The sequence below is a fragment of the Bifidobacterium sp. UTCIF-39 genome (genome assembly GCF_006408715.1).
In the GTDB taxonomy this organism is placed as follows: Bacteria; Actinomycetota; Actinomycetes; order Actinomycetales; family Bifidobacteriaceae; genus Galliscardovia; species Galliscardovia tissieri.
In genome coordinates this window covers 1-57671 of record NZ_JEOG01000014.1, presented here as the reverse complement: position 1 = coordinate 57671, position 57671 = coordinate 1, and the positions used below count along the sequence as shown (strand labels likewise).

Sequence of the window (57671 nt, the reverse complement as noted above, 5' to 3'; positions counted from 1 at the left end):
GTCGATCCACGCGGTCATCAGCGGATAGGTGCGGCGCAACGCGTCCGTGTCGCCGCCGTCCATGTAGAGCGCCCACGGAACGGTGGCCGCGGCGTCGCCCCAGATGGCGATGGCCGCGCTTTGCGCCCATACGCCGAGCGGTACAAACGGCACGTAGAACGGTATGGTGCCATATCGCAACTGTTCGCCGCGCACGTCTTCGAGCCAGTTGGCGAGGAAGCTTTGCGTGTCGTACAGGTAGGTTGCGGTGGGAGCAAACAGGGAGATGTCACCGGTCCAGCCCATGCGTTCGTCGCGCTGCGGGCAGTCCATGGGAATGGAGACGAAGTTGGATCGCATGGACCATACGGCGTTTTCGTGCAGTCGGTTGATCATCGGGTCGGAGCATTCGAACCATCCGGCGCGTTCCATGTCCGTGTGGTAGACGCGGCAGTCGATGTCGTCGACGGTGAGTTCGCCTTTGTATCCTTCGATGCTGGCGTAGCGGAATCCGTGCATGGCGAAGCGCGGCTCCCACCAGGCGTCGGTGCCGTTGGATGTGTAGACATCACACTGCTGTCCGCGACGCAGGGTGCGGGTGGCGAGCGATCCGTCGGGGTTGAGAACCTCCACGTGGCGCATGGTGACGACGTCGCCGGAGTCGAGTCCACGCATGTGAACGCGCATGCGCTGCGAGCAGTTCTGTCCGAAGTCGATCAGCCAGCTGCCGTCGTCCCGTTTGGTGATCGATACGGGTTCGTCGCGTTCGATGGGCGACACAGGCGGCAGTTCGGCGTTGACGAGTTTGGCGGTGTCGTAGTGGACTTCGGCGACGTGCTTCCATGAGGAATCGTCGAAGCCGGGCATGGACCAGCCGGGTTGTTCGAGTCGGGCGTCGTACCGTTCGCCTTCGTAGAGGTCTGAGCAGACGATCGGGCCGGGCGTGACCTTCCATGTACGGTCCCACGAGTTGGAGAGGATTCGTTCGGTGCCGCCGTCGGGGTAGACGAGGTCGATCTGCGCGGCCACGCCGATCTTGTCGCCGTAGAAGTTGACCCATCCGCCGTCGAATCCGAGACGGCCACGCCACCAGCCGTCGCCCAGCCAGAAGCCGAGCGCGTTCGCTCCGGCGATAAGTCGGTCGGTGATGTCGAAGGTCCAGCAGTCCAGACGATCGGAGTAGACGGTCCAGCCTGGCAGCAGCGCATCGTCGGCGATGCGGACGCCGTTGATTTCCGCTTCGACCATGCCGAGTGCGGTGAGTGTGAGTCGGGCGGCGGCGGGCTTGTCACGCAGACTGATTTCTGCGCGGACAAGCGGCAGATGACGGTGATCGGTTTCCGGCTCCGCCCAGGACGGCCCCACGAAGTCGGCGAAATGATCGAAGTTCTCCAGTAGTGCGGTTTCGAATCGCAACGGCTCGGATACGGGAGAGAGTGGTTCACCGGATCGGCTCACGAGTCGCACGGTGGCGATTGCGGATTCGAAGGATGCGAGCGCCGGAAACGGCCATGTGCACAGGATGTTGTCACCAGCGGGAACGCGCGTCTCCTGTACGACAGGGTCGGTCGCACCCAACGTACGGCGTTCCACGTGAAACACGATTTCCGAGTCGGCCGGCGGCACGGTCTCGTAGTCCCATGACAGACGTGGAGTACCGGTCGGCAGACCGATCGTATCGCCATGGAAATGTTCGACGCGCAGTCGAGAAATCGTCTGTCCAGCCGGGGATATCAAGGATTCGGATTCGTTTGTCATGTCTCATCACTCCTTTGTGCACTACGACGGAATCGTCGTGGCCCGTGCATGATCGGGTCGTCCGACTCGCAATCACACACGTCGGTATTGCGTATACGTCTATCCGCCTATCCGCACGATCACAGTCAGCAGAACATGACGATGACGACAACCAGCGTCGACATGACGATATCCCGGCATGACCGGTCGTGAATCAGCGGATTATGGGGAGCAATGAAGTTGAGACCCACTATAACCGTCGCCGAATCGACGACACGCCGGACCATCAACGGATCAGCGGTAGCCGTCCCAGACGGGGGAGGGGAATAGGTAGTCGGCGTAGCGCTGCCATTCTGCGGGATAGTCAATCTCCGGATTGGCGAGCCAGCGGCCCTCCAGGCCATACATGGCCGCGTATGCCAGCATGTAGACCAGATGGCCGTCCACGCCGTCGGGCACCAGCCAGTCAGTGCTGTAGTAGCCGTCGGAGATGTCTTGCGTGCGGTGGACAAAGTAGTCATGTGCGGGATGACCGGGATACATTGATTCCGTGTTAAGCATTTCGAATAGCCGCACCAGTTCCGGCTGTTTCGAGTTCTGCTCGACCGTGACCCGCATTATCTCGGGAATGCGCGGACGATCGCCTTCACGAGGCCCGCCGGGTTTGAACTGCGCCAGATACTGGTTCGCCGCTCCGGTGTGGTCGTAGTAGCGTTGCAGCACCAGCATGAGCAGGTTCTGCTTGTTGAGGATTCGATGGATCACCGCGGTTTGCGAGACGCCTATTTCGCTGGCCACATCCTGCAGCGAGAAGCCGTTGTAGCCCTTTTCCCCGATGAGACGCACAGCCACGTCAAGGATCTGCTCGAGCCTGTCCTCGGCGCTCATGCGCGGGGTTCCCTTTGCTCCTGCCATCTGCCCCACCTTCCTCTGCCGTTCCGAACCGCACGTCCGCAACCGAGCATTCATGGTACCCGAGACCCACCATGCGCATCGCACGCAACCGAACGCAACCGCACATTTTCACAATTACCCTCAACCACCATTCCGCTAGTGTGATCACACTAAGGAAAGCCCATGAGCCCAAAACCGCCAAATCAAGCCATTCCTTTCATACCAACCCACGTTAGTGTGATCACACTAAGGAATTGCCTTCGCATGGCGCCCGCCGTCATGTCAACGCTCACAATTTTTTCAACACGCCTCATTTTTCAACGAAATTGACACATAAGTTACTTCACACTAACTTATAAGTTATCTGGTGATAACCACCAAATACCCACCGGAACAATGAAGTTGATATCGGAATAAACCAGTCAATAGGCCATAGGGAACCATCTCTATATCCGCACCGGCGTACCAGACGCCGATATACGCCAAGGAAGGTGTTGTCATGGAAGAGAAGACCGTCGCCATCGCCGACGACATCGCGCCCGACACCGGCAAACCGATGCCGAAATCCCAGATGATCCGCTTCGCCGCGGGCTTCATCATCTTCAACATCATGTGGATGATGGCCGGTTCGGCAGGTTCGTCGGTGCTGCTGCCGAACCGTTTCAACGATCTCAACATCGGCATGACCCCCGAGGCCATCCTCGCCTCGATGAACTCCATCGGCATCATCTTCGCACTGATCTCCAACGTGGTCTTCGGCGCGCTGTCCGACGCCACCCACGGCAAACTCGGCAAGCGCACCCCGTGGATCATCCCCGGCGGCATCATCGCCGGCATCGCCTACTACATGACGTCCACCGCCGTCACGCTCACCGGCATCGTCACATGGTGGTCCGTGCTGCAGGTCGGCCTGAACATGATGATCGCCCCGTGCGTCGCCATCCTCTCCGACCGCATTCCGCAGAAAATCCGCGGTACGCTTTCCGCCTTCTACGGCGTGGGCCAGATCGTCGGCCAGTCTCTCGGCGCGATCATCGGCGCCGCATTCGTGACCAACCCGCGCCCCGGATTCCTCATCGGCGTGGTGATCTGGGTGCTGACCGGCGTGGTCACCATCATCATTCTGCCGAAGGAACAGCCCGCCGTCGCCAAGGAAGGCGAATCGTTCAGCGTCAAGCAGATCGTCATGCAGTTCCGTCCGCCGATCGAAGGTGCCCGCGACTTCTACCTTGCTCTCGTCGGCCGTCTGCTCATGATCTTCGGATACAACATGATCATGGGGTATCAGCTCTACGTCTGCCAGAAGTACATCGGCCTGAGCACTACGGATGCGGCGGCCACCGTGTCCACCATGGCATCCATCGTCATGGTCGTATCCCTGATCTTCGCCCTGGCCGGCGGCCCGATCTCCGACAAGCTCGGCAAGCGCAAGCTGCCCGTGTTCGTCGCCTCCGCGATCATGGCCATCGGTCTGGTCGTGCCATGGCTCGCCCCGACGCGTACCAGCATGCTGATCTTCGCCGCCATCATGGCCGTCGGCTACGGCATCTACATGGCCGTCGATCAGGCGCTGAACGTGGACGTGCTGCCGAACCCGGACGATGCCGGCAAGGATCTGGGCATCCTCAACCTGGCCAACACCATCGGCCAGGTGATCGCCCCGATCGCCACTTCGTCCATCGTGATCGCCACCGGCTCCTACGCCCTCGCCTTCCCGGGTGCCATCGCGGCCGTCATGGCCGGCGCCGTGATCATCCTCTTCATCAAGAAGGCCAAGTAGGCCACCCGCGGTCGCCGAACCGGGCACCACAAGATACACGTCCCGCAACGCCCGGCACGGCGACCGCTCCAGACTTTCCTTGTTTCTCCCTTTCCCAAGGCCCGACTGCCACAAGCGGTCGGGCCTTTTCACGCAACAATGGTTACCACTAGTGTGATCACACTAAGGTAGAGCGGCCATAGGTCACAGGCCACAGCGGTCACAGCACGCCGGCGGCGGATAGTACCTCGTGCTCAAAGCGGTACGCATCCGCATCATACGAAGCACCGCCGCCCTGAAAGCGCAGCGCACCGTATGCATCGTTATCATCCGCGCTCGGCGAGGTCAATGAACCGTCGGTGATGAAACGAACCCAGGTGTCATGCATGGCATCGGCCAACGGCTGCGAGGCGCCCGCGCCCAGTACGTTGGTCACGTTCTCCGCATCGAGCAGATTGAACGCATACGGAATCTCCTCGCAATGCGCGCTGACGTTCGAGATCGACGACATCTGCGCGAAGTCGTATGCCCACGTGCGCGAACCTGCGCCCGACCGCGCACGCAGAGCGGCCAGATACGCCAATCCCACGCGGAACGTCCACGCGGTGACGAACTGTCCGGCGACGCGATCCTCGCCGATGCGCAGCACACCATTGGCGAACCGTCGGATCGGCTTCTCGGAAATCCCGGCCTTGGCCAGTGCCGCGCAGACGTCGTCCAGTGACGGCCCGCCCGGCATGGGGAAGGAGAATTCGTTGCGGTTGGACCCCATGAACAGCGCCACGTCCGAGCCCATGCCGTTGCGGAACGCATCCCACTGCGTTTCCGGCAGCACGTCGCCGTCCGCCACCGGCACGAAGATCATGCCGTTGTCACAGATCGATCCGCCGCGCAGGGCGTCGATCAGTGAATCAGCATCGACGACATTCCCGGGAACACCTTCGGCGTGGTTCACTTCGCGCTCGTTGTCGAGAATCGTCTCGGCCCCGACCGTGAGCCACGCCTCGCGCGTAGGTTCCACGCCGATCCGCTCGGCGAGCGCACGCCCGCCAGCCACCGCCTGCTCGGCGGTGGGCGTGCCGAACGCACCGGATTCACTGATCGCACCGCGGAACAGTCCATGCGCGCGCGGCGAGGCGAGCAGGGCGAGCACGCTGCCGCCGCCGGCTGACTGACCGCCGATCGTCACGCGGTCGGGGTCGCCGCCAAACGCGACGATGTTGTCCTGCACCCATTCAAGTGCGGCGATCTGGTCGAGTAGACCACGGTTGAGCGGCGCCCCGTCCATCCAGCCGAAGCCGTCGAATCCGAGTCGGTACGAGATGGTCACGGTCACCACACCGCTGGCGTTGAACGCGCGGCCGTTATACCACGGGGATGCGGGGGATCCGGCGAAGTAGCCGCCACCGTGGATCCACACATAGACGGGCAGGTGGGCGTCGCGGTCGTTCGGCGCGGGTGTGAACACGTTGACGTTGAGCGTGGATTCGCCGGGAATCGATGGTTCGGGAATCGTGACGATGGGACTGCCGAACGGTCGTCGCTGCGGAGTGGGACCGTACGCCATGGCCGGGCGGACGCCATCCCACGGTTCAGGCGCTGTCGGTGCCGCGAATCGTCGGGGTCCGACGGGTGCCGCCGCGAATGGAATGCCGAGGTAGGCCGCGGACGAACCGGTCTGCCAATAGCCCTGCACCTTGCCGCCCGTAGTGGCTATCACGGGCGCCATGTGATAGGGGAGCGCGGTGGTGGCTGTCAAAGTGGCCGACGCAATCATCGACGCTGATGTCATAGTCATGATTCCTTTCTTGTGTGGAGCCGGTATCCACCATCTACGATCACCGTGCCGACGCGATCAACGGCGGCACGACTGACGACAGCGCTGCCGTCATACGTCATATAGAGGAACACGTGATAATCGTAGACGAACTCAACCAGACACGACTATGTGAAACACGACTGTGATTCTCGGTCGATATCGGATCAACAACGATTTTGTCAAAGAACTTGTTTCATGTTTCACGTGAAACAATGCGTTCTCACACCGATCCGAGAGAACGGCACAAGAACGCATTGATGCTGCCATCGCTATCTCGCCGTGAAACGCCGAATGCCGACCGTCAGCGGCAGCCAGCGTCAGCGGACTTCGAAGGTGGCGCTGTTGAGGTCGTCACGACGACTGGAGTGGCCGATCAGCAGTTCGAATTCGCCGGGTTCGACGAAGCGTCGGGCGTCGGAGCCAACGATCGAGCAGTCGGCGACGGGGATCTCGAATTCCACGGTCTTGGTTTCGCCCGGCTCGAGTTCCACGCGGCGGAACGCCTTGAGTTCGCGATCGGTCCAGCTGACGGATGTGACCACGTCACTCACGTAGGCCTGCACGACCTCCACGCCGGCATGGTCGCCGGTATTCGTCACGTCGACATGGGCGTGAATCATATCGTCCGCACCGAACGGGGTATCACCGTTCTCGATCACGACGTCGCCGTAGTCAAACGTGGTGTAGCTCAGGCCCTCGCCGAACGCGAACGCCGGGTCCTGCGTCAGATCGGCGTAGCGATCGCCGTGCTGGCCGCGGATCTGGTTGTAGTACACGGGCAGCTGTCCGGCGTGACGCGGGAATGTGATCGGCAGACGGCCGCTCGGATCGGTGATGCCGAGGATGATCTCGGCAATCGCCTGGCCACCCTTCATGCCCGGGCTCGGCGCCCACAGGATCGAGCCGGCACCGGCCTCCGGATCGTTCACGCGCTTGGCGAAGACGCCGTTCTCACCCACGATGCTGGCCGGCAGAATCTGCGGCTTGGAACTCATGAGCACCACGACCAGCGGCTTGCCTGTTTCACGTGAAACATCGGCGAGCGCATCGAGCAGCGCGTTCTGTCCGCCGAGCAGATCAAGCGTGGCGGTGGAGCAGGTCTCACCGATCAGCTGTACCACGTCGCCGACTACTGCCACGATCAGATCGGCCTTGCGCGCGTTGGCCACGGCTTCGTCGAGCAGCTGCTGATCAACGGCTGCGGAAACGCCGATCTTCGGACGGGGCTGTCCGTCGGGGTAGAGTTCACCGGCAGGATCGGTGACAAGGTCGACCACATTCGCGCCGCGGGAATACGTGACCGTCCAATCATCCGGCACCAGCGATTCGAAGGCATCCTTGACGGTGGTGATGGTCTCGCGCGGATGTCCGTCGGGCATCCAGGTCACCTGACCGGAGCTGCCGGCCCAGTCGCCGAGCTGATTCTGCGCGTCGTCGGCGAGCGGGCCGACCACCGCGATGGTCTTTCCGGTTCCGTCGGCGGTCACGTCGAACGGCAGTGCGCCATCGTTGCGCAGCAGCGCGACCGACTGACGGGCCAGTTCCAGATTGGCTTCGCCGTGCGCCTCCGAACCGATGACGGCCTTGATACGCTCGGCGTCCGGCAGACGCGGGTCCTCGAACAGCCCCAGATGGAACTTGAGCGCCAGAATGCGTGCCACGGCGGAATCGAGTTCCTCCTCGGTGAGCATGCCGTTCTGGATTGCCTCATAGGCGCCCTCGTAGAACTGCGGCGTGGTCATGACCAGATCGTTGCCGGCCTTCACGGCGGCCGCGGCGGCGTGCGCGAAGTCGGGCTGTACCTTCTGCTCCCACACGGAGCGACCCACGTTGTCCCAGTCGGTGATCAGCGTGCCCTTGTAGCCCCATTCGCCGCGCAGCACGTCGGACAGCAGCCACTTGTTGAACGTGACGGGCGTGCCCTCGATCGACTCGTAACCGAGCATGAACGTGCCGCAGCCCTCCTTCGCCACACGCTCGAACGGCGGCAGGAACCAGGATGCCAGCTTGCGGTGCGAAAGATCCGCCTCGGATGCGTCACGACCACCCTGCGTTTCGGAATAGCCGGCGAAATGCTTGGCGGTGGCCAGGATGGCGTCCTTATCGAGGCTGCCGGACGTGGCCGGACCCTTCTGATAGCCGCGGACCATGGCCGAGGCCATTTCGCCGATCAGATGCGGGTCCTCACCGAACGTCTCGCCCACACGTCCCCAGCGGGTGTCGCGCGCGATGCACAGCACGGGTGAGAAGGTCCAGTGCACGCCGGTAGACGCACCTTCCTCCGCGGTCACACGCGCGGCCTTCTCCACGAGTTCCGGATTCCACGAGACGGCCATGCCGAGCTGTTCGGGAAAGATGGTGGCTCCGGGATAGAACGAGTAGCCGTGAATCAGATCCTCGCCGATGATCAGCGGGATCTGCAGTCGCGTCTGCTTGACGAGATCGGCCGCACGATACAGGTTCTCAGGGCTGGTGTGCAGGATAGAGCCGACGTTCACGCGCAGGATCTCATCGTCAAGATCGCCACGGGCGTCGAGCTGCATCATCTGGCCGATCTTTTCCTTAAGCGTCATGCGGCCCAGCAGGTCGGCGATGCGTTCGTCCACGCTCAACGACGGATCGCGGAACGGCATGGCGGAGGTGTCTTCCGGTACGATGTTCGGCGTATCGGTGTGAGTGGTTTCGTTGGCGGTCATGCGTGTCCTTCCTCGTCGAAGTGTGAAATTCTTCCGAACGATCGACTGTGTTGGGTACGACTGTGTTGTGTACGGCAGGCATTCAGTTTATCTAACAACCATTCGGTAAGTAAAAGTATATATCAGCGCCACGCATGACACACCATAATCACGCCATAATCAGCCAAAAAGAAGCGGCGCTTCTCCGGGAAGAAGAAGCGCCGCGGAACATAACCGATAGGCCAATCAAGAATCAGATGTCGACGTTGACGACCGTCGGCACTCGGACGCCAACGACTCAACGCCGACGATCAGCCAGGAATCAGACGCCGACCGATCAGGCGGTCGCCTTGGCGTACTCGTCCAGTAGGAACGCCGTGGACTTCTTGCCGGTCTCACCGAGCAGCGTGGTCAGGCTGTTGATCGGCATGGAGTTGAGGAACATGTCCATCATGTCGTTCTTCGGCAGCGCGGGCAGCTCGCCGGACTCACCCTTGACGTACATTTCGGCCACGATCGGCCCACCGATCGGATCGGCCTTCCACTCACCGAAGGTGGACCACTCGTCAAGCGGCAGCGACTTGCCATCGCCGTCGAGGTCGACCACGCCGGTGGCCACGATGTCGCGGGAGCTCACGCCCACCTCGACCATGTACTCGCCGGACTCCACATGCCAGTCGTTGAACTTCTCGGACCAGTAGGCGAATGCACGATCGTCGAGATCAACGGTCACGGTCTTCGACTCGCCGGCCTTGAGGAACACCTTGACGAAACCCTTGAGCTCGTGCTTCGGACGGGCGACATCGGCTTTGCCCGGAGCCACGTACACCTGCACGACTTCAGCGCCGTCCACATCGGACGTATTGGTCACAGTGGCGGTGACGGACGCGGTGTTCGCGCCGGTCTTGGCCACGGTCACATCGGCGATCTCGAAGCTCGCGTAGCTCAGGCCATAGCCGAACGGGTAGGCCACTTCCTTGCCGTAGGTGTCGTAGTAGCGGTAACCGACGAACACGCCCTCACCATAGTCGACATGACCTTCCTCACCCGGCCAGTTGAGCATGGACGGATCGTCGAGAATGTCCATCGGAATGGTCTGGGACAGCTTACCGGACGGGCTCTGCACGCCGAAGATCACATCGGCCATGGCCGGGCCGCCGCATTGGCCGAGCAGCCAGGTCTCGAGGATGCCCTTGGCGTGATCGCGCCACGGCGCCACGGAGACGACGGAACCGTTGGACAGCACCACCACGACGTTCGCGTTGGCGGCGGCGACCTCCTTGAGCAGATCGATCTGCTTGGCGGGGATGTCGAGCGACTCACGGTCGAAGCCCTCGGACTCGGCGGCCTCGGGCAGACCGAGGAACAGCAGCACCACGTCGGCACCCTTGGCGGCGTCCACGGCCTCGGCGGTCAACGCCGGATCCTGCGGCTCGTCGGCGAAGGTGAAGCCCGGCGCAAAGGCGGCGTCAATGCCGCGCTCCTCGAGGGTGTCGAGGAAGCCGGTCATCTTGGTGGGCATGATGTGCGAGGAGCCGCCGCCCTGGTAGCGCGGGGAGCGCGCGAACTCGCCGATCACGGCGACCTTGGCGTCCGCGGCCACAGGCAGCACGGCGTCATCGTTCTTCAGCATCACGATGGATTCCACGGCGGCCTGACGCGCGATGTCATCATGGGCGTCCACGTCGAAGCGGTAGCCCTCGATACTCATGGCGGCACGGGACTTGTTCACCAGATCGATCATGCCCTGGGCCATACGGTCGAGCTGTTCGGGCTGGATACGGCCGTCGCGTGCGGCGTACACGATCTGATCGTCGGTGTAGCTCGGCGGCATCTCCAGATTCAGACCGGCGTTCAGGGAGGCCACGCGATCATGCGCGGCACCCCAGTCGGACATCACAATGCCCTTGAATCCCCATTCGTCGCGCAGCACGTCAGTGAGCAGCCAGCGGTTCTGGGAGGAGTGCACGCCGTTGATCTTGTTGTAGGAGCACATGATGGTCCACGGCTGAGCGTCCTTGACGATGTGCTCGAAGGCCGGGAAGTAGATCTCACGCAGCGCGCGCTGGGAGACACGGGCATCCACACGCAGACGATCGGTCTCCTGATTGTTCACGGCGAAATGCTTGAGCGAGGTGCCCACGCCCTTGGACTGCACACCCTTGACCAGGCCTGCGGCTTCATGGCCGGCCAGGAACGGATCCTCGGACCAGTACTCGAAGCAGCGGCCGCCCAGCGGGTTGCGCTTGATGTTCACGCCGGGGCCGAGGATGACGGCCACCTTCTCCTGAATGCATTCCTCGCCCATGGCCTCGCCCACTTGGAACGCCAGATCCGGATTCCATGCGCTCGACAGGCCGGCCGCCGGCGGGAAGCAGGTGGCGGGCACGGAGTCGTTGAGATCGGTCTCACCGGTGCTGACGGCGTTGGCCTTGCGCAGTCCGTGGGGACCGTCGGTGATCATGTATCCCGGGATGCCCTTGTGCTCCACACCCTGCAGATGCCATGCGTCGCCGCCCGAAGTCAGGCTCGCCTTCTCCTCGAGGGTCAGATCGTTGACGTTGGGGTAGGTGTTTTCGCTCATCGTGCCTCGTTTCCTGATACGACGTCGGCCTCAATGCCGCCGTCGGCGTTGGGTTTGGTTGCGGTTGCCGTAAACGTGGACCCTGTTGATTCCGATCTCGACAACGAAATCACAAACCAACCGGTTGGTAAAATCAATATATCACGTCATAAGTTACGACACGCTAACTGACACGCCAGCCGTCGATGCGCAGATCCCGTCAGCGCGAATACCATCCGCATATTTCATTCCACCGGCCTACCAACCGAACGGTACGGATTATGATGGATAGGCAGTGACGCAAAGAGCCGGTCCCGTCAAGACACCGCAACGGTCAGACGAATGCCAAACGATCATGAGAGAGGATCGAGAGGAACGGGGACGCGGCCAAGGAAAGGACAAACACCCATGACTGCAGCGACCGCGATGGAGACCACCGGCAGCACGCGCACCCGTACCACCAACCGAGAACCGGACCGCCGGGAGAAGATCCTCGCCGCAACCATCGAATACTTCGGCACACTCGGCTACTACGGCACCTCCATCCAGAAGATCGCCACCGAAGTCGGACTCACCAAGGCCGGCGTACTGCACTATGTGGGCAGCAAGGAAGGTCTGCTCGAACTCGTGCTCACCGAGATGTACGACAAGGAGACCAACGAACTGCTCGCCTCGCTCGAGCACGCCGAAAAGCCGTCGATCGCCGCCATGTTCCGCGAGAACGTTGCCATCAACATCAAGCGCCCGAAGCTGGTACATATGTTCTCCACGCTGAGCGCCGAGGCACTTGACCCGAATCATCCAGCCCATGACTACTTCGCCGCCCGCGAGCGCAACGGTGTGGAACAGGCGATGAGGATCGACTGGGCCGTGCCGGATGGCGTGGATGCGGCCGATGTGCTGCTCGCCGGGTTCAGCATGATGGATGGCGTGCAGTTGCGCTGGCTGCGCACTCCCGGTCAGGATTTCGCCGCCATGTGGTCGCATTGCGAAGACGTCCTGTTCCCGCTGCCGCTGTGGGAAGGGTATCGCTGATTCCGCTGATTTTTGCCGCCTGACGTCCGTTCATCATAACCGGCAATCTCCGTTGCACGACCGTTCACTTTCTCCCTGCATAGCGTTTCACGGCAATCGTCGCCGCATACAGACTCATACAATGGGCAGGGAGAGGAATCAATCGCACTGAGGCATGACAACCGAGACATGACAACCGAGACATGCAATCAGGCAACGCAAAGGAGCACAGCATGAGCACGATTTCCACCGAGGATCTGATCATCAAGGCCATCGAGGCCCGCGAACTGTCATATTCCCCGTACTCGCACTTCCAGGTCGGCGCGGCGCTCGAGGCCGCCGACGGCACGGTGTACACGGGCTGCAACATCGAGAACATGGGCTTCGCGCCCACCATCTGCGCGGAACGTACGGCATGCGCCAAGGCCGTGTCGGAGGGACATCACGAGTTCACGCGCATCGTGGTCGTCGGCAGCGCCAAGGGTCCGATCACCGCGTTCTGTTCGCCGTGCGGCATGTGCCGCGAGTTCCTGTGCGAGTTCTGCGAGCGCGATTTCCAGATCATTCTGGCCATCAGCCCCACCGAATACAAGACGTACACGCTTGACGAGCTGTACCCGCTGACCGAGAAGCCAGTGTTCGACACCGACGATCCGTTCAAGGGCGCGTTCGGCGGCAAGTGAGTCGTCCGAAGCCGGCTGATAGCCGCTGATCTCCCGGACTACAGCCGGCTTTTCACCACATCGGCGATCGTCACGCCGCCGAGTATGGCCATGATCGCGCCGGACACCAGTCCGAGTATGCGCTGCGAACGCTCATTGCGCAGTCGGCTGGCGAAGAACGATGCCGCATACGCCACGGTGGTGAGCACGATCACGCTTTCCACGAAATGCACCATGCCGAGTGAGATGCCCATCTCAAGATTGCCCACGCCGGGCACCAAGAACTGCGGAATGATGGCGATGTAGAACACACCGATCTTGGGGTTGAAGAAGTCGGTGAGGAAACCACGCCAGAATGACTGCGCGCATTCCCGAAAATTCGAGGTACGCATGGCCGCTGACACCCCGGCGACACCGGCGTCAGCGCCGGCAGATTCACCTGTCGCCGATTGAACGGCACCGTTCTTCTCCCCAGTATCGGTCTTCTTCCGGGCCATGCTGAACGCCAGATAGAACAGGTACAGGCCGCCGAGTACACGGATCGCGTCATAAGCCATGGGGAACGCGTTGATGAGCGCGGCCAGACCGACCGCAGCGGCGACGGCCCATACCAGCACACCGCAGGAGATGCCCCACACCGCGGCGATGCCACGGGCGCGCGTGGTGTTGATCGTCTCATGTAGCACCATCATCATGTCAAGTCCCGGCACCAAGGCCATGGATCCCGCCACCAGAGCGAACCCGATCAGCGCCTGCATGTAGGTCATTGTCGTCTCCGAATCCCTTATGATCGCGCACTCTTGGAATATCGATTCATAGAGTGCGCGACGAAGTCTGTCGCCATCGATGCGCGATCACGCGCGCATACCCTTGGCATCATACCGTTTCGGGAAATCTCACAGCAGAACGGCGTTCCGCGCACTCTTCGGTCTTCCAAGCGTTGAGTGCGCGGTCGACCTATCGCACACTCACGCCACGGGCAGGCTTTCGTCCGCCTGATAGTCGAAGAAGTCGAAGTCGGCGGTGCGCTCGTGCAGCGCGGCGTCGGTGCAGGCGATGCCGACCATGGTTCCCGTGAATTCGCCGTACTTGCAGTATTCGTCGGAGAACGTGGTGGTGTCGAAGTCCGGTCCGATGCGCTGCCAGTCGTCACCGTCGTAACTCCACGCGAACCACGTCCGTCGCCCGTCCACGGTCACCCGCAGGTAAAGCGGACGATCGTCCACGGCGGTTCGGGTATCCACCATTTCGGTCTTCTCACCGTTTTCGAGCCGGGTCAGGGAGATCGCGGGACCACCGAGCGTTTCGGACCAGTACTTGCTCAAGAAGATGTTGTTCATGTTGTCGTAGTAGAGCACGAGTCCGGCGTGATGCTGATACACCTCCGGCGCGAAGTCCATCTTCGTGGTGACGGCGGCGTGCACGCTGGTGAGCTTGCGTGCGAGCAGGCTCACCCGATTGAGCGAGGCGAGTGACTCCTGACCGCGCAGTCGCACCCATCCGGGGCGTTCGCCCACGGTAGCGAACGATCCGGGCATGATGCGTGGCGCGTAGTACCAATTGCCAAGTTCCGCATCATCAAAATCATCAAACGATGGGGTTTCACGCACCGGCACGTCGGGCAGATTCGGCTCTTCCACGTCGAGTTTGGCCAGATTCGAGCCGTCGGCCATGCGCAGCCATCCGTCGTCGGTCCACGTCATCTTCTGGATGGCGGTTTCACGGCCGAGCGTGCACCGCAGCTCCGGCACGAACGGACGACTCGTCAGGTGAACCAGATACGTTTCGCCGTTCGGCAGATCCACGTAGGAACCGTGACCGGACTTCTGCAGCACCGAATCAGGGTTGAAATAGCGGGGCTTGAGATGATCGTCGTCGGCGCGTTCGTTGGATTCGACCGGCTGTGAGGTGACGAGCGGACCGTTGGGATCCGGCTCGTACGGCCCCCACACGTTGCGGGAGCGCCCCATGGTCACCGCGTGATTGTATCCGGTACCGCCTTCCGCGCACATGAGGTAGTACCATCCGTTGCGCTTGGTCAGATGCGGCGCTTCGATGCATCCACGGTCGGTGGCTCCACGCCAGATACGTTTCGGATAGCCGATCACATGCTTGGCTTCGGGATCGTATTCGACCAGACAGATCACGCCCGGCTTTTCGTAGCCTTCGCGGGTCTCCCATTCCAGCGAGACGATGTATTTGCGCCCGTCGTCATCGTGCAGGATGGACGCGTCGAAGCCGGACGACGTGAGGTACACCGGTTCGCTCCACGGCCCTTCGATCGAGGGCGCGGTGATGAGGTAGTTCTCCACGTCGAAGTAGCGCGCGTTCATCGAGTTCATCACACCGTAGACCACGGTGAACAGACCGGCCTGCTCGTCGTAGGTGAGGCAGGGGGCCCAGATGCCCTTGGCGCTGGGCAGTTTAGTGAGGTTCGGGTTGGTGTCGTCGGTGAGCACGTGGGTGAGCAGCTCCCAGTGCTTCATGTCGCGCGAATGGTAGATGGGGATGCCTGGCATCCATTCGAAGGTGGATACGGCGATGTAGTAGTCATCGCCCTTGCGGCAGATGGCGGGGTCCGGATTGAATCCGGGGAGGATGGGATTGTGCAGCATCGTTGCCTAGCGCTCCTTAGATTGGATGATATTCGACAGTGCGGTGGTTGATCGTCTGTTCGATGGTTCAATGGTTTCGACAGTGCGGCGCGACGTTCAGCGATGGTCGACGGGGAACCAGTCCTGCGCCACGCATCGGCCCAGGTCCCATGCGTCCCAGCCGATCCATCCGGGGGTGTTCACGGTGTCGGTGAACAGTTTGTAGTTCCAGTAGTAGTAGCCGGAGCCCTTGCTCCACGCCTCCAGCTGGGATGCGGCTACGCCCTGATACAGGTCGCGCTTCTCCTGCGGGGTGAGGCTTTCCACGGCCGCGCCTTCCTCGCCGTTGAGTACCGACTGTCCGCCGTGCGTGTCCACGCCGCAGCCGACCGAATTGAACAGGCACCATTCGCCGACGATCACGGGGAAGTATGCGCTCATTTCCTCGATCATCGGCGCGTAGGTGTTGCGTACAAAGTTGTCGTAGCCTTCCGCGGTTTGCGGGCATCCCATCATTTCGGCGGTCATCAGGTACTGATGGGTGTCGAGGATCACGTTCTTGAATTCGTTGCCGTCACGCATGAAGTCCTTCCACTGCCAGATGTCGAATCCGTCGTGGAAGACCACGGCCTTGTCTTCGGGAAGGTGGGCGCGCAGACGATGGTAGGCGGTCACGTAGAAGTCCTTGAGCCAATCGAAAGCGATGGGACCGGTGCCGGTGGCCAGTTCGGCGTCCACGGCGGGATATCGTTCGGTCACATCCATCATCGACCATGAGGTGGTGGTGTTCGGCTCGTTGATGATCTCGATGCCCATCAACGATTCGCGCGTACCGTAGCGCTGGGCGAGTCGTTCGAGCACGGTGAGTACGAATTCCACTTCGTCGGGCAGCTGCGCCCACTTGCACACGCCGCTGATGCCGCCGTTGTCGAATCCGTTCTGACTCATCGGCGCGGTGTGCAGGTCGATGAGGATAGTCAGTCCGTATTTGTCGGCCCAGTTGAACGCCTTGTCGAGTTCGTCGATGCAGCCGATGAACGGCGGCCGATCACCGAAGATGAAGTACGGCACGGGAATGCGCACGGAGTTGAGGCCCCACGACCGGATGGTGGCGAAATCGCGTTCGGTGATGTATTCGGCGCGATGCGTGCGGATGCGCGCCTCGTATACGTCGGAAGAGAGCTGGGTGGGCAGATAGTACTCGTCGTCGGCTGTGGTGCCGTCGAACAGGGCGGGGTTCATCCACTTTTCCAGCACCAGCCAGTTGCCGAGGTTGACGCCCTTGATGTAGGGAAGGGCGGAGGCGGGGGATTGTGTGGAATCGGTTGCGGTCAGGGTCATCATTGCTCCATTCGTGTGAGTCTTGCGAGGTTCAGACTGCGTAGACGGGGTGTCATCATCGACGGGGACGGCCGCGGTGATGTCATCGTTTCAGCCGCCATCAACGTTATCTACTTGTTGTTAGATAACAATAGTATGTGCCATTCGTTTTTATTTGTCAAATCAAAAAATTAATTACTTTCACCTCAACGACGACTGCGATCACCTATCGCGATACCACCGAAAACCAACGGGGCATCATCCTCGCAACAGACTCCGGCAACATCACCGTCTCACGACTCGTCACAGACAAGAACGGCCCCGCCATTACGGCGGGGCCATAAGCTACGGCAGCCGACACCACCTATGGGCAATCATCGAATCGATCACTTGACGCCCTTGATGATCTGGATGAAGAAGCAGCCGATGATGGCCAGCGCGATCGACACGGGGAACGCGAACGTGTAGCCGAGGTTGACCACGATGGCGCTCATGATGATCGGGCCGCACATCTGGCCGAGCGTGGTGGCCAGATTGAGGATGCCGAGATCCTTGCCGGCCTCCTCCTTGTTCGGCAGCACGTCGACGAGCAGCGCCTGGTCGACCGCGGAGTAGACGGCGTAGCCAAGACCAGCGATGCCGGCGAACAGGTACATGCCCATCGAGGAGGGGAAGATCCACGGCATGGCGATGCCGATGGCGAACAGCACGGATGCGACGATGACGGGCACCTTACGACGGCCGATGAGATCGGACACCGGGCCGGAGATGAACGAACCGACGAGCGAGACGACCATGATGATCGAGGAGACGACGGAGATGGTGACGGCGGACTGCTGCACGCTCTGACCGATGTAGTTCTGGATGATGTACAGCTGGTACACGCTGATCATCTGGTAGCTGACGAGCATGCAGAAACGGCCGGCGAACGCCTTGTAGAAGTCATGAGCGGTGGAGAACTTCGGCGGGCGGAAGCTCATGAGCACGTCCTTGACGGAGCCCTCCTCCTTGGGCAGGTAGTCGGCGGACTGTTCGCGCGGCATGATGATCACAGCGACCACACCGCCGAGGAACATGAGCACGCCGGCGACAGCGAAGCCGGGGATCAGGTTGGTGATGAACAGAGCGCCGATCATGGTGCCGATGGGTGCACCGATGGTGGAACCGGCACCGTAGAACGCGCTCATGGTGCCACGCACGCCGGAGGGCACGCGATCGGAGAGGATGGCGACCAGCGGGGCGATCATGCAGTTGAGGCCGAACATGCAGGCGCAGTAGAAGATGGTGAGCAACACGGCGTTATGCGTGGTGCCGGTGAGGAACAGCGTCACGCCGCCGAGCAGGGCGCCGAACACGATCCACGGGGTACGGCGACCGAAGCGGGAACGGGAGCGGTCGGAGAAGTTGCCGAACATCAGGTTGGAGACCAGCGATGCGACGGCAGTGAACGAGTTGACGATGCCGACGAGCGCCTCGGGGTTGGCGCCTTCGATGGCCTTGTAATGCTCGGGCAGCAGCACGGCGGAAACAATGCCGAGACCGCTCATCCACAGGATGCCGAAGATCAGGAAGCCCGCACCAAAGCGGAACAGCGTGGATTTGGCGACCGGTTTGCCGGTTTCGGGGGAGAGCGAGGGATCCTTGCCAGCGGCGGCGATCGCGGCGTTATGCGCGGCGAGCCGTTCCTCTTTGGACAGTGTTGCAGTAGCGGCCATTGTCATGAACCTTCCTTGACTACCTTTGCTTCAGTCTTCTTCGACATGCTCAGCGCGTAGATGACGCGCATATGGCGGAGCGATTCGTTCCGAACTTCACCGTCCGTCCGGCTGTTCGCCCGAGTGATGGTCGATGCACATCATTCGTTATCGACCACCTGTTAGATAACCATACAGTACGACACGCCGACAACGTTCGTCAATCCAGAAAACAAATTAAAGATGATATGTACAAACGTACATAAATCGTTGCATTATGAGCGTTTTTGATCACCGCACTCAAACAACCAACATCGCCATATTAATATCTATTAGATATTCAATAAAAACTCACCAGATGGAATCGTATGGCACACAATACGACGATGGCCCGGATCATCAACGATCCGGGCCATCGTCACTTCAGCGTTCGTCAAGAAACGTTCGTCAAGTCGCCGCCAGTCGGAATATCACCGATACGCATCCCACACCGGGGACGGGAACAGTATGCGCTCGAACGCAAGCCACTCGTCGTAATAGTCGATCGGCGGCTCACGCAACCAGCGCAACTGGACGCCATCCATCGCCTCCAGCACCATGCGTACGGTCTGCCGCATGTTCTCCCATCCGCCCACCTCCGGCGGGAGCTTCCACGGATACGCGGAATACGTCCCCCATACGTTGGATTCATGGTTCATGTAGTAGTCATGCAATGGATGCTGCTCATTGAGCGCCTCGGACCCCAGTACCATGAACAGCTGTGCCATGGTCCGTCGCGCCGCGTTGTGACGCACCAGATACCGCAGATAGGCAGGGAAATGCGGAGCCTCGGGGTCACTGCCCGGCAAACCGGATTTCAGAAACTCATCCGGAGTGCCAGACGTGTCGTACACGTCGGTGATCAACAGGGACAGCAGCCCCTCCTTATTGCCGATGTAATGCAGCAGCCCCGGCTGGCTGATCCCCACTTCGTCAGCGACGTCCTTCAGCGAAATGCCGTTATATCCCCGTTCGCTGATGAGCTTGAGCGCCGCCTGTTCGATCTCCGCCTTGCGCTCCTCGGAAGCCTTGCGGATCTTCTTTTTCCTCGCCTCAACCATGCGCACCAGATTACCGCACGCGCCTTTACCTCCGTTGACGTTCCACACCACCACAGACCGAACATGCCGGCCGAAGGGACTGGCCGCGAAAACGGACCACGCACCCTACGCTCGGAAAAAGCCCTCCCGCGCGCGAGAGATGCGCAGATATCCTTCGCGCGTATTGTTCAGATGATCCCGAATCGCCGCAGCCGCGGCCTCCTCGTCGCCGCCGAGCACGGCGTCGATGATCGCCACATGTTCTCGATATGAGGCGATGATACGTTCGGGCTCCACAACCGAGAAGAATCGGATGCGCTGACTCTGCGTCATGAGCGTGCCCATTAGCGAGATCAGGTACCGGCTGCCGGCCTTATGCGCGAAGTACATGTGAAACGTGTAGTCGAAATCATGCCCGAATGAGTCGGTCTCCGCATTCGGATCACCGATGCGGGCCATCATCGCCGCACGGAATTCCTCAAGATCGACACGATCCACGCGAGGCATCGCCAGATGCAACAGATATGGTTCGATGAGCAGACGAATGTCGAGCATGTCTTGGAAGTCAGCGAGTGATATCTGGTTGACGATCACGCCGCGCGAGGGGAAGATGCTCACCAGATGTTCCTCGGCGAGCTTGTTGACCGCGTCGCGCACCGGCATGCGACTGAAGCCGAGCTCGGCTGCGACGCGTTTCTCATCCAACGCCTCACCGGGTTTGATATGGCAGAGCACGATCTGTTCACGCAGATAGTTGTATGCCCGGTCGCGCTTGCTTTCCGCCATGGTTTCTGTCCCGCCTGTCCGCCGTGATTTCCAGCCTCTCAGTGTATACGAGGCATACGAGTCCGTCCCCGCTATGTTCGCCGTTCCGCCCAGACCATGCCGCATACATCCTTAGTGTGATCACACTAACCAAACCGGCCCCACACCTAACATCCTTAGTGTGATCACACTAGCGAATACGGATCTCAGCAACTCCGTCAGCGATCCAGCACGCCGGCGTACGAGATGCCCAGCCGGTCGCAGATGCCGCGCAGTTCCATCACGGTCTTGCGGTACAGCGGCACACCATGCGCCATGCGATCCGCATACGCCTCGGCCTCCTTGTCGCCGTGCACATAGATGCGCTTGCCCGGCACCGCGTGCAGATGCCGAATCTCGTCCAGATATTCGGCGAAGTTGCGCAGAATCGTATCGACGTCGCCGAAGATGTGCGGGTCGATCGCCATGAATCCATGACTGATGCCTTCCACGGGGGTGCCAATCGCCGTACGATCGGTGGTTGCCCCCTGCGAGACAATGCCGGAGAAGAATTCGACGAGCACGGAGAACCCGTAGCCTTTGTGCCCACCCGTGTATTCGCTGTTACCGCCGGTGGCAAGCAGTCCGGCCTCGTTGTTGTATCGCATAAGCCGACCGAGCGCATCGGTGGAATCGTAGATCGGCTGATTGTCCGGGTCGACGACCCATGCGGCCGGAGTGTCCTTGCGCTGCTTGGAGTAGAGCTCCACCTTGCCGTAGGCCACCACGGACGTACTGGCGTCGAAGAAGAACGGGTGCGGCTCGGAGGGGATCGCGCATGCGATGGGGTTTGTGCCCAGCCATACGTCGTTGGAGTACAGCGGGTAGACGGCGGGTTCAGTGTTGGTCACCGAAAAGCCGATCAACCCTTGTTCAGCGGCCAGATTGGCATAGTATCCGGCCGCGCCATAATGACAGGAGTGCCGTACTGCGGCGATGGCCATGCCCGTTTTCCTTGCCTTGGCGATGGTCATATCCATGGCTTGACGGCCGTTGAGCTGTCCCATGCGTCGATGGCCGTCGATGATCGTGCTCACCGGGGTGTCCACCACGACTTCGGAGTGCGCGTCCGGGTCGATTTTGTCGCCCATCTGGGCATCGTAAAGCTGGAACCGCTGCAGGCCATGTGAGTCGATGCCGTGAGTGTCAGCGAAGGACAGCACGTCAGCAACGACGTCACCGTCATGAGCGTCCAGACCGTAGCCTTGCACGATTCTACTGGTCAGTTCGCGCAGTGCGGCCGCGTCGTATCGATGCCGATCGCCGGCGGCTTCGGCCGGCCCGTCGTTGATGTTCGACTGCACTGTCACGTTCATCGCGCACGTGGGTGGCACCGTCGGCGGATCCGTCGCAACGGCCGGTTGTGGATCGGTGTTCGTGATGCTTTCGGCACTCATGATCGTTCTCCTTCGACAACGCTGATCATCATGACCGATATTGGGTAGAAAAGGACAGCGGTTCACGACCGACGGCGTCGTCGTATCGTCACCATTTCCATATCCAACCGATATATCGGTTGGATAACACATTACGCGCACAGCACCTGTCACCGATATTCCGTTTCCATCAGTTGCATGCCCTTCGCCGACCCATCCGCCCACTCACACACCAGTCGACTACACAACAATCCATGCCACACGCAACACCACACGCAATGGTCCGTAGCACCATATCGCCCATGGCGATACTGGGCTACGGACCGTGGACGTTTTCCCCCTCGCCGATTACATTCGTAGTATCTTTATGCAATTAGGGATGCCGAATCATCGGCGCATCGGGGGAATGCTGCAAGGCACAGGTACAGCCATGCACCACCGTTATGCATGCGATGATTCGCCCGCCCGCATTCCATGAGCATGTGCGCCAGCACAACCGAACACGCACAAACAACTGAACACCGAAACAACCGGCCAGCGAACACGCCGTCCAGCACGGTCCTGCCCAATACCAAACTCGGGCAACGGACTGTGCACTCAGATGGGATTCTGGTAGACAGAAACCACGTCAATGTCGGAATAACGCCGCGCACGCGTGAGCAACCGTCACGACAGATGACGACCGTTCGCTTTCAAGGAGGAGAGTCATGCCAGACTTCACCAACCCATTGCGCAACCCGCATGACCTGCGACTGCCACGCATCGCAGGCCCGTGCTCGTTGGTCATCTTCGGCGTGACCGGCGATCTCGCCAAGAAGAAGCTGCTGCCCGCGGTCTATGATCTGACCAACCGCGGTCTGCTGCCCGCAGGATTCGCACTGATCGGCTTCGGTCGCCGCGACTGGACCGACGAGCATTTCGCCAAGTATGTGGAGGAGTGCGTACGCGCCCGTTGCCGTACGCCGTTCAACGAGGCCACCTTCGCGCAGCTGGCGTCCGGTCTGCGCTTCGTCTCCGGCGCGTTCGACGATTCCGATGCGTTCACCCGCCTGTCCAACACCGTGTCCGACCTCGACCGCGACCGTGGCACCCGCGGCAATCACGCCTTCTACATGTCCGTGCCGCCGAGCGCGTTCCCGGTGGTCTCCCGTCAGCTCGCCGCATCCGGTCTGGCCAAGTCGCCCGAGGGTGCGTGGCGTCGTGTGGTCATCGAGAAGCCGTTCGGCCATGATCTGGCCAGTGCCCAGGAGCTCGACCGCGTGGTGTCCGAAGTGTTCGATCCGAATTCCGTGTTCCGCATCGATCACTACCTCGGCAAGGAGACCGTGCAGAACCTGCTCGCCCTGCGTTTCGCGAACATGATGTTCGAGCCGGTGTGGAACGCGAACTACGTCGACCACGTGCAGATCACCATGGCCGAGGACTTCGGCATCGGTTCGCGTGCCGGCTACTTCGACGGCATCGGCATTGCGCGTGACGTGATCCAGAACCATCTGCTGCAGCTGTTCGCACTCACCGCCATGGAAGAGCCGGTCTCGTTCTCCGCCGCCGATCTGGCCGCCGAGAAGACCAAGGTGCTTTCCGCCGTGCGCCTGCCAAAGGACCTGAGCCATCACACCGCGCGAGGCCAGTACTCGGGCGGCTGGCAGGGCTCCGAAAAGGTCGTCGGCTATCTCGAAGAGCGTGGCGTGGACCCAAAGTCCACCACCGAAACGTATGCGGCCGTTCGTCTGGACGTCGACACCCGCCGTTGGGCCGGTGTGCCGTTCTATCTGCGTACCGGCAAGCGTCTGGGCAAGCGCGTGTCCGAGATCGCCGTGATGTTCAAGCGCGCGCCGCACCTGCCGTTCGAAACCACCGCCACGCGTGAGCTCGGCTCGAACGCCGTGGTGATTCGCGTGCAACCCGACGAGGGCGTGACGCTGCGCTTCGGCGCCAAGGTGCCGGGCACCGCCATGGAGGTGCGCGACGTGAACATGGACTTCAGCTACGGCAGCTCCTTCACCGAGTCGTCGCCGGAGGCCTACGAACGTCTGATCCTGGACGTGCTGCTTGGTGATCCGCCGCTGTTCCCGACCACCAAGGAAGTGGATCTCAGCTGGCAGATCCTCGACCCGATCGAAGAGTACTGGGCCACGCTCGGTCAGCCGCAGCAGTACCGTGCCGGCACGTGGGGTCCTGCGGAAGCCGACGAGATGCTCGCCGCCGACGGTCGCGCCTGGCGACTGCCGTGATCAGCGGAACCGCGAAACCGACCAAACAGGCGCATGAGAACGAAACGATGAGCGAACAATGATCGTTGAACTGCCGAACAGCACCACGGCCGAGATCTCGCGTCGTATCGATCAGCTGCACAAGGAACGCGGCGAGTCCGCGCAGAGCCGTGTGCTCACCCTGCTGATCTCCACCGACGAGGAGCATCTGGAAGAGGTCGTAGAGACCGCCAACACCGCCAGCCGTGAGCATCCGTGCCGCGTGATCGCACTGGTCGCGCATCCGGAGATCACCGAGTCCCGTCTTGACGCGCAGGTGCGATTCGGTGCCGACGCCGGTGCGGGCGAGGTGATCGTACTGCGTCCGACGAACGGCCTGACCCGTCATCTTGACACTTTGGTGATTCCGCTGCTGGTCCCCGATTCGCCGATCGTGGCATGGTGGCCGTCCAAGGCACCGGAGAATCTGGCCGAGGACCCGATCGGCCGCATGGCCACGAGCCGTGTCACCGACGCGATGGAGTCGCCGAATCCGGAGGCGCTGTTTACCGCGCTGCGTGCCAACTGGTCGCCGCGCGATACCGATATGTCGTGGACCAGCCTGACCGTGTGGCGCGGCGTGCTGGCCTCCATGCTCGATCAGCCGCCGTATCTGCCCGTCGAGTCGGTGGTGGTCCGCGGCGGTAATCGCCTGTGTGTGGACCTTCTGGCGTCCTGGCTGGCTGTGGCGTTGCAGGCGCCGACCCGCATCGAGCGCACGGAGGAGGACACGCTGATGGGTGTGTACTTCCATCGTGAGGATGGCATCACCAGCCTTGAGCGCGGTGAGAAGACCACGGCGATCATCAGCCAGCCGGGACAGGCCGAACAGCGCATCTCCCTGCCGCGTCGTTCGATGGTCGAATGCCTGAGTGAGGAATTGCGTCGACTTGATCCCGACGAGGAGTACGCCGAGGTCATCACCAAGGGCTGGCGCATGGTCGATCACTACTGATCTACTGATCTACTGATCTATCACGTGTGATCTCTCGCGTTAGTGTGATCACACTAACGCGAGAGATTTTGTGTGATCACACTAATGACGTACGTACAAACCACTCGCGAATGATATGGATCTACGGATACGAAGAAGGGCTCTTCCTATTGGAAGAGCCCTTCTTGTCGTTGTCGTCAGTCGTGACGTACCGTCGTCGATCAGTCGTCACCAAGCGTGAGATGCACGCCGCCGACGAGCGAACTCACCACGTTGTACAGGAACGCGCCGATGGTGGCGAGTACGGTGACCAATACGATTTCGAAGATCGAGAAGATCGTCACAGCGCTCAGCACCTTGCCGATGCCGAAAAAGCTGGCGATGTCGAGACCACCGCTGTCAAGACCGGTGGTGGAAACGATCTGCGTGATGTTGTCGAACAGACCGATGGAGTTGAGCAGCAGCCAGATCAGCGCGACGGCGATCACCTGGATCAGGGCGCCGGCGATGGACAGCAGGAACGACACCTTGGTGACCGACCACGGATCGACCTTGGTGAGGGACAGCTTCATGCGACGGGCGCGGGGAACGCTGGACTTGCGCTCGGACTTGGCCGGACGGCTCGCAGGCTTGAATGCCGCGGGAGCGGGTTCGACGACGCCCTCATGCTCGACTGCCTGCTCCTCGCTGATCAGCGGCTTGGGGGAGGATGCCGCGGAACGGGACGTACGATGCCCCGGCTGCACCGGCTGAGCCTCGGCCGCGTTCTCCTGCGGCACTGACTGTTCGTCGCTCATTGAATCTCCTTCAACAATTCAGGAATCGCACCGTCACAACGCTTGATCGATGCTGTATCGATGCTGTCTGCTGCCCCGAGGTTACCAGCCTTTTGGGACGTGGAATCCGGGACGCTCATGTTTTATTGCGGTTTTATCACGGTGATGGTTGTCGCAACGAAATCGTGGGCTTTCTCCGGCAGATGACCATCATGCGGAGGAAGCCCACGGAATTCGTCGATCAGCCCTCGGGCTGAGACTGCTCAGGCTGAGACTCGGGCTGAGACTGCGGCACCGCAGTCTCAGCACCCTCCGTCTCGTCCTCGTCCTTCTCCTCGTTGCGCGCGATGGAGATGATCTCGTCGCCCTTGTCGGGCTTGGCGAGGGTCACGCCCTGCGTATTGCGTCCGGTGCGCTTCACCTCGGCCACATCGGAACGGATCACCTTGCCGGACTTCATGATGGCCATGATCTGATCGTCCTCGGCGACCACAACCGCGCCCACGAGCGAACCGCGGCCCTCGGCCAGCTGCATGGCCTTCACGCCGAAGCCATTACGACCCTGCAGACGGTATTCACTGATCGCGGTGCGCTTGGCGAAGCCCTCGTCGGTCACCACGAGCAGGTCCTTGTCGGTGTCGCCGGACACCACGTCCATGGCGAGCAGACTGTCGCCGTCACGGAATTTCATGCCCTGCACGCCGGCGGTCTGGCGACCCATGGGTCGCAGCTGCTCGTCGTCGGCCTTGAACTTGAGGCTCATGCCCTTGCGGGAGACGAGGATGATGTCGTCGGTCGCATTGCACAGGTTGGCGCCCACGAGTTCGTCGGTTTCGGTCGTGCCGTCCTCGTTCTCGCTTTCCATCAGACGGATGGCGATCAGACCGCCCTGACGTGGCGAATCGTAGTCCGCCAGACGGGTCTTCTTCACCTTGCCGCTGCGCGTGGCAAGCACCAGGTAGTCGGCCACCTCGTAGTTCGGGATGGACAGTACCTGCTGGATCTTCTCGTCGGGTGCAAGCTGCAGCAGGTTGGCCACGTGCGATCCCTTGGAGTCGCGCGAGCCCTCCGGCACCTCATAGCCCTTGATACGGTACACGCGGCCGGCGTTCGTGAAGAACAGCAGCCAGTTGTGCGTGCTGGTGAGGAAGAAGTGGTCCACCACGTCGTTCTCGCGCAGCTTGGCACCCTTGATGCCCTTGCCGCCGCGATGCTGGGCGCGGTATTCGTCGGCCTTGGTGCGCTTGATGTAGCCGGAGTGCGTGACCGTGACGACCACGTTCTCCTCGGCGATCAGGTCTTCCATGTTCACCTCGCCGCTGAACGGGAGGATCTTGGTACGACGTTCGTCACCGTACTTGTCGACGATCTCGTCGAGCTCGTCGCCCACGATCTGACGCTGACGTTCCGGCTTGGCGAGAATGTCGTTGTAATCGGCGATCTTGCGCATGAGTTCCTCATGCTCGTCGATGATCTTCTGCGCCTCCATGTTGGCCAGTCGGATCAGCTGCATGGACAGGATCGCGTCGGCCTGCACCTGATCGATGTCGAGGAACTCCATCAACTTCGGACGGGCATCCTCACGTCCCTGGCTGGAACGGATGAGTCGGATGACCTCCTCGATCGCGTCGAGCGCCTTGAGCAGACCCTGCAGGATGTGATCGCGCTCCTCGGCCTCACGCTTGAGATAGCGGGTACGGCGTTCGATCACTTCGAGCTGGTGGCTCACCCAGTGGCGGATGAACGCGTCGAGCGAGAGCGTACGCGGCACGCCGTCGACCAGCGCGAGCATGTTCGCACCGAACGTCTGCTGCAGCTGCGAGTGCTTGTACAGGTTGTTGAGCACGACCTTCGGCACGGCGTCGCGCTTGAGCACGAGCACGAGTCGCTGACCGGTACGGCCGGACGTCTCGTCGCGCATGTCGGCGATGCCCTGGATCTTGCCATCGCGCACACCTTCGCGGATGGACGCGGCCAGACGATCCGGGTTCACCTGATACGGCAGCTCGGTGACCACCAGGCACATGCGGCCCTTGATCTCCTCGGTGTTCACCACGGCACGCATGGTGATCAGACCACGGCCGGTGCGGTACGCCTGCTCGATGCCCTTATGGCCGAGGATCGTGGCGCCGGTGGGGAAGTCCGGTCCCTTGATGATGCCGATGAGCGCGTTGAGCAGCTCCTCGCGGGTGGCTTCGGGATGATCGAGCGTCCAGTGCACGGCCTCGCCCAGCTCGCGCATGTTGTGCGGCGGGATGTTGGTGGCCATACCGACGGCGATGCCGGACGATCCGTTGGCGAGCAGGTTCGGGAATCGTGCGGGCAGCACGGTCGGCTCCTGCGTACGACCGTCGTAGTTGGGGACGAAGTCCACGGTGTCCTTGTCGATGTCGCGCACCATCTCCATGGCGAGCGGCATCATGCGGCACTCCGTATAACGCATTGCAGCGGGCGGATCGTCACCGGCCGAACCGAAGTTTCCCTGTCCGTCGACGAGGGTGTATCGCATGGACCACGGCTGTGCCATGCGCACGAGTGAATCGTAGATAGCGGCGTCGCCGTGCGGGTGGTAGTTACCCATGACGTCGGCGACGGGTCGCGCGCACTTGGAGTAGCCACGATCGGGACGGTAACCGCCGTCATACATCGCGTACACGATACGACGATGCACGGGCTTCATGCCGTCGCGCACGTCCGGCAGTGCACGTTCTACGATCACGGAGATGGCGTAGTCGAGGTACGACTGACGCATCTCCTGCTGGATGTCGGTGTGCTGGATGCGGTTTTCGTCGAGCTCCAGCTTCTCGCCGGCCTGCGGGCTGGTGGGTTCGAGCGAGTGCTCCGCGCGCTCGTCGTTCTGCTCAGGCTCGTTGCCGTTGCTATTGGTTTCGTCTGCCAATGATGGTTCCTTTTGTTATTGGCTCCCTGTGATGGGGGATGTGGTGACTGTGGAGTAGAGGGCGTGACTCATGCCCGGAATCCCGCAGTCGTTCAGGAGCTTGGTCTTGCTGAGCGCTTCGTGGGAAGTGCTCGGGACGCCAGGCTGAATGTCCACTGGACATTCAGCTTCTTCCGGCGTCTACGTTCGTTTTATCGACGCCCGTCACGCGTCGATGCAGCGCTGTCTGTTCATCTCCGCTCACGCGTCGATGCAGCGCTGTCTATTCATCTCCGCTCACGCGTCGATGAAACGAACGTCCTTTGCATTGCGCTGGATGAACAGGCGGCGCGGTTCCACGTCGTCGCCCATGAGCATGGAGAATGTCTCGTCGGCGGCGGCCGCGTCTTCGATGTGGATCTGCTTGAGGATGCGGTGCTCGGGGTCCATGGTCGTCTCCCACAGCTCCTGATACGTCATCTCGCCCAGACCCTTGTAGCGCTGGATGCCTTCGCCCTTGGGCAGCTGGCGTCCCGCGGCCTTGCCTGCGGCGAGCTTGGCGTCACGCTCGGCGTCGGTGTACACGTAGTCGTGATCGCCGCGCGTCCACTTGAGTCGGTAGAGCGGCGGCATGGCCACGTACACGTATCCAGCGGTGATCATCGGGCGCATGTAGCGGAAGAACAGCGTCAGGTTCAGCGTGGCGATGTGCGCGCCGTCGACATCGGCATCGGCCATGATGATGACCTTGTGGTAGCGCACCTTGCTCAGGTCGAAGTCCTCGCCGTAGCCGCCACCCACCGCGGTGATCAGCGATTCGATGGTGTCGGACTTCATGATGCGGTCGATCGACGCACGCTCGGTGTTGAGGATCTTGCCTCGCAGCGGCAGGATGGCCTGCGTCTCCGGGTTGCGCCCCTGAATGGCGGAACCGCCTGCGGAATCACCCTCGACGATGAACAGCTCGCATTCCTCCGGGTTGTTCGACTGGCAGTCCTTGAGCTTGTCCGGCATACCGGCGGTTTCGAAGATGGACTTGCGTCGCGTGGATTCGCGGGCCTTCTTGGCGGCGATTCGGGCGCGGGACGCCTCGATGCCCTTCTGGATGATCATCTTGGCGCCGGCGGGATTGGCATCGAACCAGTCGCCGAGCTTGTCGGTCATCACACGCTGCACGAACGCCTTGGCCTCGGAGTTGCCGAGCTTGGTCTTGGTCTGGCCTTCGAACTGCGGGGTGGTGAGCTTCACGGACACCACGGCGGTCAGTCCTTCACGCACGTCGTCGCCGGACAGGTTCTCGTCCTTGTCCTTGAGGATGTTCTTCTCGCGGGCGTAGCGATTCACCAGCGTGGTGAGCGCGGCGCGGAAGCCTTCCTCGTGGGTGCCGCCTTCGGTGGTGGAGATGGTGTTCGCGAAGGTGTGCACGGATTCGGAGTAGGCGCTCGTCCACTGCATGGCGATTTCGGCGGAGATGCCGAGTTTCAGGTCCTCCGCGGCGAAGTCGATCACGTCGTCGACCACGGGCGTGGCCTTCTTCGACTTGACCATGTACTCCACGTAGTCCTTGATGCCGTTGACATACTGGTAGGTCACGCTCTGGTGACGTTCCTCGGCCGGGGTGTCGGAGTCCTCGCCGGTCACTTCGTCGCCGGCCTGGTCCACGGTGCGCAGATCGGTGAGTGAGATCTTCAGACCCTTGTTGAGGAAGGCCATCTGCTGGAAGCGGGAACGCAGCGTCTCGAAGTCGTATTCGGTCGTTTCGAAGATCGCCGGATCCGCCCAGAACGTCACGGACGTGCCGGTGTGCTCGTCGGGGCCCATGGGAGCGCCCTGCTTGAGTCGTCCCTGCGGCTTCTGGTCGATGTACGTCTGAGCCCAGTGGAAGCCCTGTCGGCGCACTTCCACGTCCACGCGGGTGGACAGTGCGTTGACGACGGAGATGCCCACGCCGTGCAGACCGCCGGAGACCGCGTATCCGCCACCGCCGAACTTGCCGCCGGCGTGCAGCTTGGTCATCACCGTTTCGACGCCGGAGATGCCTTCGCCGGGAACGATGTCGACCGGGATACCTCGGCCGTCGTCGACCACGCGGATGCCGTTGTCCGGCAGAATGCTCACTTCGATATGCGTGGCGTAGCCGGCGAGCGCCTCGTCGACGGAGTTGTCGACGATCTCGTACACAAGATGATGCAGTCCTCGCGGTCCGGTGGAGCCGATGTACATACCGGGACGGATGCGTACTGCTTCAAGGCCTTCGAGCACCTTGAGGTCGCTGGCGTCGTAGTGCTGGGGCGCAAGCGAATCGTCGAGCTGTCCGTTCTTGATATCGGCTTCGCTGATCTCGTCCGCAGCATCGCCGGCGGGATTGTCAATGTTCTGCGCAGCGTCCGACTGGACGCCGTCGTTGGTTTCTTCGGGCGAATCCTGGGTCTGGTCTGCCACCAACTGTCCTTTCCAACTAGCCCTGACGCACAAGGGCCCATTCTCACGTTTTCCACAGGTTTTGAGGCTTCCCCTAAGGGCACCATGCCCAAAATCTCGAAATATGGGGCCATACGCGCGTTTTACATACTGAGATTAGGGTACTACCATCTCCGGACCCTCGCCCGTATATACCCCAATATCCGCCCACCCTTCACTTCCCGCCTCAGCATCCGGACTCACGGGGGAACGCGCCACCCGGCTAAGCGCGGTCACATCGCATCTTCGACTTCGAAGGGCAAACGCCCTATCTCACCGACTTCGACTTTCGCACATAGCGTTCTGCAGCAATGCAGATACAACCAATGATGGCAACACAGCAGCCGACGGCAACAGCTACAGCAGCAGCTCTGCCTTGCGTCCTCACTGAACCGTTCTCCGACTGCGGAGACGCTGAAATCCGGGGACTCTTCGCCGATTCCAAAAACATGCTCGAATGCACCTTCAACAGGATTCCAGATTTCATCGGATCGGTATAGTCATTGGGTTGAGTGCCATCGCCTCCGGCTCCGGTGAACAGTAGATACAGACTTCCATCCGAGGAAAACATCGCTTGGAATTCTTTCTGCGGTGAGTTGTCATCGGGAAAACTGAAGACTTCGACGGATGATGATTTCTGCTGGTCTGCTGTTGCATCGATACTGACCGATTGAACAAGTAGCTTTACTGCATGTGTCTTCTGGTCCAAGAAGGTGTCGGTGACATAGATCGTGGCTCCATCGGGAGATATAAAATCTCCATGCTGATAACGCGTAGAGTAGGTCGCATCGTCGGTTTTGGTGTCGAGCACTCGAGAGATGCTGTTGTTCTCGGTGAACATCAATGCATTATCCTGACCAGATAGTTCCAGTCCATCGATTTTTTCACCATTTGGTGCTGTATAAATCTGAGATGCCGTGTTCTCTATCGTATTGACCGCAATGATGGATTTTTTATCTCTGGACAACACATATATTGTTTTGCGATCCTCTGTAATCTCAGGTCTTGATGAGGCTACGTCAAATGACAGATCGCTAATTGAGCCATCTGCAGTGTTTATTGATATCAGTTTGCCCTGGTTGATCTCTCCGGGATCAGTATCCAATGAGGCAAAGTAGTGACTGGAATCAGGGGATACTGCGTATCCTTTCACGCCGCCTATGCTGTGAGGATATTCAAGACGATGTTTGGCAATGACGGTTCTCTTCGCTATGTCATATTCCTGCATTTGCCATTGACCTGCACCGTCCGTACCGATAGTAAACAGCCGTGAGCCATCCGAAGACAAGTCGAACATCCCTGTGTCTCTTCCCAAAACGGAGGACAGGTCTTGCACTTCAAATGTCCGGGTGTCGATCGCGACAATACGGAGCGCTGCATCATCCGAGCATAAAGTGAACATGGTGTTCCCGTCCGAGGTGAAAACGGGTGATTGAATTCGTATATAGGAATTATTATCTGCAGGTGTGTGAATAATATGACGAATGGACATGTCCTCGGTATTAATCGCGCAAATGGTACTTCCTCGCGTGAACACATATGCGGTTTTCCCATCTGGGCTGAGCGTGAGATTGATGGAATCCGAGCTCAGGCAGGATGGATCATGAATGGATAGCGTTTTCTGAGTTGCGACTTGAGTCTGGGGGGGGGTTGAAGCGTTCACCGGAAGGGCGGGCGCGATGCCGAGAATGACTGCCATAAGCATCATCACATATATAAGGATGCGAATCCCGCGTTTATCATTGATCATCGCGTCCACCTTTCGTGAACCGGCATGCCATCACTATCGAATACTATCAACGTCGATAGTTACTACAATGCCCCCACATCAGAGGCATTTCGTAATATAAAAAAGATGTACATAAGCATTACCGTCTGATATTGGCTCTACGTAAATGACGGTACACAGTTATGCTCGCACAGCCGAAGATGACGATCGCGATAGTCGTCACAATGGCAAAGACGGCCGCTCGTCGATCTTCGGAATGGTCGGCAACGACAACTTCAGGCGGTGTCGTTGCCGACGCCGGCATGCGAACGGCCATCAGATATCCTGGCTCATTCGCATCTGCATAACCGGCATGGGTTACTGCATGATCGCTGACGAATACCTGATAAATAGTTTTTCCGTCAGAGGAAATCTCATATGATCCTAATTGATATTGCTGTGAATACTGAGGATGATGAGGAACAGTCACCGACTGTACTGTCGGCTGTGAATTCGTGGATAAAATCATGGTTTTTATTGTGTAAGCTTGCTCATCATCCGGTAGGGAAACCCCATATGCAAAATCTCCTTTCTTGCTTAACGCAGTTAGGTACTCATCTGTATTGGCTAATGTTGCTTCAGTGACGGTATTGATGATTCTTGTATTTGACTTGATGACGTTTCCACTACCGTCACGAATCGATTCATTGATGAGGAGGTGATTGCCGTCTTTCGAAGCCGACAGATGCGTTACGGAATGTTGTTCCTGTATCAGCGGAGTCACTTTTTTGCTGTCGGTATGTATTGCAACAATATTATCCTTTCCTGAAACAAAGAGGGTGCTATGATCGGCGGTTTCAGCGGAAATCAAATAGCTTCGATCATGTAATTCAGCAACGTCATTGAATGCTCCGGTAGAGGTATCTATGGATTTCAACCATGCAGTTCCCTGTTTTTCGGTTTCTTGAATATATAAATTCCTTCCGCTGGGTGAGAGTGATTGTATGACCGGGTTGTGGCCCCGCAAGAGTATGGGTTGAGTACTTGTGCCATCATCTGTTGCTATAGTACGTAGCTCTGGAATAGTGAAGTCCTCCGGCCATCCCTCGAGCACGACGAGAGTTTTGCCGTCTTGTGAAAGTTTAAAGTGCCCACCCCCAGATAGCGGATATGTGCGAGAAATGGTGAGCGTTGTCGTGTTGATTGCCGCTATGGCCTCATTCCGATCATCGGCCTTATAGAGGCTATATAGGGTTGTCCCGTCAGGGGAAAAGACAGGATGACTCCAATAATCTCCTGCATTAGGGCCGGGGAGGGTTACAATATCTCGGATCTGCATGGACTGCGTGTCAATAACACATATGGTATTACCTGCCCCGCCAATACCGGTGAACACGTAGATAGTTTTCTCATCCGGAGATAATTCCAATTGGTCCGGATAAGAAATAATGCAATTCGGATTATCCAATACCTGAGCATTCGCGGGGATGGGTGATTTGCTGGACGTTTCCGCAAATGCCAGGGAGGATGAGGAGAAGAATACGAGAATGCTGAGAAGAATGGCAATATATGATTTGCACTTTCTCGCACAGCGGTTTGCGACCATATTCTTCTCCATATAATGCATCCGACCGGAGACACTAGTATTCTACCTCTATCTAAATCAGGTGAAAGAATTTGAGCTCCGGATTCGACTTGTCTTCGATGCAATGTCAACACATTCTTCGGGATCGTCCGCGGGGAGGCCATTGGCCGGTGAGACGGTCGTTGGAGCCGTGACGGACGATGTCGGCGCGAGGACCGGTGACGACGATGCGATCTTCTCCCTGAGCTGCGGAATCATGAGATGTGGACGACAATGGTCACGCACGGCGATGCCTGCGGCACACCGCGTATAGCATTGAAAACTTCCGTGATCGGCACGGCGCCCGGAAGAGCTCACCGTCCAGCGTCCTTGTCCGTCATGAACTGGCTGACATCAGGCATGACGAACATGGCCTCCATACGGTCGACCACCTCGCCCACGTCGATTATGGCCAACTCCAGCGCCATCACACACTTCCCGTAACCGACATCGCAAACCTGACCACCTGGATGAGTCTGTTGGTCAACTCTTACGACTATTACGAACTATTGTCAGTTTTGTCAGGAATTGATAGGATAGTGTCAACGTAAGGAGAAACCATGACTGCCGTACTTGAGATGCCCCAGTCTAAGGGAACGACGATTCCGCGTGGAGACAGAGCTCTTGTCAACGCCGATGGTGACGTTGTGGAGCTGAACGCCGAAGCATACGAGGCCGCGCTGAACGCTGCTCTTGGCGTCATGGGTCAGCGTCGTATGATCACGACTGGCGAGGCTGCGAAACTGCTGAATTGCTCGGCCCGTACAGTGGCACGCATCCTCGATTCCGGCCGACTCCCGTTCACCCGCAACGGTGCCACCGGTCGTCGCATGGTGGATGTGACCGACGTGATGGACTATCAGCGGCGTGAGCGCGAGCGTATGGAGCAGTCCTTGTCATCGATGCGCCGCGCGGCTATGGAGATGGGTCTGTATGACGAAGATGATGCGGCCTACGTTGCCAATTTCGACTGACGCATCGGAGATCGTATCGTGACGAAACTCGTCGTATTGCTTGATGCCAACATCTTCCCGGCGGTCTGGCTGCTGGACATCATGCTCACGCTGGATGAGCGGCAGGTAATCGATGCCGTATGGTCCGAGCGCATACTGGAGGAGGCACGCCGTGCGCTGATCGAACGCCGCGGACGCACGCCGGAACAGGTGGATCGTCTGCTGTCGTTCATTACGCCAATGAATCCCACCCATTGCGTCTATGGCTGGAGCCGCCTTGAATCAGCAATTGAACTGCCGGATCCGGATGACCGGCATGTGCTCGCCGCCGCTCTGGTGGCCGACGCCGATTACATTGTCACCTATAATCTCAAGGACTTCCCGGACGCAGACCTTGCACGATACGCGGTGAAGGCCGTTCATCCCGATGAGTTCCTAAGCGCGATGCTGGAACGTGACCAGGAGAGCATCATGAACGCGATGCATGCTGTCGTTGCCAGCAAAGACAATCCGCCGCGGACTATGAGTGAGGAACTGGAACATCTACGCAGGTGCGTCTCAATGGGTTCGCCGACGGTATGGAGCAGGTGATTCGATAAGTCGACTGCACCGGCAACGTCGGTGGGACGGGGAGCGCTCTCGAACCATTACCCCTATCAGGATCGACCGCGGGGACGCCACTGGCCGGTGAGACGGTCGTTGGAGCCATGACGAACGGTGTCGGCACGGGGGCCGGTGACGACGATACGGTCGATCGGCATACCCTCCAACCGCGACGCGATCTTCTCCTTAAGCTGCGGAATCATGTACGTGAGCTGCGTGGCCCATACCGGGGACTCCGCACGAATGGTGAGCACGCCACGCTCGTACGAGGCGACGCTCGTATGCCGTGCGATGCCGGCACCCACCACTTGGTCCCAGTGCCGACCGAGCTGCGCGATCATGAGATGCGGACGCCAATGGTCACGCACTGCGATGCCGGCCAGCACCGATCCGAGTGTGTTCGGGTCGCGGCCGGGTTTACCGAAATTCATCCACGCTTCGTAGGCGCGTTCCTTGCGCTTGGCAATGCCTGCGGCACGCTGCGTATAGCGTTCAAAGATCTCGGATTCCAGACGCCGCGGATCGAGTTTGAGGATCTCCGCGATCGGCGCGGTACTCGACGCACTCACTGCTCATCGTCCTTGTTCGGCATGAACTGGCTGACATCAGGCACGGCGAACAGGGCCTCCATGCGGTCCGCCACCTCACCCACGTCGATCATGGCGACCGGTCCGGCGTCCCCGTTTTCCAAGCCATCCGGCAGATCGCCACGCGCGGCCATGGTAATGAGCACCTGACTCTGTTTCCCAGCAAAATCAACGATCTGACGACGTCGGGATTCGTCGAGCTGCGCGAATACATCGTCAAGAATCAGGATGGGCGTCGTCCCTCGTTCGGCGGACAGCGTTTCGAATACGGCCATGCGCAGGGCGAGGGCGAGCGTCCACATTTCGCCGTTTGACGCATATTCGCGTGCCGGCATGCCGTTGAGTTCCACGATCAGATCGTCACGATGCGGTCCGATCAGATTCCGTCCCTGTGCCACTTCACCGGGGTAAATGCGCTGGAAGTGCCGGCTGATCGCCGCATGCACCTGCATGTCAAGATCAGGAGTTGCGGTTGCCGCCGACTCCGACGACGACGTTTCCTGCATCAGTGCCTGCGGCACGCTGAGCACCTCCTCGAACGAGGGCGCATAGATCATGCGTACCTGATTGCGGTCGCCTGCCAGTTGCCGATAGATACGCGAGAACGGCTCGCTCAGCCGCTCCACCACCTGCCGACGCAGTCTGGTGAGTGCCATGCCCGATTCGATGAACTGCCCCGTCCAGATCTCCAATCCGCTCAACGCCGCATCCACGGGTCGTCCCGCCATCTGCTGCTGACTGAGCTGGCGCAGCAGGGTGGACCGTTGCTTGGCGGTCTGATTGAACCGTTGCAGCGTCTCGTAGTAGTCGAAACGCAGCTGGCTGGCCGCCTGATTGAGGAAGGCACGCCGCGTGGCGGGATCCGCGGAGATCAGGCGCTGATCCTCGGGTGAGAAGGTGACCGACGGAACCTTGCCCACTACGTCGCGCATGTACAGCGATTTGCCGGAGTTGATCCGCGCACGGTTTGCGCCGCGGGCCGGAATCGACACCTCGTACGTGGTGATCGTCCCGTCATCGTCCACGTTCGCACGGATCACGGCGGTCTTCTCACCGGCCTTGACCAGAGGTATCGAGCTCGAAGCTCGGTGACTGCCTCCGGTGGACAGAACCTCGATAGCCTCCACGATGTTCGTCTTGCCCAGGCCATTGGCACCGAACAGCACGTTCAGCCCGGGCGCGAAGTCGAGCATGAGCTGATGCCAGGAACGGTAGTCATCCAACACCAAACGAGAAACGAACATGAGAAATGTTACCTTTTTGCATATTTGGTTGGTTTGATCGGGTGTGATCGAATGTTACATGTCACACTCAATCACACCCGGCGGGTCGATGACGATCAGTCGGTGAAACGCATCGGCACGAGCAGGTAACGGTAGTCGAGCGATTCGTCGCCATCGGCCTCCTGCTGTCCGTTGAACTCCACGGCCTTCACGGCGGTGGTCATCTTCATACGCACATACGGCTCGGAGATCGCGGACAGTCCGTCGATCAGATAGTTCGGGTTGAACGCCACGGTGATCTCATCGCCATCCATGTCGACGGCCAGCGACTCGGTCGCCTGGGACTCGTCGGCGGCACCTGCGGACAGCACCACCTCGTCGCCGGCGAACACCATACGAATCGGGGCATTGCGCTCAGTCACAATGGACATACGACGAATCGCATCGATCAGATCATTGCGATTAAGGACCGCATGAATCGGATACTCGTCGGCGAACAGACGGTCGACGGCAGGGAATTCACCATCGATCAGCTGGGCGGTGGACACGCGACCGGCGTTCTCGAAGCCCATCAGCGACTGCTTCTCCTGGTCGAAATCGAGCACCACATTCTGGCTGGTGTCAAGGGATCGAGCTACATCGCGCAGCAGCGAACCGCGGACCAGAGCCACCGTGTCAAGGTCGGGATCCTGAGGAGTCCAAGTGAAGCTGGCGCGGGAAAGGCGGAAACGATCGGTGGCGGTCATCACCACGCGGTCACCGTTGAACTGCATCTTCACACCGGTCAGCACCGGGCGGTTCTCTTCGCGGGCCACTGCCACCGAAGCCTGAGTGACCGCATGACCGAACGTATCGGCATCGACCTGGCCCAGTGTGGTCGGTACGACCGGCAGATCCGGATACTCGGACTCCGGCATAAGCTGTAGTGAGAACGACGACTTGCCAGAGGTTACGGTCAGCTTGGATCCCTCAGTGCTGAGATACGCCTTCTCAGCCGGCAGGCTCTTGGCAATGTCCGCAAGCATCTTGCCCAGCACCACTGCTGTTCCTGCTTCATCGATGCCAGCTTCAATGTGATGACGTGCGGAGACCTCATAGTCAAATGCCGAAAGTTGCAGTGTGCCGTCGATGGCTTCCAGTTTGACGCCGGACAGGATGGGCGTTGCAGGACGTGCCGGAATCACTCGTGATGTCCATGCGACTGCATCGGCGAGAGATGCGGAGTTGACTTCTGCCTTCATAAGAATTCTTATCCCTCGTGTGTTGTGAACGATAAATGTTGCTGAACGTAATTCTACCTGTGTGGGTCAGAGGTTATCCCCAGAGGCAAGGTTTGCTTATGACGATCATGATCATCCTAAGAAGATAAACAAGTAATCGTAATAATAAGCCCTGTGGATACTGTGGATAACTTGAACTACCCTTACGAGTGCTTGCATTATCGCGCTCTTTGGAATGTGGATAACTTCTGGATGGCATGTGGATAACTTACCCGGTTATCCACAGTTGCACGGAAACCCTTGATTTTTCAACATTTTGGGGCTGGTTATCAACGGTTTTTTCGCCGGTTATCCACAGGAAAATTGGGTGTTATCCACGGACTTTCGCCGATGAAGTGGATAACTATGTGGATAACTTTCCGAAAAAACGGGAATCCACCGGCGTGTTGGACCGCGAAACCGGCCCGGCCTGTGGATAACTCGTATGGCTGCCGCAGACACGCTGTTCCAAACGTTTCGCAATCATCCCATTCCGGGGTTGCTATGCCGTTTGATACGTCCGGTCAGCTCGTTGACGTAGTTGTAGACCTCCCGCTTCTGCGCCATGCCAGATTGGATCTTCTTGCATGCGTGCATCACCGTGGAATGATCACGACCGCCAAAGATCTCGCCGATGTCCACCAGAGACAGACTGGTCATCTCACGTGTCATGTACATGGCGATCTGCCGGGCCAGCGCCACGTTCTTGGCACGCCACGGTCCCACCAGATCATCGAAGGTGAGCTGGAAGTACTGGGCCACCTGCGTGATGATGTCGGTCGGCTTGATCTCCACCTCGGTGGTGAAGAAATCCTGCAGTGTCTGCTCGGCCAGCATCCTGGTGATTGGCTGGTTATTGAGGCTCGCCATGGCGGTGACTCGGGTCAGTGCGCCCTCAAGCTCACGGATGTTGTCAGTCACCTGTTCCGCGATCAGATCCAGCACGTCGTTCGGGATCTCCAGATTGGAGATCTGCGCCTTCATGCGAAGGATTGCAATACGGGTCTCGCGATCCGGAGGCTTCACGTCCACCGACAGGCCGGAATCGAACCGTGAGATCAGACGCTGCTCGAACCCCTTCAGGTTCTTCGGCGCCACATCGGATGCGATCACGATCTGCTTGTTGGCGTCGTGCAGCGCGTTGAACGTGTGGAAGAACTGCTCGAGCGTCGCCTCCTTGCCGCCAAGGAACTGAATATCGTCGATCAGCAGCACATCCACCTCGCGGTAACGACGGTTGAACTCGGCGATCAGACCATTCGTCTGGGCTTCGCCCTGCAGGGATTCAATGAACTCGTTGGTGAACTCCTCAGAGTTGACGTACCGCACCTTGAGCCGGGGATTCTCACTCAGCGCGTAGTTGCCGATCGCGTTGAGCAGGTGGGTCTTGCCCAATCCGGAACCGCCATAGATACACAGCGGGTTGAACGACAGACCAGGCGCCTCGGCCACGGCCAGGGAAACGGCACGAGCGAATCGATTGGAGTCGCCAGGCACGAACGTTTCGAATGTGGCGTTGCGGTTGAGATGCGTCTCCTCATCGCGAGCGACCTTGGCTCCGCCGGCGGGAACACCCGGAACTGCAATCGTTCGCTCGATCTGATCCCTGGTCGGCACGTCGGCGAAATCGTCGAGCTTCTCCTGCACGAACTTGCCGGAACCTGGCATCGGAGCGAATTGTGCACGCTGTTTGGCTGGTTGAGCGGATGCCGGAAGATCTGGCGACGGCAGATCACGCAGTCCCTTGCGCACATCGCGATCGGTTACCGACGCGTTCGCCTTCGATGCGGATGCCGCCGATCCGGCCACACCGGCCGCGTTCCTCCCGACGTTGCCACGCGTCGCCGGTGCGGTCGGCGCGTCATCGGTGGTGGCGGCCTTCTTGTCCTTATATTGCTTCGCTGAGGACTTGCCTCCCCTGGAGGCTGATGCCGGTGGAACAATCTTGATCAGCGGGACCAGCGGTTCTCCGCCGTTTGCCGCCTGCAGCGCGCGCAGCACCGCCTCCTTGTTCTCAATGGTCAGTCGGGTGATCTCGTTGGACGCATTGAGCACGATCATGGAGTCGAAGACGCTGACGGGCGTGATATCTTCGACGCAGCTCATGTCGCGAGGAGTGAGAGTATCGTCATGACGCAGGCTGCTGCAGGCAGTCGCCCAGATGCGTTGCGCATCCTCGGCCGGCGTCGCGGTGTCCGAGCTCATGGCCCCTCCTTCATGGTCTTCGTCTGTTGTGTGTGCGCATAGTTATCCACACACATCTCTGCAGATATACTTTTATACGCCCTTCCGACGAAGTTATCCACAAGCTTGCGTGTTGAAATCCATAGGCTCTTCGAGGATATCCACAGGTTCTGTGGATAACTTGAGGCCAAAATGTGGATAACTTCGGGTATGAAAACCGCATGATTCCAACGATTTCTATTGACGGTTTGAGTTATCCACAGCCCCTTGTGGGGATAATTGTGGATAAATGTGCATAACTTCAGATCATGAAAAATACGTAGTGGGCGGGATGCTGGAACTGGATTCGGCCTGCCGGCTTCGGAATCGAAGACCACTTGCCGATTGCCATCCTCCTCGTCTTCCTTGAACTATCCGTGTGGTCGTGCTGCTGTCGTGAATCGCCCGCCACACACCGATTTACGCCGTTTTTCCGTTTTGCAGTGCAGTCCGGTTTGTTCCTATGCGAACGGCGCGTATCGTCATGGTGAACAACGATATTCGGACCGATATGGTGGTCATATCAGAAGCTATGTGAAGATACCGTGTAAGTCGGCGAGTCCGGTTGCCGCTACCCCTTCTTCCGGTTTGACTCGGACCACTGGTCCTTGTATCTTGGAGAAGATTGACTCAATGAGATAGCCATGCCTTCGCATGGCCAAAACCGGGAGCATAACTATGAAGAGGACTTTCCAGCCCAACAACCGTCGTCGTCACATGAAGCACGGCTTCCGTGCCCGCATGCGCACTCGTTCCGGCCGCGCTCTGATCAACCGTCGCCGCGCCAAGGGCCGCAAGGTTCTGTCCGCCTGATTCGCGTACTGATTGACGCAAAGGCACGTCGGAACCCAAGTGGAACGGCTGAAAAGCCACCGCGACTTCGTTGGGGTGTTGAAGAAAAGGACCAAAGTATCCAGTAAGGATCTTGTGGTCCATTTTCTTGTTTGCGCACCTCACATTGACGGCAGCAGTGAAGACGCTCATAACGGTCCGTCCCTGTCGGGGCGCAGACTGGGGCTTGCCGTATCCAAGGCGGTGGGCAAGGCGGTCACCCGTAACCGGGTAAAGCGTCGCCTGCGCGTGCTGGCGGCACGGTACGAGGACCTGCTGCCGCAGCAGTGCGACGTGGTAATCCGTGCCAAACCCAGCGCCGCGCATGCGGAGTTCGCTTCGCTTGACGAGCAGGCGTCCAAACTGTTTGAGCGTGTTTGTTCGCGATCACAGCAATGTGGTCGGCCGTCTGGGGGAGAAGCGTCTCGATCGGAGCATGGGCGGAAACGACAGTCTGTGATACAGACTGGTCTTTCATGTAACCCAGCGCTCGCCGAGAACCAGAGTACGACGGCAAACGAAACCGCAGGACAAACGCCGGGAAAGCCGGTCGCGAACGGAAATCAAATGGTCCCGCAATCCTCGTCGGTACGGGAATGATCATGAATCCGGTGGTGCGGGGCATGGCCTCGGCGATCCGCTGGTATCAGCGAAGAATATCGCCGATGTTCGGACCGTGCTGCAAATACTATCCATCGTGTTCGCACTACGCGCTCACCGCAATACAACGGTTCGGCGCGGTCCGTGGCGGTGTGCTGGCCATACTACGACTGATGCGATGCCGGCCGTGGAGTCGCGGCGGCATCGACGACGTTCCCCAACGCTTCTCGATCTTCTATCGATTCCGATGGTCCAAGGCCCACGAAGAGCCCCGGCTCACGCCGCTGGGCTATGAAACGGACACCGCACCAACGACTTCGAATCAACAAGCCCAACGATCCATTGATCCCATCGTGTCGAAACCCGAGGAGGCAATCCCGTGACACCGCTGAATCAGAACGTGTTCTATCTGGATAACGCCAGTTTTTTCGCGTTCTTCTACAAGATCCTGTATCCCATCGAATGGTTGATGACGCATCTGCTGAACATCTTCCATGAGGCACTGACGTTCATCGGCTTCCAGGACGGCCCCGGCATCGCATGGGTGCTGTCGATCGTGCTGCTGGTGGTGTTCGTGCGTCTGTGCATCCTCCCGCTGTTCGTCAAGCAGATGAACTCGATGCGCAAGATGCAGGCTCTGCAGCCCAAGCTGAAGCACATCCAGGACAAGTACAAGGGCAAGACCGATCCCGCCAGCCGCGAGGCCATGAACCGCGAGACGATGAAGCTCTACCAGGACACCGGCGCGAATCCGATGGGATCGTGCGTGCCGGCGCTGATCCAGTCCCCGGTGTTCATGACCATGTTCTACGTGCTCTCCTCCGTGAGCTACATCGCCCGCGGCGTGAAGGACCCGTACGGTGCGTTCACCGTGGACGTGGCGAAGGACATCGAGGCCACGCATGTGTTCAACGTGAGCCTGGCCGATATGTTCAGCACGACCAGCGGTTCCGGTCGCATCACGATCGGCGTGTTCATCGCCCTGATGTGCGGCACCATGTTCCTGTCGCAGTACTACAACCTGCGCCGCAACCTGCCGCGTGAGTCCATGAGCGGCCAGCAGTACAACATGCAGCGCTCGATGGCATTCATCTTCCCGGTCATGTACATCTTCTCCGGTATCGCTTTCCCGTTCGCCGTGCTCGTGTACTGGCTGACCAACAACGTGTGGACGCTGGCCCAGACCATCATTCAGGTGGAGCACATGCCCACGCCGGGCTCCCCGGCCGCCGAGACCCGTGCCAAGCGCGTGCACGCCCGCGAGGTGCGTCGCCGCGAACGTCAGGGCCTGCCGACGATCGAGGAGGAGGAGCTCGCCAAGGCCAAGGCCGCCGAGGCCGAGCGAGCCGAGAAGGGCCACCAGCGTCAGCAGCCCAGCCGCAAGAAGAACAAGCGCAAGAAGTAGTCTGCGTCTGAGCCTGCCCGGCCTGTTGTAGTCAGACTGCAGCGCGCGGCTACTCTGCCTGAGATTGATAAGAGCGCGGATCGTGTATATCGCACGATCCGCGCTCTTTGATGCGTGGCGTCTGGTTTTTGTCCTCCCGGCGGTGGGATGCGGTCGCGTCCTTGTCGTTTTTTCTGCGATACACTGAACGGACAGACGACCCGGGGAGAAGATATGAATGCTGCAGAACTTGCTGCCGTGCTGGAACGTGGAGAGAACATCTCGGTCGAGTTCAAGCGCTGTGGTGTTCAGCCTGAACCGGACGTGTTCGAGACGGTGTGCTCGTTCAACAACCGGTTCGGCGGATCGATTTTCCTCGGTGTGCTTGATGATGGTACTGTTCAAGGCATTAATCGCGGACAGGCTATGTCCATCGAACGTAATTTGGTGAATGTGGTCAATAATCCCAAGGTGTTCAATGTCGCGCCGGCAATCGAGACCGAACGTATCGAATACGATGACAAACTGGTGATTCGCGTATGGGTTCCAGCCGGTCCATCCGTCGTCAGTTTCAAACACGTGATCTATGATCGGGTAGACGACGTGGATCGGAGTATCACCAGCGAAACGCAGATCGCGCAGATGCATATTCGCAAACAGAACCATTTCAACGAGCAATGTGTATACCGGTATCTGAAATTGTCCGACTTCCGGATCGATCTCCTGCCGATGATGCATCCGATCATGAGGGGATTGAACATGAAACTGCGCATGATGCTGATGAACAGGTATCTACCCTAACTGAGACTGTAACTGAGACTGTAACTGAGACTGTAACTGGCATAGCGGAGAGAAAACGACGTCTTCTGGAATTGATCGGCAGAAATCCAACGCTTACTTACCGACAAGCGGCATTCGCGTTGAATGTGTCCTACAGCACGGTATGGCGAACATTTCAAACGATGAGAAAAGAGGGGCTCATTTCCCGCGAGGGCTCTGATAAGCGCGGTCGGTGGACTGTCCTCTCTCCGCCGCAGTCGGATTGCGATTGATATGATACGGGCGCATAACGTGTCATTGGCAATATGACGGTGCATGGCGTTTTTGTCATCATGTTGCGACGCTCACCGACTACGTAGCTTTTGACGTGTAAGGTGAGGAATGGTGTCGTGAAGCGAGTGCGATTAGACTTGCACTCAACTGTGTCTTTTAAGGAGTTGCAATGTCTCAGACGGATGAGAAGACGATCGATCAGCTCAATGAGGAGGCTGATATCGCCGCCGATTACCTTGAGGGTCTGTTGGACATCGTCGACTACGAGGGCGATATCGAGATGGGTGTGAGGAACAACCGTCCGGTGGTGCAGATCGTGGCGGATGATGACACGGACATCAAGCACCTGATCGGCAACAAGGGTGAGGTGGTCGACGCTCTGCAGCAGCTGACCCGTCTGGCGGTACAGCAGAAGACCGGCGAGCGCTCGCATCTGATCATCGATGTGGACGGCTATCTCAAGCGTAAGCGTCAGCGTCTGAAGGACATGGCGCTGGACGCGATCGACGAGGTGCGTGAGACCGGCGAACCGGTGTCGCTGGATCCGATGAACTCGTTCGAGCGCAAGATCATCCACGACACTGTGCGTGAGGAGGGTCTGAAGTCCCGCTCCCACGGTGAGGAGCCGCACCGCTATGTGACGGTGTACCGCAAGGCCAGCGAGAACGCCGCGGACGCGGACGCCGATGTGGCTGATGACGGCGTGGACGAGGTCGAGGAGTAGCCGGAATTCGGTAGTGGGTACCGGTAATTTAGTTGGTACCGGTAATACAACGAACGAGATAAACAAGACGAACGAGATGGAATACGACGCCGGCCGAGTCGTGCCTTGAGGTGCGATGCGGTATGGGCTGGCGTCGGCCGATTGCCGTCGAAAAGGATGAAGAGACGATGACGGATCAGCTTGAAGGTTCGCCGATCATTGACGAGGTGTTGGGTGCCGCCGCGGCTCCGCTCCGAGTGTTTCACGGGAAACTGGAACGCGAGGGCGAACCGCGCGGCTTGATCGGCCCCCGTGACGTGGATATTCTCTGGGAACGTCACATTCTCAACTCTGCGGCCGTGGTGCCGTTTGTGCTTGACGCGCTGGGCGTGCCCGACGATGCGGACGGCAATGGTCGTCTGAACGCCACCGGTCAGCTCGCCGACGTGGGCAGCGGCGGCGGATTCCCCGGCATCATCGTGGCGGTGTGCCTGCCGAAGGTGACGGTGTCGCTGATCGAGCCGATGGAGCGTCGTGTGGATTGGCTGAGCGAGGTCGTGCACGATCTTGATCTGAAGAACGTTCGTATTGTGCACGCCCGTGCCGAGGACGCGAAGAAGCCGGGGGAGGGATTTGACGTGGTCACCTGTCGTGCGGTGGCGCCCATGCGCAAGCTTGCCGGTTTCACCATGCCGTTGCTGCGGACCGGTGGCCGTCTGGTGGCGCTGAAGGGACGTACCGCGCAGGATGAGATCGACAAGGGTATGAAGATGATTCTACGTGCCAAGGGCCGTGATCCGCGTGTGGTGGATGCTCCGGTGGGTCCTGGTCTGGAATCCACGCACGTGGTGCTCGTGGATAGGAAATAGGCCGGAGTCGATAGGCGTTGTCGTTGTGAACCGCGCTCCTGATCATCGGATTGAAGTGATTCAGCGGTGATCAGGGCGCGGTTTTGTGTTATGCAGTTGTATGTCAGACTGTGATGGCACTGGTTAGGCATTGACGGTGCCGACATCGAGACGGTGGGATGCTGGTCGATGGGCAGGGCGTACTCGGTGGCGTACTCGTGAAACAGCGTGTGCGCACGTACAATCAATCCATATGTCGACGGGAAACATGCCCGTGACAGTCGACGTCGTTATTGGTCATCAGGTGGACACGGATCCGGTTGCCGATCGACAGCGTGTTATACACACTCTGCAGTGGACAAGTTGTGGATAACTTAAATAAAAATGTGGATAACTTTTTAGTCACTGTCAAATCGTTGAAATTACAACGGTTAGAGGGTTTTCGCAAACGATTGCTGAATGGTTCGAAAACGACGTTTTCGGCAGGTTTTCCACATTTCTGTCCACAGCTATCCACATTCGCCCACAACGGTTGGTTTGACTTGCGTTGTCGGTGTGTGATGACCACAATGGGAATCCGGTTCGGATACAATCGAAGATATTTGAAACAAGAAAGGTAAACCATGGCGAATGTTTCACGTGAAACAGCTCAGGCCGATGGTCAGGAGCAGCATATCGAATCAACGAACGATGTGCTGAACCGCATCTTCAGCGACGGATCCTCCTCTTCGATGGGATCCCAGCTGGCGGATCTCGCCCGCAGGCGCCAACAGCTCAACGAAGCGCATTATCCTCAGCCGTCCGAAACCCGCGTGATTGCAGTCGCCAATCAGAAAGGCGGCGTGGGCAAGACCACGACCGTGGTGAATCTCGCCGCGGCGCTCGCCGACACCGGATCCCGTGTGCTGGTCATCGATATGGACCCGCAGGGCAACGCGTCCACCGCATTTGGCGCCGAGCATTCCTCCGGTAGCCCGTCGGTGTACGACGTGCTCGAAGGCCGTCTGACCATCGCCGACGTGAAACTGTCGTGCGAGGACTTCCCGACACTGGAGATCGTGCCGTCCACGATTGATCTTTCCGGTGCCGAGCTGGAGATCGCGAATCTGGAGAACCGCACGTTCCTGCTGCGCGACACCATCGTCGAATATCTGAAGAACACCGACGACCACTATGACTACGTCTTCATCGACTGTGCGCCAAGCCTGGGTCTGCTCGTGCTGAATGCACTGTGTGCGGCTCACGAGGTGCTGATCCCGATCCAGGCCGAATACTATGCGTTGGAGGGTCTGGGCCAGCTGCTCAAGACCATCGGACTGGTCCAGAGCACGGTCAACAGGAATCTGATCATCTCCACCATGCTCATCACCATGTTCGACCGTCGTACGATCCTGAGCCAGGATGTGTACGACGAAGTGAAGGAGCACTACCCCGACATTGTGCTTGACGCCACGATTCCGCGAGCGGTGAAGATCGCGGAGGCGCCGAGCTTCAGCAAGTCAGTAATTACATACGACGCGAGCGGTGCGGGTGCGGTGGCGTACCGTGAGGCGGCATTGGAGATCGCCAAGCGTTCCGAAAGAGTTCTGAAGACTATCGCAGCACGAAGGAATGGTGACTGATATGGCAACGCGTTCACGTCGCTTGGGCAAGGGACTGGGGGCGCTGTTCCCGACCATCCCCGACGAATCCCAACTGCAGGGAATCCCGAAGCCCGCGCCGGCTCCGGTGGCTCCCGCCCCGGTTTCGACCGCTGCTGAACCGGCTAAGGCGAAGTCCGCAACGGCTCGGAAGCGTGCCGAAGCGAAGTCCGCTGATGTGAAGTCCGCCGCGTCTTCGTCCTCGTCCGCGTCCGACGAGGCGTCCGCACCCGCACGTTCGACGAAGCGTTCCGGCAAGAATCGTCGTCCGAGCATGCCGTCTCTGGTGGGATCGCTGACCCACAGCGATCACCCCAGCGACATGTTCTTTGGTGACGCGCCGGCTACGTCTGCCATCCAGCCCGCGCCATCGCAGACGAAATCGGTGCCGTCCGTTGACGCACAGTCCGCGCCCGTTGCCACCCAGCCAACGGAAACGCCGGCCGACGAGCCCGCCGTCGAAGTCCCCGCATCCGCGGTCACGCTGTCCGTATCCGCGCCGGCAGAATCCGCCAGCGGCGACGATGACATCAAGCCGGTGGAAGGCGGCTACCTCGCCGAGCTGCAGATCAAGGACATCATGCCCAACGAACATCAGCCACGGCTGATCTTCGACGAGGACGAACTGATGGAACTGTCGCGCTCGATCAAGGAGGTCGGCGTACTGCAGCCCATCGTCGTACGCAGGCGCGCGGCGAAGTCCATCACCGTGAAGAAGCCCGCCGCCTACGAGCTCATCATGGGCGAACGTCGTATGCGCGCCAGCAAGCTCGCCGGACTCACTGAGATTCCCGCGATCGTCAAGACCACGTCCGACGACGACATGCTCCGCGATGCGCTGCTGGAGAACCTGCACCGCGTGGCGCTCAACCCGCTGGAGGAGGCCGCCGCATACCAGCAGATGCTGGACGAATTCGGTCTCACCCAGGAGCAGCTGTCGAAGTCCGTGTCGAAGTCCCGTCCGCAGATCGCCAACACGCTGCGACTGCTACAGCTCCCAGCATCCGTGCAGAAGAAACTGTCGGCCGGTGTGCTGTCGGCCGGCCATGCGCGTGCACTGCTGAGCCTGCCCACGGCCGAGCAGATGGAGGCGCTCGCCGATCGCATCATCGCCGAAGGGCTGTCCGTGCGGTCCGTGGAGGAGATCGTGGCGACCGAGGCCGCCAAGGATCCGGACCGGAAGAAGCGCAAGCCGCGCAAGAACGTATGGTCCGATTCCGACATGGTGCACTCGCTGGAGAACCAGTTCGACACCAAGGTGGCGATTCGCGGCACCAAGAAGAAGGGCCGCATCGAGATCACGTTCGCGTCGGAGGAGGATTTCGACCGCATCGTGCAGCTGCTGTCCATCGCTCGTCGCGATAACGCCGGCACCGGCAACAACGACGGCTGGGTCTGATCAGGCTGATCAGGCTGATCAGGAATCTGATCCGCCGTTCCGCTGATTCACTGTTTCACGCAGCGTTTCACATGAAACATAATGGCTCCCTGTTCCACACAGGGAGCCATTGTTGGTGGTGTATATGGGGTGATCTTGTCTACAACAGGGCGATCAGCTGGTCCACGTGTTCGGGGGTGGTGGCCCAGCTGGTGCAGATGCGCATCACCGAATGCGTGTCATCGTACTTTTCCATGAATCCAAGCCGGACGTGTTCGCTCAGTCGGTCGATGGTCGGCTGATCCAGAACGACGAAGATCTGATTCGTCGGTGCCTCGAACGCGAACCGGTAGCCCTTCTCCCGGAGCGCCGCGCGAATCCGTTCGGCGGCCACGTTCGCATTGCGGGCGATATGCGTGTAGAGGATCGTGTTTTCTGGGTCGTTGCTGCTGCTGTTGGCGATATCGGATGCGGCACTCGCCGGGGCGATCGGAGAAAACAGCGTATCGAACTGCACGCCGAGTAGCCAGCCCTTGGCCAGCAAGGCACCATGCTGCTTGACCAGCGTCAGGAAGTGTGCGGGCGCATTGCCGCGCGGGAACACCACGGCCTCGCCCATCAACGCACCCACCTTGGTGCCGCCGATATAGAACACGTCGGAGATACGCGCCAGATCCCGAAGCGTTACGTCATTGCCGTTCGCGGTGAGCGCGTACCCGAGTCGTGCGCCATCGACGAACAGCGGAATGCCGTACTCATGGCAGACGTCCGCGATGGCCTCCAGCTCTGTCTTGGTATACAGCGTGCCGTACTCGGTGCACTGTGAAACATAGACGCTGCCGGGGAACACCATGTGCTCGTAGTTGTCGTCGGCGTAGAACGTGGCGCAGAAATCACGGAGTTCAGCGGCGTCGATCTTGCCATTGTGCTGGGGGAGCGTGAGCACCTTATGACCGGTGGCTTCGATCGCGCCCGCCTCATGTACGTTCACATGACCGGATTCAGCGGCCACCACGCCGGAATAGGGCGGGGTGATCGTGTCGATCACGGTCATATTGGTCTGCGTGCCGCCTACAAGGAACCAGACCGACGCATCCGGACAGCCGCACGCCGTACGAATGCGCTCCTTGGCGGATTCGCAGTACTGATCCATGCCGTAGCCGGTGATCTGTTCCATATTCGTGTCGATGAGCCGCTGCAGAATAGCCGGATGCGCGCCCTCGCTGTAGTCGTTTTCAAAAGACAACATGTGTCCGGTCCCCCTCCTGTGTCACGTGTATCACGTTGATCATGATCCGCGCCGCATTGCCGGTCATGCGGGGTCATCGGATGGAAGACTACCGAACACGATCCGTATAGTCGGTGCTCGTATCCACGATAGTGCATGTGGGATTTCTTCCCTATTTGTGGGACGCGTGGTGCTGTGTGCTGTGGTGCGGACTGTGGTGTGTGCGTTGATGTGGCTTGGTGGTGTGTGGTGTGCTGTTGTGCTCCGATACGCCATGAGAAACAACGCATTTGCGAATGTTTCATGTGAATCAAACGATGTCGGTATGTTTCATGCTGCACCGACGATGTTCATGTGGGTATGTCGGCGTTCGCCTGTTTCATGACGTTCGATCGCGATGGCACGGATCACTCCTGTTCTTATCGTCTGATGATCCGCGTTCGGTATGACGCTGTCGTTCGGACCAGTGTCGCCGTAGTTGCCATATGCGAACTGACGCTGATCGTCTCATCACGACGAATCAGCGTCAGTATCAAGCAACCGAGTCTGGTATCCGACTGACTACTCGGCCTCCACCAGATACGCCTGCGCGTCCAGTGCCGCACGGCAGCCCATGCCGGCCGCGGAAATCGCCTGACGATACACGGAATCCGCGTTGTCTCCGGCCGCGAACACGCCGGGCACCGACGTGCGCGTGGAACCGCCGTCGACGATCACCGTGCCGTCCGCCGCCAGGTCGAGCGCACCGTTCAGGAACGCGGTCTGCGGCGTATGACCGATCGCCACGAACACGCCGTTCGCTGGAATCGTGCGCTTTTCGCCAGACACCACGTCACGTAGCACGACCTCGGTCGCACCGTTCTCATCATCGCCGTGAATCTCGTCGACCACGGAATTCATCGCCAACTCGATCTTCGAATTCTGCTGCACGCGCTCGATCATGATGCGCGACGCACGGAATTCATCACGACGATGCACGATCGTGACCGACGAACCGAAGCGGGACAGGAAATCCGCCTCCTCCATGGCCGAATCGCCGCCGCCGACCACCACGATCGGCTTGTCGCGGAAAAAGAATCCGTCGCATGTGGCACAGTACGAGACGCCGCGGCCGGAGAACTCCTTCTCGCCGGGGACGCCGAGCTTGCGCGGCTCCGATCCGGTGGCGACGATCACTGTACGGGTCTGATATTCATTGCCGCCGTCGGTGTGCAGGGTCTTGATGGCACCGGGCGTCGTGTCGGAGAAGTCCACCGACGTCACGTCGTCGTATTCGATCATGGTGCCGAACTTCTCCGCCTGTTCGCGCATGCGGTCCATAAGATCCGGGCCGAGCACGCCTTCGGGAAAACCGGGGAAGTTCTCCACCTCGGTGGTGTTGACGAGCTGTCCGCCGGGAGTCAGCACGCCGGCGATCACCAGCGGCTGGTAGCCGGCGCGAGCGAGATAGATGGCGGCCGTGTACCCTGCAGGGCCAGAGCCGATAATGATTGCGTCACGAATGTCACTCATGCTTCCCACCCTACCGTGCCCGTATCGATTCCACGTATCACCGTTAGCGGAATCGGCGAACTTGACCATGGGCGGCGATTGTGACCACGGGGAGGAATGCTGATGTTGCCGTTAGGTTGATGCCGCTAGGGTAGTGTCGTTAGGTTGATGTTGCCGTTAGTTGGCTGCGTTAGGCGGTGTCGTTAGGTTGACGCCGCCGCCGATGGCGCGGGGTTGGCGGCGTCGCCGTATGCCGAGGCTCATTGGCGGGGGTGGAGGCGATGTGTGGCTCGGGTGCCTATTAGATGCATGCGTGCGTCATTTAGGCATGTGCGGGGGATGTCCGCTTCCTTTTGGCTGTCTGCGTGCGTCAAATGTGCATTGAAAAAGCTGCTTGATGCTTATTTGACGTATACGTGCGTCGTATAAGCACCAGACGGTTTTCTGGGTGCTTGTTTGTCATGTGCGTGTGCCGGATGAGCACTGAACGATTCTTTGGGTGCTTATGTGTCGTATGCGTGTGCGTCATATAGGTACCGGGCGCTTCCCCTGGTGCTTGTTGGACGTATGCCTGCGTCGGATGAGCATCGATCGGTTTCCAGGTTGCTTGTTTGGAATATGTGTCAAATGAGCATCGGGCAGCCATCTCGGTGCTCATTGACTGGTACATGCTATAGGCATGGGGCGGGTTCCTGAATGCATCCGACGCACGCATGTGCCGGATATAAGCATTCAGGCGTTTGTGTGGTGTTTTCGTGACGTGGGCGTGCGCCATATACGTACCGTTTTCCAATAATGGCGGGGCGTCGGCTGCGGATGTGCGTTCCATTTGCGTGGAACCCGTAGTGGGGAGGGGCGCTTGCTGCGGGTTGGTTTGTGATTATGATCGGACCCGCAGTGAGAAGAAGCATCGACTGCGGGTTTGGCGCGGCGTTATTGCAGACCCGCAGTGAAGGGGTGGGCTGGCTGCGGGTCGGTTTGTGATTATGATCGGACCCGCAGCGGGTGATGCAGCTTCAATATCAGGCACGGGTAAATCCACGGTTGGCGTGCCGGTACAGTGCATATCGTGCATGCTGTTCGTCGTGTCAGTCGGACGGCCAGATAATCTCCTACGCCCGACATACAGGACCGTAGTCCGGCGTGTCGCGTTTGCAGGTTTCCTGCAAACCAGCTGGCCCCCCCCCACCGATACGCGATACGCTTGAAAAAAACCGACCCAACAAGGAAGTGAAGGTGGTCGTTATGGGTGGCAAGCAGGACCGGCGATTGCTGGTGATGATCATTGGCGTGATGGTGCTGCTGGCGGTGGTGTCATTCGTGGGATCCCTCCCGGATGCCATTCAGGGAAGTGCTATCGGAATCGCAGTGCAGATTGGGCTCTGCGTATTCGGAGCCGTGTTCTTCATCATTCTTCACAATGATCTGTATCAGAACCAGGTGCTGCGTATATTGGGCGATATTCTTGCGGTGATCGGTTGGGTGTGCGTTGCCTCACGTATCGTGGATCTACCGATTTCGGGAACTGTCGAATTTGTAATTCGCAGTATCGGACAAGTTCTACTGACTGTTCTTGCAATTGCTCAATTGGTTTATCTTAGGAAAATCAGTAAGAGCTAATCATTATTGATGGTTGTCGTGTGGATATTCAATGTCCATGCGGCAACCATTTGCGTATACGGACCATCTCGACAATACAATGAGAATACTAGTATCGATTGTTGCTATAGTACTATGCAATTTTTCACCAGTATATACTGTGAGTGATTGTGCGGATGAAACTTCCGTTATCTCCGCTACTATTCGAAATCGGCAGCCATGCCCTGAATGGCTACAGTGGTATTGCTCTCTGAAGTCTTGAAGGTTCGTTGCGAAAATTAATAAGCGAGGGGTAAATGCGTATTGGGATATTGGATAACGATATTTTTGCCATTAACGGCATCCGCGCAATGTTGCTGAATTATCAGCGGAAAACGGGAGAGAATCTGGATATCTGGTATACCGATAATCCCGCCAAGGCAATAGCCCGGTGTTCCGTTTTGCCCGTAACGGACGTCATGCTGATCGATATGGCTCTTAACGGAATCAGCGGTGTGCAGGTGACTTCCAGCATTCGGCAGTCTGGCAGTGTAACTGCGATTGCGGGTATGACTTCATATGACTCAGCCGTCTATGCAGAGGCTTTGCGCCAGGCCGGCGCGCAGGCTCTGGTTGATAAAAGAGAGTTGTCGTCGAATCTTGAGCCACTGCTATTGCGCCTAGCCGCTGGAGATAAGTATCCGGAGAATTCTAACTTTTATGCAGTGAAGGAATATGTCGCCTTGGAGCATTCGAATATGGCTGATGTTCTTTCAGGGCTTTCTGCCAGAGAGTTAGAGATATTGAAACTATACAAAGCCAAATCCTCTACAAAGGAAATTGCAGAACGCTTGAATATCAGCGAGGATACATTTTTTTCGCATAGGAGGAATATAAAGAAAAAGTTTCACTTAGATAATTGGTCAGAAGTGATCGCATATTGTGATCATCTGAATATACTTTGAAAAAGTTGTACGATGGTATCTGACAAATATTTGCAACTGATACGCAAAGGTAAAGAGCGGTTCTTTCCATACGGATGGATCTCCATCATTTCTTTTTGTTGTCTTCCGCTAGTTGTAATAGATGATCTGCTGCTTGTCTGGCAAATGAATGACTGGTTTTCCATATTCATTTGCATCAGTGATGCGATCAGCATCATTCTCTTTGGTTTGCGTCCGAATATTGGTGTTTGGGCTGTTTCAGCACTATGGGTAATCTCATCATTGGTTAGTAATCCTACGGGATGGATGACTACTACCATTGCGCTATTCGCTATAGGGGCGTCGTCGTTTGTTTCTTCTTTGCGTGGAGCCACGGTTGCAGCAGTTATCTGGTCTGCGCAAATAGTAGGAAAGATATTGTATAGACCGTCATTCTTCGTCGACGGAGAAATTGTTTCTTTTACTACATTCGTAGTTCTTGTTTTTCTATCCGGCTTTTTTCTCAGAAGACAAAAAATTGCCAATGAGGCACTTGTGCAAGTAAAGCGACAGCAACAACTGAACGTTATTGCCAGAAATCTCCATGATTACGTAACCAACGATCTCGTGGATGCGTTATTGTCGTTGAATCAGATATCTGGTTTCTCGAAATCAAATGAGAGCCAGAGGGGCATGGAGGATGTTAAGCGTTCCATTGATGATGCTCTGATGCAAACGCGTCGAATAATTCGTATGTTGGAACAGTCTCAGACTGATAATCAATCGCCAATTGGCACTGGACTTCATGCAAGTTTACGAAGTGTATATGTTATTTGTGATGACGAACAACGACATCTCAATCGTGTTGGTATTTCTGGGACGGTCTTATTCCCTCAGGATATGAATATTCATCTTCATCGAGAAGATGCTCGATTCATCAAGGATCTGTTTCGCGAGATACTCGGGAATATTCGTAAATACGCGGATCCAGCATTACCGTATTCCATATCGGTCGGCATTAACGATCGCCACGAGGGGCAACGGATACTGCTGATCGATGTTGCGGATATGCCGAAGCATGATACGCAATTCAACGGGGAGATCACATCAGGCATGCATTCGGGGTTGGCGCGATACCGCCAGGCGATATCCGAACGCGGAGGAACGCTCGCGGTCGAGGAGTCGGATGGACTATGGGTGCTGTCGATTAAACTCCCGTTGCAAACCGATCCAGAACCATAACCGTAGCCGATGAGCACCGTAGCCGATGAGCAAGCTTGGTTACGTTCTCTACTCGAATCATGGCCGATCGGGCTCCTCGGTGTTTATGAGTCGTATGCGTGCGTCAGATAAGCACTGAGTGGTTTCCCGGGTACTTGTTTTGGGGCGTACTTGTGCCGGATGAGCATGGACGGGGTTGTTCGCTTCCCCTCGGTCGTGTGCGTGCGTCAAACAGGTATCAGGCGCTTCTCCTGATTCCTATCTGACGTGTGCGTGTGTCGGATGAGCATTGGCCAGTTTTCCGGGGGGCTTGTTTGTGACGTATGTATGCGTCACATAGGTATCGGATGGTTTTCTGGGTGCTCCTCTGACACACGTATGTGCCGAATGGGAACCGAACGATTCCCGGGATGCTTTATGCGTTGTATGCGTGCGTCCAATGAGCATCGGACAGTTCTCTCGATGCTTATGTGGCGTACGCATGCGTTGCATAAGCATGGGACGGGTTCCTGAATGCTTATGCAACGCATGCATGTGTCGGATAAGCATTCAGGCGGCTTCCGTGGTGTTTGTGGCGGTTTGATCTATACGTGTACTGGCTTCGACAATGGCGGGGCAGGGTTTATGTGGATTCAGTGTGTGCATGTTCGGACCCGTAGCGTGGCAGGGCGCTTGCTGTGGGTTTGTCGAAGGCGATTGTTGGACCCGCAGTGGGAAGCGGTGTTTGCTGCGGGTTTTGCGTGGAGTCGTGACGGACCCGCAGTGAGAGGACACGTTGACTGCGGGTCTGTTTGCAATCATGATCAGACCCGCAGCGGAAGCGTGTCGGGCTGGGGTTGAGCGCACCATGGTCAGATGCGTAACTGACGGGTACGGTATGCGCTGATATATGAACGGGATCGGGGGTATCCATTCTCTGCTGATCGTATCGTGCCGAAACGAAACGGTCAGCTGATACGGGGTTGCCGAAGTGAGACGGACTGACTGGACCGGGCTGCGATGGAAGGGGCAGTCGAGTCGAGATGGGCAGGGTTGTGCCGTACTGAACCGTGCGAACCAGATCGAACTGAGCTGAGCCGAGTAGGGCAGGCAGAGCGAAGCAGAACAGAGACGGACTGAACCGGACTGAACCGGACCGAACTAGGCCGAAGTGGGATAGGCGGACCGAAACCGAATCGGTATGGGACGATCCGCCTAACGCACAGGACTAGTACACGGGACTAGTACACCTTGACGCTGTTGAAGTAGAGGCCGCCTTCGGGGGTGGTATCCACGGGCACCCAGATGACGAGGTCCTGCGTCTTCACGATCTTGTTGAGCTTCACCTCGGTGGTGCCGCTCGGG

General features: G+C 58.9%; 42 protein-coding genes and 1 pseudogene (1 of these 43 running past the window's edge). 20 read left to right on the top strand and 23 right to left on the bottom strand.

Annotated elements, in window-relative coordinates:
* Positions 1 to 1737, bottom strand: the 5' portion of a protein-coding gene (locus EP30_RS07060; RefSeq protein WP_140557299.1) for an alpha-L-rhamnosidase. The gene continues 924 nt to the left of window position 1, outside the view; only the first 1737 of its 2661 coding nucleotides appear in the window; it begins with the start codon at positions 1735 to 1737; its stop codon lies beyond the left edge, outside the window.
* Positions 1738 to 2010: 273 nt separating this feature from the next.
* Entirely contained in the window at positions 2011 to 2631 is a 621-nt protein-coding gene (locus EP30_RS07055; RefSeq protein ID WP_258185413.1) for a TetR/AcrR family transcriptional regulator, read from the bottom strand.
* Positions 2632 to 3109: 478 nt separating this feature from the next.
* Between EP30_RS07055 and EP30_RS07050 the strand changes: the two genes are divergently transcribed.
* Complete coding sequence (locus tag EP30_RS07050; RefSeq protein WP_140557295.1) at positions 3110 to 4390, top strand: MFS transporter; 1281 nt, start codon at positions 3110 to 3112, stop codon at positions 4388 to 4390.
* A 199-nt stretch (positions 4391 to 4589) separates the two neighbouring features.
* On the opposite strand, the gene EP30_RS07045 is transcribed toward EP30_RS07050, so the two are convergent.
* The 3 genes from EP30_RS07045 to EP30_RS07035 form a co-directional block, all read right to left on the bottom strand.
* Positions 4590 to 6167 carry a carboxylesterase/lipase family protein gene (locus EP30_RS07045; RefSeq protein WP_219846800.1) on the bottom strand — a complete coding sequence of 526 codons (1578 nt, stop codon included), beginning with the start codon at positions 6165 to 6167 and terminating at the stop codon, positions 4590 to 4592.
* Positions 6168 to 6505: 338 nt separating this feature from the next.
* A complete protein-coding gene (locus EP30_RS07040) occupies positions 6506 to 8821 on the bottom strand; it encodes a glycoside hydrolase family 3 N-terminal domain-containing protein (RefSeq protein WP_375137743.1) in 2316 nt (771 codons plus the stop codon).
* Positions 8822 to 9200: 379 nt separating this feature from the next.
* Positions 9201 to 11447, bottom strand: coding sequence for an exo-alpha-(1->6)-L-arabinopyranosidase (locus EP30_RS07035; RefSeq protein ID WP_140557291.1), 2247 nt, complete (start codon positions 11445 to 11447; stop codon positions 9201 to 9203).
* 387 nt (positions 11448 to 11834) lie between these two features.
* Between EP30_RS07035 and EP30_RS07030 the strand changes: the two genes are divergently transcribed.
* Both EP30_RS07030 and cdd read left to right on the top strand, forming a co-directional pair.
* Positions 11835 to 12461 (top strand): TetR/AcrR family transcriptional regulator, encoded by a 627-nt coding sequence (locus EP30_RS07030; RefSeq protein ID WP_258185412.1) that lies wholly within the window; start codon positions 11835 to 11837, stop codon positions 12459 to 12461.
* A gap of 212 nt (positions 12462 to 12673) precedes the next feature.
* Positions 12674 to 13123 (top strand): cytidine deaminase, encoded by a 450-nt coding sequence (gene cdd, locus EP30_RS07025; protein ID WP_140557289.1) that lies wholly within the window; start codon positions 12674 to 12676, stop codon positions 13121 to 13123.
* A 38-nt stretch (positions 13124 to 13161) separates the two neighbouring features.
* On the opposite strand, the gene EP30_RS07020 is transcribed toward cdd, so the two are convergent.
* The 7 genes from EP30_RS07020 to EP30_RS06990 form a co-directional block, all read right to left on the bottom strand.
* Positions 13162 to 13869 (bottom strand): LysE family translocator, encoded by a 708-nt coding sequence (locus EP30_RS07020; protein ID WP_140557287.1) that lies wholly within the window; start codon positions 13867 to 13869, stop codon positions 13162 to 13164.
* A 201-nt stretch (positions 13870 to 14070) separates the two neighbouring features.
* Positions 14071 to 15717, bottom strand: coding sequence for a glycoside hydrolase family 43 protein (locus EP30_RS07015; RefSeq protein ID WP_140557285.1), 1647 nt, complete (start codon positions 15715 to 15717; stop codon positions 14071 to 14073).
* 96 nt (positions 15718 to 15813) lie between these two features.
* On the bottom strand, positions 15814 to 17040 hold the full coding sequence (locus tag EP30_RS07010) for a glycoside hydrolase family 5 protein (RefSeq protein ID WP_258185410.1): 1227 nt from the start codon (positions 17038 to 17040) through the stop codon (positions 15814 to 15816).
* Positions 17041 to 17402: 362 nt separating this feature from the next.
* The gene (locus tag EP30_RS07005) at positions 17403 to 18737 is read right to left on the bottom strand and encodes an MFS transporter (RefSeq protein WP_258185409.1); all 1335 of its coding nucleotides are present in this window, start codon (positions 18735 to 18737) and stop codon (positions 17403 to 17405) included.
* Between the two features lie 443 nt (positions 18738 to 19180).
* Positions 19181 to 19810, bottom strand: a complete 630-nt coding sequence (locus tag EP30_RS07000; RefSeq protein ID WP_140557283.1) for a TetR/AcrR family transcriptional regulator — start codon at positions 19808 to 19810, stop codon at positions 19181 to 19183.
* A 105-nt stretch (positions 19811 to 19915) separates the two neighbouring features.
* Complete coding sequence (locus EP30_RS06995) at positions 19916 to 20575, bottom strand: GntR family transcriptional regulator (protein ID WP_181160834.1); 660 nt, start codon at positions 20573 to 20575, stop codon at positions 19916 to 19918.
* A 197-nt stretch (positions 20576 to 20772) separates the two neighbouring features.
* Positions 20773 to 21990, bottom strand: a complete 1218-nt coding sequence (locus tag EP30_RS06990) for an Ldh family oxidoreductase (protein WP_181160833.1) — start codon at positions 21988 to 21990, stop codon at positions 20773 to 20775.
* 686 nt (positions 21991 to 22676) lie between these two features.
* Between EP30_RS06990 and zwf the strand changes: the two genes are divergently transcribed.
* Both zwf and EP30_RS06980 read left to right on the top strand, forming a co-directional pair.
* Positions 22677 to 24203: a glucose-6-phosphate dehydrogenase gene (gene zwf, locus EP30_RS06985; protein ID WP_140557277.1), complete on the top strand. Its 1527-nt coding sequence runs from the start codon at positions 22677 to 22679 to the stop codon at positions 24201 to 24203.
* 58 nt (positions 24204 to 24261) lie between these two features.
* Positions 24262 to 25176: a glucose-6-phosphate dehydrogenase assembly protein OpcA gene (locus EP30_RS06980; RefSeq protein ID WP_094664736.1), complete on the top strand. Its 915-nt coding sequence runs from the start codon at positions 24262 to 24264 to the stop codon at positions 25174 to 25176.
* A 200-nt stretch (positions 25177 to 25376) separates the two neighbouring features.
* On the opposite strand, the gene EP30_RS06975 is transcribed toward EP30_RS06980, so the two are convergent.
* The 5 genes from EP30_RS06975 to EP30_RS06955 all read right to left on the bottom strand — a co-directional run bounded on the left by EP30_RS06975 (position 25377) and on the right by EP30_RS06955 (position 34583).
* Positions 25377 to 25952 (bottom strand): DUF3566 domain-containing protein, encoded by a 576-nt coding sequence (locus EP30_RS06975; RefSeq protein WP_140557275.1) that lies wholly within the window; start codon positions 25950 to 25952, stop codon positions 25377 to 25379.
* Positions 25953 to 26172: 220 nt separating this feature from the next.
* Entirely contained in the window at positions 26173 to 28830 is a 2658-nt protein-coding gene (gene gyrA, locus EP30_RS06970; protein ID WP_140557273.1) for a DNA gyrase subunit A, read from the bottom strand.
* A 276-nt stretch (positions 28831 to 29106) separates the two neighbouring features.
* Positions 29107 to 31182, bottom strand: coding sequence for a DNA topoisomerase (ATP-hydrolyzing) subunit B (gene gyrB, locus EP30_RS06965; protein ID WP_308810407.1), 2076 nt, complete (start codon positions 31180 to 31182; stop codon positions 29107 to 29109).
* Positions 31183 to 31537: 355 nt separating this feature from the next.
* Complete coding sequence (locus EP30_RS06960) at positions 31538 to 33019, bottom strand: WD40 repeat domain-containing protein (protein ID WP_140557268.1); 1482 nt, start codon at positions 33017 to 33019, stop codon at positions 31538 to 31540.
* Between the two features lie 118 nt (positions 33020 to 33137).
* The gene (locus EP30_RS06955; RefSeq protein ID WP_140557266.1) at positions 33138 to 34583 is read right to left on the bottom strand and encodes a hypothetical protein; all 1446 of its coding nucleotides are present in this window, start codon (positions 34581 to 34583) and stop codon (positions 33138 to 33140) included.
* Positions 34584 to 35161: 578 nt separating this feature from the next.
* Here EP30_RS06955 and EP30_RS06950 point away from each other — a divergent pair.
* Both EP30_RS06950 and EP30_RS06945 read left to right on the top strand, forming a co-directional pair.
* On the top strand, positions 35162 to 35575 hold the full coding sequence (locus EP30_RS06950) for a helix-turn-helix domain-containing protein (protein WP_094664726.1): 414 nt from the start codon (positions 35162 to 35164) through the stop codon (positions 35573 to 35575).
* Between the two features lie 18 nt (positions 35576 to 35593).
* Entirely contained in the window at positions 35594 to 36145 is a 552-nt protein-coding gene (locus EP30_RS06945) for a PIN domain-containing protein (protein ID WP_140557264.1), read from the top strand.
* 65 nt (positions 36146 to 36210) lie between these two features.
* Here EP30_RS06945 and EP30_RS06940 read toward each other — a convergent pair whose 3' ends face one another.
* The 4 genes from EP30_RS06940 to dnaA form a co-directional block, all read right to left on the bottom strand.
* The gene (locus EP30_RS06940; protein WP_140557262.1) at positions 36211 to 36726 is read right to left on the bottom strand and encodes a DUF721 domain-containing protein; all 516 of its coding nucleotides are present in this window, start codon (positions 36724 to 36726) and stop codon (positions 36211 to 36213) included.
* The gene (gene recF, locus EP30_RS06935; RefSeq protein WP_140557259.1) at positions 36723 to 37988 is read right to left on the bottom strand and encodes a DNA replication/repair protein RecF; all 1266 of its coding nucleotides are present in this window, start codon (positions 37986 to 37988) and stop codon (positions 36723 to 36725) included. The genes EP30_RS06940 and recF overlap by 4 nt, the downstream gene beginning before the upstream one ends.
* A gap of 95 nt (positions 37989 to 38083) precedes the next feature.
* On the bottom strand, positions 38084 to 39208 hold the full coding sequence (gene dnaN, locus EP30_RS06930) for a DNA polymerase III subunit beta (protein ID WP_140557257.1): 1125 nt from the start codon (positions 39206 to 39208) through the stop codon (positions 38084 to 38086).
* Between the two features lie 501 nt (positions 39209 to 39709).
* The gene (dnaA, locus tag EP30_RS06925; protein WP_094664718.1) at positions 39710 to 41431 is read right to left on the bottom strand and encodes a chromosomal replication initiator protein DnaA; all 1722 of its coding nucleotides are present in this window, start codon (positions 41429 to 41431) and stop codon (positions 39710 to 39712) included.
* Between the two features lie 696 nt (positions 41432 to 42127).
* On the opposite strand from dnaA, the gene rpmH reads away from it, so the two are divergent.
* The 10 genes and pseudogenes from rpmH to EP30_RS06875 all read left to right on the top strand — a co-directional run bounded on the left by rpmH (position 42128) and on the right by EP30_RS06875 (position 49907).
* Positions 42128 to 42262 (top strand): 50S ribosomal protein L34, encoded by a 135-nt coding sequence (gene rpmH / locus EP30_RS06920; protein WP_093961566.1) that lies wholly within the window; start codon positions 42128 to 42130, stop codon positions 42260 to 42262.
* Positions 42263 to 42301: 39 nt separating this feature from the next.
* Positions 42302 to 42667, top strand: a pseudogene (gene rnpA, locus EP30_RS11140) (ribonuclease P protein component); the annotation flags it as partial.
* A 215-nt stretch (positions 42668 to 42882) separates the two neighbouring features.
* The gene (gene yidD, locus EP30_RS06910) at positions 42883 to 43263 is read left to right on the top strand and encodes a membrane protein insertion efficiency factor YidD (RefSeq protein ID WP_258185408.1); all 381 of its coding nucleotides are present in this window, start codon (positions 42883 to 42885) and stop codon (positions 43261 to 43263) included.
* 5 nt (positions 43264 to 43268) lie between these two features.
* Positions 43269 to 44285 (top strand): membrane protein insertase YidC, encoded by a 1017-nt coding sequence (gene yidC / locus EP30_RS06905; protein WP_094664764.1) that lies wholly within the window; start codon positions 43269 to 43271, stop codon positions 44283 to 44285.
* Positions 44286 to 44498: 213 nt separating this feature from the next.
* Positions 44499 to 45065, top strand: a complete 567-nt coding sequence (locus EP30_RS06900; RefSeq protein ID WP_181160832.1) for a helix-turn-helix domain-containing protein — start codon at positions 44499 to 44501, stop codon at positions 45063 to 45065.
* Positions 44948 to 45316, top strand: a complete 369-nt coding sequence (locus EP30_RS11345) for a winged helix-turn-helix domain-containing protein (protein ID WP_375137742.1) — start codon at positions 44948 to 44950, stop codon at positions 45314 to 45316. The genes EP30_RS06900 and EP30_RS11345 overlap by 118 nt, the downstream gene beginning before the upstream one ends.
* A 170-nt stretch (positions 45317 to 45486) precedes the next feature.
* Positions 45487 to 46041, top strand: a complete 555-nt coding sequence (locus EP30_RS06890) for a R3H domain-containing nucleic acid-binding protein (RefSeq protein WP_094664714.1) — start codon at positions 45487 to 45489, stop codon at positions 46039 to 46041.
* 167 nt (positions 46042 to 46208) lie between these two features.
* A complete protein-coding gene (gene rsmG, locus EP30_RS06885; protein ID WP_140557246.1) occupies positions 46209 to 46889 on the top strand; it encodes a 16S rRNA (guanine(527)-N(7))-methyltransferase RsmG in 681 nt (226 codons plus the stop codon).
* Between the two features lie 602 nt (positions 46890 to 47491).
* The gene (locus EP30_RS06880; RefSeq protein WP_094664710.1) at positions 47492 to 48490 is read left to right on the top strand and encodes a ParA family protein; all 999 of its coding nucleotides are present in this window, start codon (positions 47492 to 47494) and stop codon (positions 48488 to 48490) included.
* A 1-nt stretch (position 48491) separates the two neighbouring features.
* The gene (locus EP30_RS06875; protein ID WP_140557243.1) at positions 48492 to 49907 is read left to right on the top strand and encodes a ParB/RepB/Spo0J family partition protein; all 1416 of its coding nucleotides are present in this window, start codon (positions 48492 to 48494) and stop codon (positions 49905 to 49907) included.
* A gap of 139 nt (positions 49908 to 50046) precedes the next feature.
* Here EP30_RS06875 and EP30_RS06870 read toward each other — a convergent pair whose 3' ends face one another.
* Both EP30_RS06870 and trxB read right to left on the bottom strand, forming a co-directional pair.
* Complete coding sequence (locus EP30_RS06870; protein WP_140557240.1) at positions 50047 to 51135, bottom strand: low specificity L-threonine aldolase; 1089 nt, start codon at positions 51133 to 51135, stop codon at positions 50047 to 50049.
* 540 nt (positions 51136 to 51675) lie between these two features.
* A complete protein-coding gene (trxB, locus tag EP30_RS06865) occupies positions 51676 to 52626 on the bottom strand; it encodes a thioredoxin-disulfide reductase (RefSeq protein WP_140557238.1) in 951 nt (316 codons plus the stop codon).
* Between the two features lie 1224 nt (positions 52627 to 53850).
* On the opposite strand from trxB, the gene EP30_RS06860 reads away from it, so the two are divergent.
* The 3 genes from EP30_RS06860 (at position 53851) to EP30_RS06850 (ending at position 56348) form a co-directional block, all read left to right on the top strand.
* On the top strand, positions 53851 to 54225 hold the full coding sequence (locus EP30_RS06860; RefSeq protein ID WP_140557235.1) for a hypothetical protein: 375 nt from the start codon (positions 53851 to 53853) through the stop codon (positions 54223 to 54225).
* Between the two features lie 275 nt (positions 54226 to 54500).
* Positions 54501 to 55148, top strand: a complete 648-nt coding sequence (locus EP30_RS06855; protein ID WP_140557233.1) for a response regulator transcription factor — start codon at positions 54501 to 54503, stop codon at positions 55146 to 55148.
* A gap of 12 nt (positions 55149 to 55160) precedes the next feature.
* Entirely contained in the window at positions 55161 to 56348 is a 1188-nt protein-coding gene (locus EP30_RS06850) for a hypothetical protein (RefSeq protein WP_140557230.1), read from the top strand.
* Positions 56349 to 57671: the final 1323 nt, after the last annotated feature.

Bases quoted from the DNA above. Each gene is read 5' to 3' on its own strand.
- EP30_RS07055 (WP_258185413.1), bottom strand. From the start codon at position 2,631: ATGGCAGGAGCAAAGGGAACCCCGCGCATGAGCGCCGAGGACAGGCTC.
- EP30_RS07050 (WP_140557295.1), top strand. From the start codon at position 3,110: ATGGAAGAGAAGACCGTCGCCATCGCCGACGACATCGCGCCCGACACC.
- EP30_RS07045 (WP_219846800.1), bottom strand. From the start codon at position 6,167: ATGACTATGACATCAGCGTCGATGATTGCGTCGGCCACTTTGACAGCC.
- EP30_RS07040 (WP_375137743.1), bottom strand. From the start codon at position 8,821: ATGCCGTTCCGCGATCCGTCGTTGAGCGTGGACGAACGCATCGCCGAC.
- EP30_RS07035 (WP_140557291.1), bottom strand. From the start codon at position 11,447: ATGAGCGAAAACACCTACCCCAACGTCAACGATCTGACCCTCGAGGAG.
- EP30_RS07030 (WP_258185412.1), top strand. From the start codon at position 11,835: ATGACTGCAGCGACCGCGATGGAGACCACCGGCAGCACGCGCACCCGT.
- cdd (WP_140557289.1), top strand. From the start codon at position 12,674: ATGAGCACGATTTCCACCGAGGATCTGATCATCAAGGCCATCGAGGCC.
- EP30_RS07020 (WP_140557287.1), bottom strand. From the start codon at position 13,869: ATGACCTACATGCAGGCGCTGATCGGGTTCGCTCTGGTGGCGGGATCC.
- EP30_RS07015 (WP_140557285.1), bottom strand. From the start codon at position 15,717: ATGCTGCACAATCCCATCCTCCCCGGATTCAATCCGGACCCCGCCATC.
- EP30_RS07010 (WP_258185410.1), bottom strand. From the start codon at position 17,040: ATGATGACCCTGACCGCAACCGATTCCACACAATCCCCCGCCTCCGCC.
- EP30_RS07005 (WP_258185409.1), bottom strand. From the start codon at position 18,737: ATGACAATGGCCGCTACTGCAACACTGTCCAAAGAGGAACGGCTCGCC.
- EP30_RS07000 (WP_140557283.1), bottom strand. From the start codon at position 19,810: ATGGTTGAGGCGAGGAAAAAGAAGATCCGCAAGGCTTCCGAGGAGCGC.
- EP30_RS06995 (WP_181160834.1), bottom strand. From the start codon at position 20,575: ATGGCGGAAAGCAAGCGCGACCGGGCATACAACTATCTGCGTGAACAG.
- EP30_RS06990 (WP_181160833.1), bottom strand. From the start codon at position 21,990: ATGAGTGCCGAAAGCATCACGAACACCGATCCACAACCGGCCGTTGCG.
- zwf (WP_140557277.1), top strand. From the start codon at position 22,677: ATGCCAGACTTCACCAACCCATTGCGCAACCCGCATGACCTGCGACTG.
- EP30_RS06980 (WP_094664736.1), top strand. From the start codon at position 24,262: ATGATCGTTGAACTGCCGAACAGCACCACGGCCGAGATCTCGCGTCGT.
- EP30_RS06975 (WP_140557275.1), bottom strand. From the start codon at position 25,952: ATGAGCGACGAACAGTCAGTGCCGCAGGAGAACGCGGCCGAGGCTCAG.
- EP30_RS06960 (WP_140557268.1), bottom strand. From the start codon at position 33,019: ATGATCAATGATAAACGCGGGATTCGCATCCTTATATATGTGATGATG.
- EP30_RS06955 (WP_140557266.1), bottom strand. From the start codon at position 34,583: ATGGTCGCAAACCGCTGTGCGAGAAAGTGCAAATCATATATTGCCATT.
- EP30_RS06950 (WP_094664726.1), top strand. From the start codon at position 35,162: ATGACTGCCGTACTTGAGATGCCCCAGTCTAAGGGAACGACGATTCCG.
- recF (WP_140557259.1), bottom strand. From the start codon at position 37,988: ATGTTCGTTTCTCGTTTGGTGTTGGATGACTACCGTTCCTGGCATCAG.
- dnaN (WP_140557257.1), bottom strand. From the start codon at position 39,208: ATGAAGGCAGAAGTCAACTCCGCATCTCTCGCCGATGCAGTCGCATGG.
- dnaA (WP_094664718.1), bottom strand. From the start codon at position 41,431: ATGAGCTCGGACACCGCGACGCCGGCCGAGGATGCGCAACGCATCTGG.
- rpmH (WP_093961566.1), top strand. From the start codon at position 42,128: ATGAAGAGGACTTTCCAGCCCAACAACCGTCGTCGTCACATGAAGCAC.
- yidD (WP_258185408.1), top strand. From the start codon at position 42,883: ATGAATCCGGTGGTGCGGGGCATGGCCTCGGCGATCCGCTGGTATCAG.
- EP30_RS06900 (WP_181160832.1), top strand. From the start codon at position 44,499: ATGAATGCTGCAGAACTTGCTGCCGTGCTGGAACGTGGAGAGAACATC.
- EP30_RS06890 (WP_094664714.1), top strand. From the start codon at position 45,487: ATGTCTCAGACGGATGAGAAGACGATCGATCAGCTCAATGAGGAGGCT.
- rsmG (WP_140557246.1), top strand. From the start codon at position 46,209: ATGACGGATCAGCTTGAAGGTTCGCCGATCATTGACGAGGTGTTGGGT.
- EP30_RS06880 (WP_094664710.1), top strand. From the start codon at position 47,492: ATGGCGAATGTTTCACGTGAAACAGCTCAGGCCGATGGTCAGGAGCAG.
- EP30_RS06875 (WP_140557243.1), top strand. From the start codon at position 48,492: ATGGCAACGCGTTCACGTCGCTTGGGCAAGGGACTGGGGGCGCTGTTC.
- EP30_RS06870 (WP_140557240.1), bottom strand. From the start codon at position 51,135: ATGTTGTCTTTTGAAAACGACTACAGCGAGGGCGCGCATCCGGCTATT.
- trxB (WP_140557238.1), bottom strand. From the start codon at position 52,626: ATGAGTGACATTCGTGACGCAATCATTATCGGCTCTGGCCCTGCAGGG.
- EP30_RS06860 (WP_140557235.1), top strand. From the start codon at position 53,851: ATGGGTGGCAAGCAGGACCGGCGATTGCTGGTGATGATCATTGGCGTG.
- EP30_RS06855 (WP_140557233.1), top strand. From the start codon at position 54,501: ATGCGTATTGGGATATTGGATAACGATATTTTTGCCATTAACGGCATC.
- EP30_RS06850 (WP_140557230.1), top strand. From the start codon at position 55,161: ATGGTATCTGACAAATATTTGCAACTGATACGCAAAGGTAAAGAGCGG.